Origin of the sequence: Actinomadura sp. 3N407, from assembly GCF_052245875.1 — a bacterium.
Classification (GTDB): Bacteria; Actinomycetota; Actinomycetes; order Streptosporangiales; family Streptosporangiaceae; genus Spirillospora.
Map to the genome: position 1 here is coordinate 57,672 of NZ_JBQQBP010000017.1, position 57,671 is coordinate 115,342.

The 57,671-nt window shown below is 72.5% G+C and carries 43 protein-coding genes (2 of these 43 cut by a window edge); 20 read left to right on the top strand and 23 right to left on the bottom strand.

What is annotated here, in order from left to right:
• The 12 genes from ACTWPP_RS33960 to ACTWPP_RS34015 all read right to left on the bottom strand — a co-directional run.
• Positions 1 to 2,839: the 5' portion of a family 78 glycoside hydrolase catalytic domain gene (locus ACTWPP_RS33960; protein WP_443108494.1), read on the bottom strand. Its footprint begins 398 nt before the window's first position; only the first 2,839 of its 3,237 coding nucleotides appear in the window; it begins with the start codon at positions 2,837 to 2,839; its stop codon lies off the left edge, out of view.
• 170 nt (positions 2,840 to 3,009) lie between these two features.
• Entirely contained in the window at positions 3,010 to 6,108 is a 3,099-nt protein-coding gene (locus ACTWPP_RS33965; RefSeq protein ID WP_443108495.1) for a family 78 glycoside hydrolase catalytic domain, read from the bottom strand.
• A gap of 197 nt (positions 6,109 to 6,305) precedes the next feature.
• Positions 6,306 to 7,721 carry an arabinose isomerase gene (locus ACTWPP_RS33970; protein ID WP_443108496.1) on the bottom strand — a complete coding sequence of 472 codons (1,416 nt, stop codon included), beginning with the start codon at positions 7,719 to 7,721 and terminating at the stop codon, positions 6,306 to 6,308.
• 138 nt (positions 7,722 to 7,859) lie between these two features.
• The gene (locus tag ACTWPP_RS33975; RefSeq protein WP_443108627.1) at positions 7,860 to 9,917 is read right to left on the bottom strand and encodes a bifunctional aldolase/short-chain dehydrogenase; all 2,058 of its coding nucleotides are present in this window, start codon (positions 9,915 to 9,917) and stop codon (positions 7,860 to 7,862) included.
• Positions 9,918 to 10,086: 169 nt separating this feature from the next.
• Positions 10,087 to 13,374 carry a family 78 glycoside hydrolase catalytic domain gene (locus tag ACTWPP_RS33980; RefSeq protein WP_443108497.1) on the bottom strand — a complete coding sequence of 1,096 codons (3,288 nt, stop codon included), beginning with the start codon at positions 13,372 to 13,374 and terminating at the stop codon, positions 10,087 to 10,089.
• A gap of 27 nt (positions 13,375 to 13,401) precedes the next feature.
• The gene (locus ACTWPP_RS33985) at positions 13,402 to 14,847 is read right to left on the bottom strand and encodes a BNR repeat-containing protein (RefSeq protein WP_443108498.1); all 1,446 of its coding nucleotides are present in this window, start codon (positions 14,845 to 14,847) and stop codon (positions 13,402 to 13,404) included.
• A 32-nt stretch (positions 14,848 to 14,879) separates the two neighbouring features.
• A complete protein-coding gene (gene rhaI, locus ACTWPP_RS33990) occupies positions 14,880 to 16,046 on the bottom strand; it encodes an L-rhamnose isomerase (RefSeq protein WP_443108499.1) in 1,167 nt (388 codons plus the stop codon).
• 28 nt (positions 16,047 to 16,074) lie between these two features.
• Positions 16,075 to 16,413, bottom strand: coding sequence for an L-rhamnose mutarotase (locus tag ACTWPP_RS33995; protein WP_443108500.1), 339 nt, complete (start codon positions 16,411 to 16,413; stop codon positions 16,075 to 16,077).
• A 19-nt stretch (positions 16,414 to 16,432) separates the two neighbouring features.
• Positions 16,433 to 17,530: a rhamnose ABC transporter substrate-binding protein gene (rhaS, locus tag ACTWPP_RS34000; protein WP_443108501.1), complete on the bottom strand. Its 1,098-nt coding sequence runs from the start codon at positions 17,528 to 17,530 to the stop codon at positions 16,433 to 16,435.
• Positions 17,531 to 17,608: 78 nt separating this feature from the next.
• Positions 17,609 to 18,607 carry an ABC transporter permease gene (locus tag ACTWPP_RS34005; RefSeq protein ID WP_443108502.1) on the bottom strand — a complete coding sequence of 333 codons (999 nt, stop codon included), beginning with the start codon at positions 18,605 to 18,607 and terminating at the stop codon, positions 17,609 to 17,611.
• A complete protein-coding gene (locus ACTWPP_RS34010) occupies positions 18,604 to 19,770 on the bottom strand; it encodes an ABC transporter permease (protein WP_443108503.1) in 1,167 nt (388 codons plus the stop codon). Before ACTWPP_RS34010 ends, ACTWPP_RS34005 begins: the two co-directional genes overlap by 4 nt.
• Before the next feature lie 4 nt (positions 19,771 to 19,774).
• Positions 19,775 to 21,328 carry a sugar ABC transporter ATP-binding protein gene (locus ACTWPP_RS34015; protein WP_443108504.1) on the bottom strand — a complete coding sequence of 518 codons (1,554 nt, stop codon included), beginning with the start codon at positions 21,326 to 21,328 and terminating at the stop codon, positions 19,775 to 19,777.
• Positions 21,329 to 21,716: 388 nt separating this feature from the next.
• Here ACTWPP_RS34015 and ACTWPP_RS34020 point away from each other — a divergent pair, with 388 nt between their 5' ends.
• The 8 genes from ACTWPP_RS34020 to ACTWPP_RS34055 all read left to right on the top strand — a co-directional run bounded on the left by ACTWPP_RS34020 (position 21,717) and on the right by ACTWPP_RS34055 (position 34,354).
• Positions 21,717 to 22,775 carry a LacI family DNA-binding transcriptional regulator gene (locus ACTWPP_RS34020; protein ID WP_443108505.1) on the top strand — a complete coding sequence of 353 codons (1,059 nt, stop codon included), beginning with the start codon at positions 21,717 to 21,719 and terminating at the stop codon, positions 22,773 to 22,775.
• Positions 22,772 to 23,485 (top strand): (Fe-S)-binding protein, encoded by a 714-nt coding sequence (locus tag ACTWPP_RS34025; RefSeq protein WP_443108506.1) that lies wholly within the window; start codon positions 22,772 to 22,774, stop codon positions 23,483 to 23,485. The genes ACTWPP_RS34020 and ACTWPP_RS34025 overlap by 4 nt, the downstream gene beginning before the upstream one ends.
• Before the next feature lie 83 nt (positions 23,486 to 23,568).
• Positions 23,569 to 25,065: a LutB/LldF family L-lactate oxidation iron-sulfur protein gene (locus ACTWPP_RS34030; RefSeq protein ID WP_443108628.1), complete on the top strand. Its 1,497-nt coding sequence runs from the start codon at positions 23,569 to 23,571 to the stop codon at positions 25,063 to 25,065.
• Positions 25,062 to 25,682 carry a LutC/YkgG family protein gene (locus ACTWPP_RS34035; protein ID WP_443108507.1) on the top strand — a complete coding sequence of 207 codons (621 nt, stop codon included), beginning with the start codon at positions 25,062 to 25,064 and terminating at the stop codon, positions 25,680 to 25,682. The genes ACTWPP_RS34030 and ACTWPP_RS34035 overlap by 4 nt, the downstream gene beginning before the upstream one ends.
• Positions 25,679 to 27,112: a rhamnulokinase gene (locus ACTWPP_RS34040; RefSeq protein WP_443108508.1), complete on the top strand. Its 1,434-nt coding sequence runs from the start codon at positions 25,679 to 25,681 to the stop codon at positions 27,110 to 27,112. The genes ACTWPP_RS34035 and ACTWPP_RS34040 overlap by 4 nt, the downstream gene beginning before the upstream one ends.
• A gap of 380 nt (positions 27,113 to 27,492) precedes the next feature.
• Positions 27,493 to 30,552, top strand: coding sequence for a helix-turn-helix transcriptional regulator (locus ACTWPP_RS34045; protein WP_443108509.1), 3,060 nt, complete (start codon positions 27,493 to 27,495; stop codon positions 30,550 to 30,552).
• Positions 30,553 to 30,716: 164 nt separating this feature from the next.
• The gene (locus tag ACTWPP_RS34050) at positions 30,717 to 31,811 is read left to right on the top strand and encodes an alpha/beta hydrolase (protein WP_443108510.1); all 1,095 of its coding nucleotides are present in this window, start codon (positions 30,717 to 30,719) and stop codon (positions 31,809 to 31,811) included.
• A gap of 2 nt (positions 31,812 to 31,813) precedes the next feature.
• Positions 31,814 to 34,354, top strand: a complete 2,541-nt coding sequence (locus ACTWPP_RS34055) for a GMC oxidoreductase (RefSeq protein WP_443108511.1) — start codon at positions 31,814 to 31,816, stop codon at positions 34,352 to 34,354.
• 151 nt (positions 34,355 to 34,505) lie between these two features.
• On the opposite strand, the gene ACTWPP_RS34060 is transcribed toward ACTWPP_RS34055, so the two are convergent.
• From ACTWPP_RS34060 to ACTWPP_RS34075, 4 genes are all read right to left on the bottom strand, one after another.
• Entirely contained in the window at positions 34,506 to 34,955 is a 450-nt protein-coding gene (locus ACTWPP_RS34060) for an SRPBCC family protein (RefSeq protein ID WP_443108512.1), read from the bottom strand.
• A 112-nt stretch (positions 34,956 to 35,067) separates the two neighbouring features.
• On the bottom strand, positions 35,068 to 37,098 hold the full coding sequence (locus tag ACTWPP_RS34065; protein ID WP_443108513.1) for a CehA/McbA family metallohydrolase: 2,031 nt from the start codon (positions 37,096 to 37,098) through the stop codon (positions 35,068 to 35,070).
• A gap of 173 nt (positions 37,099 to 37,271) precedes the next feature.
• Positions 37,272 to 37,697: a PPOX class F420-dependent oxidoreductase gene (locus tag ACTWPP_RS34070; RefSeq protein WP_443108514.1), complete on the bottom strand. Its 426-nt coding sequence runs from the start codon at positions 37,695 to 37,697 to the stop codon at positions 37,272 to 37,274.
• Positions 37,698 to 37,784: 87 nt separating this feature from the next.
• Entirely contained in the window at positions 37,785 to 38,474 is a 690-nt protein-coding gene (locus ACTWPP_RS34075; RefSeq protein WP_443108515.1) for a hypothetical protein, read from the bottom strand.
• A 311-nt stretch (positions 38,475 to 38,785) separates the two neighbouring features.
• Here ACTWPP_RS34075 and ACTWPP_RS34080 point away from each other — a divergent pair, with 311 nt between their 5' ends.
• The 3 genes from ACTWPP_RS34080 (at position 38,786) to ACTWPP_RS34090 (ending at position 41,035) form a co-directional block, all read left to right on the top strand.
• Complete coding sequence (locus ACTWPP_RS34080) at positions 38,786 to 39,385, top strand: sigma-70 family RNA polymerase sigma factor (RefSeq protein WP_443108516.1); 600 nt, start codon at positions 38,786 to 38,788, stop codon at positions 39,383 to 39,385.
• Positions 39,382 to 40,104, top strand: coding sequence for an anti-sigma factor family protein (locus ACTWPP_RS34085; RefSeq protein WP_443108517.1), 723 nt, complete (start codon positions 39,382 to 39,384; stop codon positions 40,102 to 40,104). The genes ACTWPP_RS34080 and ACTWPP_RS34085 overlap by 4 nt, the downstream gene beginning before the upstream one ends.
• Before the next feature lie 190 nt (positions 40,105 to 40,294).
• Entirely contained in the window at positions 40,295 to 41,035 is a 741-nt protein-coding gene (locus ACTWPP_RS34090; RefSeq protein ID WP_443108518.1) for a hypothetical protein, read from the top strand.
• Here the strand turns inward: ACTWPP_RS34090 and ACTWPP_RS34095 are convergent.
• Both ACTWPP_RS34095 and ACTWPP_RS34100 read right to left on the bottom strand, forming a co-directional pair.
• Positions 41,032 to 41,829, bottom strand: coding sequence for an ABC transporter permease (locus ACTWPP_RS34095; RefSeq protein ID WP_443108519.1), 798 nt, complete (start codon positions 41,827 to 41,829; stop codon positions 41,032 to 41,034). The genes ACTWPP_RS34090 and ACTWPP_RS34095 overlap by 4 nt on opposite strands.
• Positions 41,826 to 42,854: an ATP-binding cassette domain-containing protein gene (locus tag ACTWPP_RS34100; RefSeq protein ID WP_443108520.1), complete on the bottom strand. Its 1,029-nt coding sequence runs from the start codon at positions 42,852 to 42,854 to the stop codon at positions 41,826 to 41,828. The genes ACTWPP_RS34095 and ACTWPP_RS34100 overlap by 4 nt, the downstream gene beginning before the upstream one ends.
• A gap of 109 nt (positions 42,855 to 42,963) precedes the next feature.
• Between ACTWPP_RS34100 and ACTWPP_RS34105 the strand changes: the two genes are divergently transcribed.
• Positions 42,964 to 43,716 carry a TetR/AcrR family transcriptional regulator gene (locus tag ACTWPP_RS34105; protein WP_443108521.1) on the top strand — a complete coding sequence of 251 codons (753 nt, stop codon included), beginning with the start codon at positions 42,964 to 42,966 and terminating at the stop codon, positions 43,714 to 43,716.
• Here ACTWPP_RS34105 and hrpB read toward each other — a convergent pair.
• Positions 43,703 to 46,273 (bottom strand): ATP-dependent helicase HrpB, encoded by a 2,571-nt coding sequence (gene hrpB / locus ACTWPP_RS34110; RefSeq protein ID WP_443108522.1) that lies wholly within the window; start codon positions 46,271 to 46,273, stop codon positions 43,703 to 43,705. The two genes, ACTWPP_RS34105 and hrpB, sit on opposite strands and share 14 nt — an antisense overlap.
• Positions 46,274 to 46,609: 336 nt before the next feature.
• Here hrpB and ACTWPP_RS34115 point away from each other — a divergent pair, with 336 nt between their 5' ends.
• Complete coding sequence (locus ACTWPP_RS34115; RefSeq protein WP_443108523.1) at positions 46,610 to 47,380, top strand: nuclease-related domain-containing protein; 771 nt, start codon at positions 46,610 to 46,612, stop codon at positions 47,378 to 47,380.
• A 26-nt stretch (positions 47,381 to 47,406) separates the two neighbouring features.
• Here the strand turns inward: ACTWPP_RS34115 and ACTWPP_RS34120 are convergent, their stop codons facing one another.
• Together ACTWPP_RS34120 and ACTWPP_RS34125 are read right to left on the bottom strand one after the other, a co-directional pair.
• On the bottom strand, positions 47,407 to 47,814 hold the full coding sequence (locus tag ACTWPP_RS34120) for a hypothetical protein (RefSeq protein ID WP_443108629.1): 408 nt from the start codon (positions 47,812 to 47,814) through the stop codon (positions 47,407 to 47,409).
• 112 nt (positions 47,815 to 47,926) lie between these two features.
• Positions 47,927 to 48,292: a hypothetical protein gene (locus ACTWPP_RS34125; protein ID WP_443108524.1), complete on the bottom strand. Its 366-nt coding sequence runs from the start codon at positions 48,290 to 48,292 to the stop codon at positions 47,927 to 47,929.
• A gap of 83 nt (positions 48,293 to 48,375) precedes the next feature.
• Between ACTWPP_RS34125 and ACTWPP_RS34130 the strand changes: the two genes are divergently transcribed.
• Positions 48,376 to 49,107, top strand: coding sequence for a histidine phosphatase family protein (locus ACTWPP_RS34130; RefSeq protein ID WP_443108525.1), 732 nt, complete (start codon positions 48,376 to 48,378; stop codon positions 49,105 to 49,107).
• A 90-nt stretch (positions 49,108 to 49,197) separates the two neighbouring features.
• Here ACTWPP_RS34130 and ACTWPP_RS34135 read toward each other — a convergent pair whose 3' ends face one another.
• Entirely contained in the window at positions 49,198 to 50,694 is a 1,497-nt protein-coding gene (locus ACTWPP_RS34135) for a GAF domain-containing protein (RefSeq protein WP_443108526.1), read from the bottom strand.
• 591 nt (positions 50,695 to 51,285) lie between these two features.
• On the opposite strand from ACTWPP_RS34135, the gene ACTWPP_RS34140 reads away from it, so the two are divergent.
• From ACTWPP_RS34140 to ACTWPP_RS34155, 4 genes are all read left to right on the top strand, one after another.
• Complete coding sequence (locus ACTWPP_RS34140) at positions 51,286 to 51,849, top strand: hypothetical protein (protein ID WP_443108527.1); 564 nt, start codon at positions 51,286 to 51,288, stop codon at positions 51,847 to 51,849.
• Positions 51,850 to 51,923: 74 nt separating this feature from the next.
• Positions 51,924 to 53,006, top strand: a complete 1,083-nt coding sequence (locus ACTWPP_RS34145; RefSeq protein ID WP_443108528.1) for a threonine aldolase family protein — start codon at positions 51,924 to 51,926, stop codon at positions 53,004 to 53,006.
• A 120-nt stretch (positions 53,007 to 53,126) separates the two neighbouring features.
• A complete protein-coding gene (locus ACTWPP_RS34150) occupies positions 53,127 to 54,320 on the top strand; it encodes a thiolase C-terminal domain-containing protein (RefSeq protein ID WP_443108529.1) in 1,194 nt (397 codons plus the stop codon).
• 190 nt (positions 54,321 to 54,510) lie between these two features.
• Positions 54,511 to 55,431 (top strand): oxygenase MpaB family protein, encoded by a 921-nt coding sequence (locus ACTWPP_RS34155; RefSeq protein ID WP_443108530.1) that lies wholly within the window; start codon positions 54,511 to 54,513, stop codon positions 55,429 to 55,431.
• Between the two features lie 13 nt (positions 55,432 to 55,444).
• Here the strand turns inward: ACTWPP_RS34155 and cqsA are convergent, their stop codons facing one another.
• The gene (gene cqsA / locus ACTWPP_RS34160; RefSeq protein WP_443108531.1) at positions 55,445 to 56,611 is read right to left on the bottom strand and encodes an alpha-hydroxyketone-type quorum-sensing autoinducer synthase; all 1,167 of its coding nucleotides are present in this window, start codon (positions 56,609 to 56,611) and stop codon (positions 55,445 to 55,447) included.
• Positions 56,612 to 56,764: 153 nt separating this feature from the next.
• Between cqsA and ACTWPP_RS34165 the strand changes: the two genes are divergently transcribed.
• Positions 56,765 to 57,358 (top strand): TIGR03086 family metal-binding protein, encoded by a 594-nt coding sequence (locus ACTWPP_RS34165; RefSeq protein WP_443108532.1) that lies wholly within the window; start codon positions 56,765 to 56,767, stop codon positions 57,356 to 57,358.
• 111 nt (positions 57,359 to 57,469) lie between these two features.
• Positions 57,470 to 57,671, top strand: the beginning of a protein-coding gene (locus tag ACTWPP_RS34170; RefSeq protein WP_443108533.1) for a lysylphosphatidylglycerol synthase transmembrane domain-containing protein. 839 nt of this gene lie beyond the right edge of the window; 202 of the gene's 1,041 nt are visible here — the first part of the coding sequence; the start codon lies at positions 57,470 to 57,472; its stop codon lies off the right edge, out of view.

The following is a 57,671-nucleotide window of genomic DNA, read 5'->3' on the forward strand; positions in this document are numbered from 1 at the left end:
CCCAGTTCTCGGTCAGCGAGGTCGCGCCGTGGACGACCTGATAGCCGTAGCTGGGGTTGCCGGTCTGTGTGGCGAAGGCGTGGATGACGTCGTGGCGGCCGGCGGCGGACAACACGTAGAACACCGACGGCAGAGAGATCTCGCCGACGGTGAGGTGATAGCCCTCGGCCTTGATGCTGTCCACGAGGTGGGCGAGGACCGCGTCTTTCTTGCCGGACGGGACGGCGCCCATGTCCAGCGCAAGGGCGTCGCACGCCTGGCTGCCGGACCCGTAGGTGTCGCCGGTGGCGTACTTGGCGTGGAACGCGGAGCCGATCTCCCCCGCGAGGGACTCGTACTTCGCGGCGTCGTCGTCCTTGCCGATGACCTTGGCGATCCGGGCGAGGGCGGTGACGGCGCGGTGGTAGCCGAACGTGGCGGTGACGCCCTTGGGGGTGCTGTCGTCGAACGCGATCCAGTCGCCTAGGCCGTAGTCGAGGAGATGCCCGTCCGCCTTGCCGGACAGGTAGTCGACGTAGCGGACCATGTTCGGGTAGTAGGTGTGGAGCGTGGCGACGTCGCCGTAGGCGCGGTACATCTGCCAGGGCGCGAAGACGATGACGTTGCCCCAGTTGGGGTCGTCCCGGAACCCGCCGGAGAACACCGTGAACTCGGGTGCGATGTCGGGGACGAGACCGTCGCCGGTCTGGGCTTCGGCGATGTTGCGGACGATCGAGCCGTAGTAGGCGGCGACGTCGTAGTTGCGGGCGACGGCGGGGAACACGAGGTTGGCCTGTTCCAGCCAGCCGAGTTTCTCGCGGTGGGGGCAGTCGGTGAGGACGGAGTACATGTTGCCCTGCACGGCCCGGTCGATGATCTTGTGGATGTCGTTGAGGAGGCCGTGGGAGCTGGTGAACGAGCCCGCCTTCTCGTTGGCGGCGCGGAGCACGATCCCGGTGACCGTGTCCTCGTCCGGGGCGGCGGGCAGCCCCTCCAGCTGCAGATAGCGGAACCCGTGGTAGCAGAACCGGGGATGCCATGTCTCGGTGCCTTCACCGGACTGGGTGCCGGACAGGGTGCCGGACAGTGTGTAGGTGTCCCAGATGGGCGAGCCGGTGGTGTGCTGGCTGACGGTCCCGTCGCCGTTGAGGAGTTCGCCGGGACGCATCGTCACCGTCGTCCCCGCGGGTCCGCTGACGCGCAGCTCCGGCCAGCCGGCGATGTTCGTGCCGAGGTCGATGACGTGAACGCCGTCCCTCAGCTCGGTGATCTTCTTGGCGCGCACGACGCCGACGGGCTCGATCGGCGGCGACATGCGGGCGGCGAGGGTCGCGGCCGGCGACGCGACCCGGACCGCGTCCGACCAGTTCTCGGGGGTGCGGCGCGCGTCGTGGTCCTCGCCGCCGTACCAGCTGGTGAACGTGGTGGCACCGAGCGCCGTCCGCCAGGACGTGTCGGACGCGACGACCTCACGCGACCCGTCGGTGTAGGTGATCTCCAGCTGGCCCAGGAACGTGGGCGGGCCGTCGGACCGGGTGAGTTTCTGGTACCGGCCCGGCGTGGGCGGAACGTGCGCCATGCCGGTGCCGAGTTCCACCTGGACAGTGTTGCCTCCACGGCGGAGCAGTTTCGTCACGTCATAGGTCGAGTAGACGAGCCGTTCGCTGAAGGTGGAGTAGGGCGGCTCCAGCACGGCGTCGCTGACGGGCCGTCCGTTCACGGTGATGTCGAGCACGCCGAGGGCGGTCGCGTACAGGCGTGCCGTGCGGACGCGCTTGGCGAGCTCGAACTCCCGCGTGAAGACGGGCAGCGCATCGGGCCGTTGGTGCAGTGGTGGCGGCGCCTCCTGTCCCTCGACCGTCGCGGCCGTGTCGAAGGCCGTGCCGTCGCCGGACGTCTGGACGGTGAAGTTCTCCGGGAAGTTGGGCGTCTTCTCGTCGTCGGTCATCACGTCAGTGCGCGGGTAGAGCAGGATCCGGTCGAACCGCCGCTCCTCGCCCAGATCGATCTGGAGCCAGATGGGTTCGGTGAGGTCCTGTTCCCGGCGTTCATAACTCGTGTAGCCGAACGGGGCGGCGTCGCTGGTGAGCGAGCCGTCCGTAGTGGCCTTCGGTTCCCACTGGCCGGGGACGGTGTAGCTCTCCGACGCGGACACCGGCGCGTTGAGCGCCAGGTCGCCGCCGGACGCCCCGTCCCTCACCTCGACCTCGGCGAGCTGGAGCCGGGACACCTTGTACGGCCAGCCTTCCTTGATCGGGAGGCCGAGCCGGGTCACGTTCAGCCGGACGTACCGGGCCGACCGGGCGGTGAACGAGACGGTCACGGGCGACGGCTCCGGCTCGGCGGACCACGTTTCGTTCCCGATCCACTGGGCCGTCCAGTCGGAGGCGGCGAGCAACCCCATCTCGAAGTGGGACGGCTTGCTCCACGCGGACGCGCTGCCCCGCTCGTCCCACACCCGGACCTGCCACGACGCGCGCTCGCGGGACTTCAGGGCCCGGCCCTCGTAGCGGACCGAGACGGCGCCGCCGGCGACCTTGCCCGTGTCCCACAGGTCGGGGTGCGCGAGGCGCGCGTCCGCGCTCGCGACACGCACCTGGTAGGCGGTCTGGACGGCGTTGCGCGGGCCGGCTCCGTAGCGCCAGCCGAGGGTCGGGTTCGTGTCGTCGATGCCGAGAGGTGACCGCAGGTGGTCCACCCGCGGGTCCACGGGACGCAGCGTCCGTGCCTTGGCGTCGAGGGGCGCGGCTCCGGCGGGGGACGCGATCGCGCCGCTCGCGGTGATCGCCGCCGCGGCTACGCCCCCGGCCTGAACGAACGTTCTCCTGGACAGTCCGCCGGTGATGACCGACTCGCTCATCTGCTGACTCCTTGGAGCTGGTGAGAACGGGTGGTGAGGACAAGTGGTGAGAAACTGGTGGTGAGACGGAAGGAGATGCAGCCGAGCCGAACAGGCGGGGGTGTCCGGCGGCGCGGGGCCGGGTGGCGGTTGCCGGGGCCCGGCCCCCGCGCGGATGGGTCAGGCCGTGGTCATCGGCCCGCCGGCATGTGGCTCACGGTGAAGCGATACGAGCCGGATCCGACTTCGAAGACCGCGGCGCCGTCCTGCATGCGCAGGAACTTCGCTCCCTTCTGGGAGACGTCGGCGGGATCGCCCGCCGGCACCCAGACCTCGGCGGTCGTGTTGACGGGAACGGAGACGTGGAGGGTGAACCGGCCGCCGTTCAGGGTCCAGCGGGTGCTGACCGGCCCGTGGACCGAGTCGTAGGTGGCGGCGGCGCGGTGGACGTCCCCGCCGGGCCTCGGCCGGATCACCGTCCGGCGGTAGCCGGGTTCGCCCACGCTGATGCCGGCGATGTTCTGGTACATCCATTCGCCCACGGCCCCATAGGCGTAGTGGTTGAAGGAGTTCATCGCCGGGTCCTGGAAGCTCCCGTCCGGCTTGATCGAGTCCCAGCGCTCCCACATGGTGGTGGCGCCCTTGCCGATCTGGTAGCCCCACGACGGGAACGTCTTCTGCTGGAGCAGCCGGTAGGCGACGTCGTTGTGCCCGGTCGCGGTGAGGACGGGCAGCAGCCGCGGGGTGCCGAGGAAGCCGGTGGACAGATGCCAGTCCCTGGCCTTGATCAGCTCGACGAGCCGGTCGGCGGCGGCCCGGCGGGCATCGTCGTCCGGCGAGTCGTCCGGCGAGTCGTCCGGCAACAGGTCCATGGACAGCGCCAGGACGTAGGCGGTCTGGGTGTCGCCCTTGATCCGGCCGTCCTCGACGTACGCGTCGACGAACGCCGCCTTGACCTTTTCCGAGAGCCGCTCGTACCTCGCGGCGTCGTCCTTCTCGCCGAGGACGCCGGCGACCTGGGCGACCAGGCCGGCCACGTGCGCGAAGTAGGCGGTGCCGATGACGTCCTTGGGTGTCTCGTCGTCGACGTTCAGCCAGTCGCCGTACCCGGACGCGGGACGCAGCAGCCCGTCGCTGTTGTCCTCCAGGTAGGCGATCCATTTGCGCATCGCCGGGTAGTTGCGTTCCAGCGCCTGCCGGTCGCCGTACGCCAGGTAGAGGTTCCAGGGGACCGTGACGCCGGCGTCGCCCCAGCCGGCGGACCCTCCGCCGAGGCCGCCGACCAGCGGCGCGATGTCGGTGAAGGCCCCGTCGTCGGTCTGCGCGTCCCGCATGTCCCGCATCCACTTGGTGAGGAACCGCGCGGAGGTCATGTTGTAGGTGGCGGTGCGGGCGAACACGTTGATGTCGCCCGACCAGCCGAGCCGCTCGTCACGGGCGGGGGTGTCGGTCGGGATCGACAGGAAGTTGCCGCGCTGCCCCCACGTGATGTTGCGGTGCAGCTGGTTCAGCATCGGCACGTCCGTCTCGAACGACATCGTCATCGGCTCGGCGGTGTGCTTGACCCGGCCCACGATCGCGTCCTTGCCGGGCGTGCCGGGGTAGCCGGTGACCTCGACGTAGCGGAAGCCGTGGAAGGTGTAGCGGGGCTCGTAGGTCTCGGTGCCGCCGCCCTTCAATGTGCCGCCGCCCTTCAATGTGTACGTGTCGGTCGCCTTGGCCGTGCGGAGGTTGGCGGTGTAGAGGGTGCCGTCCTCGTTCAGCACCTCGCCGTGGCGCAGGGTGACCTTCGTGCCCGCCGGGCCGCGAACGCGCAGCCGGACGGTCCCGACCATGTTCTGGCCGAGGTCGAAGATGTGCACGCCCTTCTCCGGGCTGGTGACCTCGACCGGCTCGATCTCCCGCTCGACACGGGTGGGTGCGGCGGACTGCGCCACGGGCTGCGCCGTCGCCTTCTCGTTGACGATGACGGGTTGCCAGCCTTCGGCGCCGAAGCCGGGGCGGCTCCAGCCGGGCGTTTCCCGGCGGGCGTCGTACTCCTCCCCCATCAGCAGGTCGGAGGTGAGGACGGGGCCGGTGGAGCTGCGCCAGGTCGGGTCGGTGACGACCCGCCGCGACGTCCCGTCGGTGTAGTCGATCTGGAGCTGAGCGCGCAGCCACGGCCGGTCGCCGTACTGGCCGGGCCCGAAGCTCGCGACGTGCCCCGCGTACCAGCCGGGCGCGAGCGTCGCGCCGATGGCGTTGCCGCCCCTGCGCAGCAGCTTCGTCACGTCGTAGGTCTGGTACTGGACGCGGGTGTTGTAGTCGGTCCAGCCGGGGGTCAGTTCGTCGTGCCCGACGCGCCGCCCGTTGATCTCGGCGGTGTAGACGCCGAGCGCGGTCGAGTACAGGCGTGCCCGCGCGACCTTCTTCCCGACGGTGAAGTCCTTGCGGAGCCGGGAGGTCAGCCCGTCGGGCCCGGACGACTTCGTCTGGAAGCTGAACCGGCGGTCGCCGGGGACCGGCTCGCCGTTCTTGTAGGCCCGCCCGTGCTCGTAGCCGCCGTCGGTGTGGCCCCACCAGCCGATCGTCCCGGACGGCTCGGACTGCTCGATGTAGTACGTCCCGGCGGGGGCGGGCGAGTCGAGGTCGAGGGTGGCCTGGGCGTTGTCGGAGTGGTCTTCGACTCGGCGTTGCGCGACGACCTCACCGCCGGGGCCTTCCTCACGGAGGGTGAGGGTTACGTCGGAGCCGGAGGTGTGCCACGTCGGCATCGGGATCGACACCTGCGTCACCGGCTTGTCGGAGGTGAACGTCTGCCCCTGCGTACCGTCCTTGAGCTGCGAGGGGTCGTTCTGTCCGGTGAAGGAGGCGGGAAGCGGCAGCGGCGCGTCGTGCCCGATCCACTGCCCGGCGAGGGTCGTGCCGTCCATCAGGCCGGTCTCCCACCAGGTGGGCTTGCTCCACGCGGAGGGGCGGCCGTTCCCGTCCCACACCCGGACGGACCAGTGGTAGCGGGTGCGGGGTTTCGGTTCCGGCCCGCCGTAGGGGACGAGGACGGAGCGGGAAGAGGTGACCTTGCCGCTGTCCCACACATCGGGTGACGCGAGCCGTCCCGGTGAGGACGCCACCCGCACCTGGTACGCGGACTGGACCTGGCCGCGCTCGGACGAGTCGAGCCGCCAGGCCAGCCGCGGGCGGGCGGCGTCGATGCCGAGCGGGCGCTCCGCGTATTCGGTGCGGGTGTGCAGCACGCGCACGCTGCCGCCGGCCGCGGCCGCCGCGGGCACCACGCCGCCTCCGGCGGCCATGAGAAGGAGTGCTGTCGGAAGGATGAGGAGTCGCCGAATGGATGTCCGCCGTTTGGGTGCCCGCCATTTGGGTGTCCGCCGCATGGGCTTCCTCCGGTTTTCGGGCGCGGTGAACGGAGCCCGCGGCCCCCTGGCGGGACCCGGGCGCGGTTCACCGTCACCTCAGATGTGGATCCCCCGATCCCGCACAGGTCGGTTCAGGGGCTCACCTCGACGAACTCGATTTCCAGGAGGTCGGCGACGGCCTTCAGGTCGGCGATGCGGTGGCCGGTGCCGAGGGCCCAGTGGTGGGAGATCCCGGTGGCGCTCCACGCGTCGGTCCACTCGCCGGGGTCGCAGCCGAAGTCGACGCGGGAGGTGGTGTTGCCGATCTGCAGCAGGGGGCCGTCGACGGTCTCGCCCTCGGACGCGGCGAACGCGAACCGGCCGTCGCGGCGCTGGATGATGCCGAACGCGGTGACGGGGCCGTGCTTGACGTCGAACTCGACGGACACGCCGTAGCCGCGCTTGCCGTGGTAGACGCCGAGGCCGCGCAGCAGCGGGCGGCGGGCGCTGATCGCCAGGTGCGCGGGCCCGTCGTGGCCCATCTCGACGTGGCCGCGGCGGAAGTCCAGGGCCTGCAGCTCGGTGAAGGAGCCGCCCGCGCCGAGCCGGTCGGCGATCAGCATGGCGAGGGACATGCGCAGCTCGTACTCGCCGGCCGCCGGGATGCCGCGCGCGGTGAGCATCGACGCGCCGAGGATCATCCCGGCGCCGAGCCGCTCGTGGATCTCGCCGTCCAGGCCCCGGTGGTAGTAGGCGAGGCTGTCCAGCTCGAAGTCGTCCGCGAGCCGGTCGAGGCCGGCGGAGACGCGGGCCGCCCAGGTCAGGTCGTCGTCGTTGACGGACGGGTCCAGCTCGAAGATCTTCTCCGCCTCGGCCTTCTTGGCGGCGGCCTCGGCGTCGGTGACCTTCTCCACCCGGACGCGCAGGTCGTCGAACTCCAGCACCTCCACGTGCCCGCCGAAGTTGGCGCTGACGAGCGTCAGGTCGGTGGAGACGTCCAGCATGCCCGGGTAGAGGTGGCCCATCAGGCCGTGCCTGCCGCGGCGCAGCGCGGCCCGGACTCCGGCGGCGCGGACCCAGCGGCCGATCTTCGTCCAGGCCCGTTCGTCCTCCAGGTATCCGGAGACCGAGCGGAAGGGGACGCCGCAGCGTTCGAACGCGTTCGCCATCTCGGGCAGCGGGCAGGCGCCGCAGTAGGCGAGCCACTGCCCGGTGTCGAAGGTGGCGTGGTCCATCGACTCGGTCGGCTGCAGGTTGATCAGCAGGACCGGGGCGTCCGCCCGCTGCGCGACGGGGACCAGCATCGTCGCGGTCATGTAGGTGGTGAGGAAGCCGACGATGATGTCGCAGCCGGCGGCGCGGAGCTTCTCGGCGGCCGCCGCGCCCTCCTGCGCGTCGGAGATGAAGCCGACGTCGACGACCTCGGCGCCGAGGCCGCGCATCCGCTCCGAGACCCGCTCGGCGGACCGTTGGAGCTGCGGCAGCAGATCCGGGAACTGGGGCCAGTAGGCGCCCAGCCCGCCGGCCACCAGGCCGACCTTGACCGGCGGCACCGTGTTGTCTGTCATTCCTGTCCTCCTGTCGGTCAACGGGCCGCGGCACCTCGGCGGGTCCCGCGTCCTCCTCAGCCGCACACCCTCCTCAGCCGCACACCCTCCTCAGTGCCACACCGTCCTCAGTGCCACACCGTCCTCAGTGCCACACCGTCAGCGCAGGAACGCTGCGGCGACGCCGGCGTCGACGGGGATGTGCAGGCCGGTGGTGTGGGCGAGGTCCCCGCCGGTGAGGGCGAAGACGGCGGCGGCGACGTGCTCGGGCAGCACCTCGCGTTTGAGCAGCGTCCGCTGGGCGTAGAACTCGCCGAGCTTCTCCTCCTCGACGCCGTACACGGCGGCGCGTTCGGCGCCCCAGCCGCCGGCGAAGATGCCGGAGCCGCGGACGACGCCGTCGGGGTTGACGCCGTTGACGCGGACGCCGTGCTCGCCGAGTTCGGCGGCCAGCAGCCGCACCTGGTGGGCCTGGTCGGCCTTCGTCGCACCGTAGGCGATGTTGTTCGGCCCGGCGAACACCCCGTTCTTGGACGAGATGTAGACGATGTCGCCGCCCATCCCCTGCTCGATCATGACGCGGGCGGTCTCGCGGGAGATGAGGAACGAGCCGCGCGCCATGACGTCGTGCTGCAGGTCCCAGTCGGCGGTGGTCGTCTCCAGCAGCGGCTTGGAGATCGACAGCCCGGCGTTGTTGACGACGAGGTCGACGCCCCCGAACGCGAGGACGGCGTCGTGGACGGCCGCGGCGACCTCGTCCTCGGAGGTCACATCGGCGCCGACGGCGACGGCGGCGTCGAAGGAACGCGGGGCGTTCGCGCCGATCTCGGCGGCGACCTTCTCGGCGGCGGCGACGTCCCGGTCGGCGACGACGACGCAGGCGCCCTCGGCGGCCAGGCGGCGGGCCGTGGCCGCGCCGATGCCGGAGCCGCCGCCGGTGACCAGCGCGACCCGGGTGGCGAGCGGTTTCGGCCTGGGCATCCGGCGGAGTTTGGCCTCCTCCAGTTCCCAGTATTCGATGCGGAACTTCTCCGCCTCGTCGATCGGCGCGTACGCCGACAGGGCCTCCGCGCCGCGCATCACGTTGATGGCGTTGACGTAGAACTCGCCGGCGACCCGGGCGGTCTGCTTGTTGGCGCCGAAGCTGAACATGCCGACGCCGGGGACCAGCACGATCGCCGGGTCCGCGCCGCGCATCGGCGGCGAGCCGGGGGTGGCGTGCCGGTCGTAGTAGGCCGCGTACTCCTCGCGGTAGGCGGCGTGGAGTTCCTTGAGGCGGGCGCGGACGTCGCCGAGGGGTGCGTCGGGCGGCAGGTCCAGGACCATCGGGCGGACCTTGGTGCGCAGGAAGTGGTCCGGGCACGACGTGCCGAGCGCGGCGAGGCGGGGATGCTCGGCGCGGGAGACGAAGTCCAGGACGGTGTCGCTGTCGGTGAAGTGCCCGACCTGCGGACGGTCGGTGGACGCCAGGCCACGGAGCAGCGGGAACAGCGCCGCGGCGCGAGCGTGCCGCTCCTCCTGTCGCAGCGGCGGGTGGACGACCTCGCCGAACGGGTCCGCTTTGCCGTGCTCGGCGATGTAGGCCTCGGCGGTGCGGATGATGTCGACGGAGGCGGCCTTGCACTCCTCGCTCGTGGCGCCCCAGGCGGTGATGCCGTGGCCGCCGAGGATCACGCCGATGGCCTGCGGGTTCGCGTTCTTGATCTCGGCGATGTCCAGGCCGAGCTGGAAGCCGGGACGCCGCCACGGCACCCACGCGACCCGGTCTCCGAAGATCCGCCGGGTGAGCTCCTCCCCGTCCGCCGCCGTCGCGATCGCGATGCCGGAGTCGGGGTGCAGGTGGTCGACGTGGGCGGCCTCGACCAGGCCGTGCATGGCGGTGTCGATCGACGGCGCCGCGCCGCCCTTGCCGTGCAGGCAGTAGTCGAACGCGGTGACCATCTCGTCCTCGCGTTCGACGCCCGGGTACACGTCCACGAGGGCGCGCATCCGGTCGAGGCGCAGGACGGCCAGGCCCTTCTCGGTGAGGGTGCCGAGGTCACCGCCGGAGCCCTTCACCCACATCAGCTCGACGTCGCGGGCCGTCACGGGGTCGGTGACGGTGCCCTTCGCCGAGGCGTTGCCGCCCGCGTAGTTGGTGTTGCGCGGGTCCGAGCCGAGGGTGTTGGCCCGTTCCAGCAGCTGCTCCACCTCGGGTGGAGTGGCGGTCATGAATATCTCCCAACGTGGTTACCTGCGTGTCTGGGTTTGCTGTGCGTGGTCCGTCTGTGCGTGGTCCGTCTGTGCGCGGTCTCTCTGTGCGTGGTCCGTCTGTGCGCGGTCTCTCTGTGCGCGGTCTCTGTGCGTGGAATCCGTCTGTGCGTGGAATCGGGCTAGGCGAAGCGGGCTAGGCATGGAATCGGTACGTCCCGGACACGGCCGTCAGGCGGACGGTGCCGTCACCCGCGCCCAGGACGCGGACGCCCTCGGCCGAGGCCGCGGGCCGTCCGCTCTCGGTGACCCGGTCCGCCGCGGCGGCGGGCATGTGGATCTCGGCGGTCGCGCCGACCGGAACGGTCACGTCCAGGGTGAACCCGGAGCCGGACCGCTTCCACCGGACCGAGACCGTGCCGTGCGGGGTCCAGGCCGAGCCCGTCACCCAGGTCAGGTCCCCGAGCGGCTTCGGGGCGATGCGTATCCGGTCGAAACCGGGCGCGGCCGGCTCGATCCCGGCGAGGTCCTCGGTGAACCACTCCCCGATGGCGCCGCCGAGGAAGACGTGGTCGCGGGACCGGGCCTCCAGGTCCCAGCGTTCCCACAGCGTGGTGGCGCCGTTGTCGACCCAGTAGCCCCAGCTGGGGTAGGTGCGCTGGTCGGCGACCTTGAAGGCCAGCTCACCGTGGCCCCGCGCGGTCAGTTCCGTCAGCAGGTACTTGGTGCCGAGCGCCCCGGTGTTGAGGTGGTCGCCGCGCTCCTCGACGTCGCGGACGAGCCGGTCGGTGACGGCCTTCTGCGACTCCTCCGGCGCCAGGCCGAGCGCGAGCGCGATCAGCGCCGACGTCTGCCGGTAGCCGGGGTCGGTGTCGGTGACGTAGGCGTCGCCGCGCAGGAACTCCCTGTTGAACGCGTCCTTCATCTTCGCGGCGGCCGCCCGGTAGCGGGCCGCGTCGGCGCCGTGGCCGAGGACCTCGGCGATGTCGGCCGTGATCAGCGTGTTGGAGTAGGTGTAGGCGGTGCCGTGCAGCCGTTTGTCCTCGGGGGTGTTGCCGCCGTAGCCGGGGGCCAGGTAGTCGTTCAGCCGGCTGGGGTAGATGCCGTCGTCCGAGCGCGTGAGCCAGTCGTCCAGGTAGCGGCGCATGGCCGGGTAGTTCGCCGACAGGACGTCGCGGTCGCCGTACCGCTCGTACATCTGCCACGGGATGACGGTGAAGGAGGCGTGCCACGGCGGCGAGGGCCATCCGTCGCCGAGGCCCCAGCCGTTGTCGGGGACGATCGCCGGGACGAGCCCGTCCGGTCCCTGGCTGTCGCGGTGGTCGGTCATCCACTTGGCGAACAGCCGCCGCAGGTCGTAGCGGCCCATCTCCATCTCGGCCATGAGCTGGGCGTCGCCGGTCCACCCGTTCTTCTCGTACATCGGGGTGTCGGTCGGGATGCCGTGCCAGTTGTTGAGCACGGTCTGCCTGGTGATGGTCTCCACGGTGTTGAACAGCTTGTTCGAGCTGCGGAACGTCCCGGCCGGCCGCAGATCGCTGTGGACCTCACGGCCGTCGAGGTCGTCCACTGTGGGCGGTTCGCCCGGCCAGCCGGTCACCTCCACGTACTGGAAGCCCTTGTAGCTGTAGCGGGCCTCCCAGGTCTCGGTACTGCCGCGCCCGGCCAGGATGTACTCGTCGGTCTGGAAGCGGCCGGTGACGAGGCCGTTGTCCGCCCGGACGGTGCCGTCGGAGTTGAGTCGCTCGCCGTACTTCAGCCGGATGGTCGTGCCCTCGGGGCCACGGGTGCGGATGCGCGCCCAGCCGGCGGTGTTGTGCGGCATCTTGAAGACGTGAACGCCCGGCTTGGGGGTGGTGACCTCGACGGGACGCAGTGTGCGGGTGACCCTGATCGGCTCGTGTTCCTCGGGCACGATGTTGTCCGTGGGTGCGGGCAGGGTCGCGGCCTGCTTCCATGAGGACGCGTCGAAGCCGGGACGGTCCCAGCCGGGCTTCTCCTCGCGGGCGTCGTAGGTCTCGCCGCCGTAGAGGGAGTCGTAGCGCACGGGGCCCTCGGCATAGCGCCACCGGCCGTCGGTCGCGATGGTCTGGGTGCCGCCGTCGCGGTAGGTGACGACGAGCTGGGCCAGCAGCCGGGGCTCGGCGGTCCACGGGGTGTCGTGCCAGCCCCACACGTTCTGCTGGGTCATGCCGTAGAAGCCGCGGCCGAGCCGCGCCCCGATCACGTTGTCGCCGCGCCGCAGCATCCGGGTGACGTCGCGGGTGACGTACTCGACGCGCTTGTCGTAGCGGACGAAGCCGGGCTGCAGGACCTCGTCTCCGACGCGCCTGCCGTTCAGGCTCAGCTCGACGTAACCGGCCGCGGCCGCGTACAGCCGCGCCTTGGCGATCTTCTTGCCGGGGACGGTGAAGCCGCGGCGCAGGAGCGGCTCCGGACGGGTGGGCTTGTCGGGCTTCACCTCGCCCCAGGGAGCGCCGCCCCAGGCAGTCAGGACCTTCGTCTTCGCCCAGGCGGCGTCGTCGAAGCCGGCGGCCCGCCAGTCGCCGGACGGCTCCTCGTTCGCGGACCGCCAGCCGGCACCGGTGTCGAACCGGCTCGGGTCCTGGCCGGGCAGTTCCAGCCGCCCGAGGAGCCCGGCGGGGCTCGGCCTGCCGTTGGTGGCCTCGACCGCGATGACGTTGCGGCCCACTCGCAGCTTCGAGGTCACGTCGACGACGATCGGGCGCCTCCAGTTCTCCTTCGCCGGGTCGGGGACGCGTCCCCCGGCCTCGGCTCCGTTCACCCAGGCGGTGAAGCCGTCGTCGGCGGTCATGACGAGGCGGGCGCCGTCGGGAACCGACGCCAGGTCGAACGTCCCCCGGAAGTAGCGCGACTCGGCGGGCGCCTCGGTGGCGGGGTCCCCTTCGGGGTACCAGATCCAGCTGGTGCCGGTGAGGTCCGGGGTGGACGCGGCGTCGCCCGGGGCGCCGATCCACGAGCCGCGCCGGCCGTCCTTGGCGAGCGCGGTCTCGAACCAGGTCTTCTGGCTCCAGCGCGTCCAGTGTCCGCGCGCGTCGGCGACCTTGACCCGCCAGGTGTAGCGGGTGGCGGGCTTGAGCGCGGGACCGCCGTAGCGGACGTCGTACGAGCGGGCCCCGGACACGGGTCCCGAGTCCCAGACCGTCCGATCTCCGTCGGCGGTGGCGACCGAGACGCGGTAGGCGGTCTGCCGCTGGCCGCGTTCGCGGGACGTCAGCTGCCAGCCGAGGCGGGGCTCGGGGTCGGCGACGGCGATCGGTGTGGTGGCGTGCTCGGTCTCCAGCCCGGTGACGCGCAGCGCCGCCTCCTCCCGCGCGTGCGCGGGGGCGGCGAGGGCGAGGGCGAGCCCGGCCGTGATGACGGCGGCGGTCCAACGGCGTCTTGGGGGCCGTTTTGAGATCCGGCTGTGTTTTGAGATCCGACGGCGTTTGGAGATGCGGCTGCGTTTTGAGGTGGGGGCCATCCTCAGCGTGCTCCTTGTCGACCTGATCTAGCCGAGCTTGAAGTCGATGACGCGGATCGGGGACGGGGTGGTTCCGGTGGACTTCTGCTGGTACATCACGGACAGGACTCCATCGGAGGCGACCCGGGAGTCGTCGACGAGGACCTCGCCGAAGACGTTGAGCGTGCGCCCGTCGGCGTCGTGCGTGCCGTCGAAGAGCAGCTTCCAGTCCGTCCAGCCGCTGGCCTTGCTCGCACCGGCGATCCGGCCGAACGGCATGATCACGTAGGCGTTGTCCGCTTCGTCGAACACGATCCGGGAGCGGCCGAACGCCTTGTTCGGCACCGGGATCTCGACCTTGCGCCACTTGCCGGCGGCGTCGCGGGTCAGGTGGAAGGCGTACGAGTACGCCTTGCGCTGGGCGGTGAAGTCGGTGACGCACTGGGTGAACCGGCCCGGCACGTAACTGATGATCACGTGCGGGCGGCCGGCCGAGTCCACGGCCTGGCTCTCCTGGTTCATCAGCGCGTGATTGGGGTCGATCGGGTCGACGACCAATCCCGGGTCGTCCAGCGCCACCTGGTCCGCCGTGCCGGTGGTGGCCACGGCCTGGCCGGCGTTGTTGCGCCATGTGCGGCCGCGGTCGTCGGAGTACACGTAGCCGGTGTCGTGGTTGGACAGGCCGCCCGGGTGGCACAGGACGCCGAAGTTCCGCTCGCGCCAGGTGAACGCGGCGTGCAGGCGGCCGTCCTTGCCGTAGGTGATGCCGTGCACGTACATGTTCCGGGCGTCGCTGGTCTGCCCGTTGCCGGAGTACGTGCCCGCGGCGCTGGACCACTTGCCGAGCCTGGTCCAGGTGCCGCCGCCCGCCGCGTCGTACTCGGCGATCTCGTTCGTGCCGTTGCCGGAGCCGCCCGTCCGGTAGACGAGCTGGAGCCTGCGCTCGGGCGTGACGGCGAACTGGGGATAGGTGATCGCTCCCAGGTCGGCGCCGTCGAGCGTGCGCTGGACCGGCCCGAAACGGGACGCGTCCCAGCGGGCCGGAGAGGGCCTCGACACGAGCCCCGGCTCGGACCTGGTGTAGTAGACCCGGGTGTTGTGGGTGTCCATCGCCACGTGCAGGCGGCCGTCCTGCGGGGACACGCCCATGGAGATGACGTTGTGGGAGTCGTTGGCGCTGAGCTTGTGCGGCAGGGTCACGGCCTTCCACGGGCCGTTCGGCAGATGCCGCCGCGCGATGACGGCGCTCCGGTCGGCGGTGTACCAGCCGGCGTACTGGTAGCCCGCGTAGGTGAGGATCCCGCTCTGCTGGAACGACCCGTTGTTGACCAGGCCGTCATAGGACACGAAGTACAGCGCGTTCGCGTCCAGCTGAGTGTCCTTCAGCCTCTGCAGGGCCGGGCCCTCGGCGCGCTTCCCGGCGTCGGCGTCGGCGGCGGCCTGACCGCCGCCCGGCGCCGTGAAGAGCAGGGCGGCGGCCAGAGGCGCGGCCACAGCGGTGCCCCTGCGGAGCGTCCCGGACAACATCAGGCCCCCCATCCGGCGGCCTGGCCGCCCTTGCGTTCCTCGGCGATCCGCTCGTAGTAGCCGGACGCCTTGTAGGCGGCGACCGGGTCCGGGTGAAGGCCCATCTCCTCGCGGAGCTCGGCCAGCAGCGGGCGGACGTCGGTGTTGAACGCGTCCATGAACACCGCGTTGGCTTCGAGGACCTCACCGGACGACTGCGCGGCGGACAGCGCTTCGGCGTCCACGAGCAGCGCCTTGGCCGTGGCCTCCTGGACGTTCATCACCGAGCGGATCTGGCCCTGGATCTTCGGCTCGATGTTGTGGCACTGGTCGAGCATGAACGCCACGCCCGTCGCCGCGTCGTATCCGCCGCCCCGCACCACCTCGTACATGATGCGGAACAGCTGGAACGGGTCGGCGGAGCCGACCATCAGGTCGTCGTCGGCGTAGAAGCGGGAGTTGAAGTCGAACCCGCCGAGCCTCCCCTCCCGCAGCAGGAACGCGACGATGAACTCGATGTTGGTGCCGGGCGCGTGGTGCCCGGTGTCCACCACGACCTGCGCCTTCGGGCCGAGCTTCACGCAGTGCGCGTAGGAGGCGCCCCAGTCCGGCACGTCGGTCATGTAGAACGCCGGTTCGAACAGCTTGTACTCCAGCAGGAACCGCTGGTCGTCGCCGAGCCGCTCGTAGACGGCGGCGAGGGCTTCGGCCATCCGGTCCTGGCGGGTGCGGATGTCGTCCTGACCCGGGTAGTTCGTGCCGTCGGAGAACCACAGCTTCAGGTCGCGGGACCCCGTCATGTCCATGATGTCGACGGCCTCGAGCAGATGGTCGAGGGCCTTGCGGCGCACGGCGGGGTCGGGGTTGGTGACGCTGCCGAGCATGTAGTCGTCGTCCTGGAAGACGTTGGTGTTGACCGCGCCGATCCGCACCCCCTTCTCCTTGGCGTGCGCGGCCAGCGCGGCGTAGTCGTCCACCTTGTCCCAGGGGATGTGCACGGCCACGCTGGGCGCGACGCCCGTGAAGCGGTGCACCTGCGCGGCGTCGTCGATCTTCTCCTGCGGGGTGCGCGGCACGCCCCGCTGGGCGAAGACCTTGAAACGGGTCCCCGAGTTCCCGTACGCCCACGAGGGAGTCTCGATCTGCTGGCGGCGCAGGGCGTCCTTCACCGCGCTGGTGTCGTTCACGGTTACCTCTCTCAATCCAGTACTTCACTCAATCCAGATGGAAGACCTCGGGGAGCAGCCGCATCCCCTCATCGGGGCGGCCGTCGAGGTCTTCGAAGTACTGCGCCATCTCCGCCTGCCACCGCGCGTTGACCTCGGTGCGGGCCATCCGCTCCTGCGCGGCCTCGAAGTCGTCGGTCTCCAGGTAGCCGACGAGGAGGCCGTCCTCGCTCAGGAACAGCGAGTAGTTGTGCCAGCCGGAGTCGCGCAGGGCCGCCCGCATGTCGGGCCAGACCGCCTGGTGGCGCAGCTTGTACTCCTCCAGGCGGTCCTGCCTGACCTTCAGCAGGAAGCAGATCCGCTTCTTGCGCGAAGAGTCCGTGTCCATGTGCTCAGACATCCACGGGTCAGAAGTGGTACTCGTCGATGTTCTCGGCGTCGAAGACCGTCGGCGGGCCGAGGATGATCTCGCCGTTGGCGCCGATGGTGCGCTCGCCGAGCTTGCCGGCCTTCAGCTTCTCGCCCTGCTTGCCGGTGATCTGGCCGGACGCCAGCGCCGCCGCCGCGTAGGCGGAGAGGTAGCCGAGGTCCTTCGGGTCCCACAGCGCGAACGACTCGACCGTGTCGTTCTTGATGAACTTGCGCATCTGGTCCGGGGTGCCGAGGCCGGTCAGGACGACCTTGCCCTTGTACTCGGAGCCGGAGATGTAGCGGGCCGCGGCGGCGATGCCGACCGTGGTCGGCGAGATGATGCCCTTGAGGTTCGGGTACGCCTGAAGCAGGCCCTGCGTCTGCTGGAACGACTTCTGGTCGTTGTCGTCGCCGTAGGCGACCTTGACGAGCTTCATGTCGGCGTACTCGGGCTTCTTCAGTTCCTCCTTCATGAACTCGATCCAGGTGTTCTGGTTGGTGGCGTTCGCGGTCGCCGACAGGATCGCGATCTCGCCCTTGTGGTCGATCTGCTCGGCGAGGAGCTTGACCTGGCTGCGGCCGATCTCCTCGGAGCTGGCCTGGTTGATGAACACGTCCCGGCATTCGGGGTTGGTGTCGGAGTCGTAGGCGACGATCTTGATGTCCTTCGCCATCGCCTGCTTGAGCGGGCCGCACACCGCGTTCTCGTCGTTGGCGGCGATGAGGATCGCGTCGTGCTGCTGCTGGATGAGCGTGTTGATGTAGGAGACCTGCGAGGACGCCGACGCGTCGGACGGGCCGACCTCCTTGGCCTCCGCGCCGAACTCCTTGGCCGCCGCGATGCCGGCGTTGTCGACGATCGTCTCGTAGGGGTTGTTGACCTGCTTCGGCAGGAACGCGATCTTCAGGCCCTTCTTCAGGGGCGCGTTCGGGTCGGCGGTGGCGTTCCCGCCGGCCTTGCCCTCCCCGGAGGCGGACGAGGAGTCCTTCGTGGTTCCGCCGCATGCGGCCAGGCTGAGGGCCAGGACGCTCACCGTGGCTGTGGCCGTCAACCGGGCCGCCAGCCGTCGCGGGGCGCGCAAACGAGTGGTCATCTGGGTGCCTTTCAGAAATCCGGGTCTTGCTTCGGGGGTGGGTGGTCGCGGCGAGGGGCGTGCGGGGTCGCCCCGGGGCTAGGGGACGGCGGACGGGGTCGCGGGTCGCGCGCCCCTCCGTCTGCCCCGGGCCTCGCGCGCCACGGCGATCAGCCGCGGCGTGAGGACGCTGATGATGAGCAGCAGGCCGGTGACGATCGACTGGACCTCGGTGGAGACGTCGTTGAGCATCAGCAGGTTGCGGAGCAGGCCGATCAGCAGCACGGCGGCGATGACGCCGCCGAGGGTGCCCTTGCCGCCCTCGAAGTCGACGCCGCCGAGCAGCACGGCCGCGATGACGGCCAGTTCCAGGCCGAGGCCGTTGTCGGCGCGGGCGCTGCCGTAGCGGAGCGTGTAGATGATGCCGGCGAACCCGGCGACCAGGCCGGACACCACGAACAGGATCATCTTGATGCGCTTGACGCGGATGCCGGCGAAGTAGGCGGCGTCCTCCTGAGCGCCGATCGCGAACAGCGACCGTCCGATGCCGGTGGCGTGCAGGACGACGCCGGTGACGATGGCGAGCAGGACGAACAGCGCGATCGGGTACGGGATCGGGGTGCCGGGGATGGACGAGGTCGCGAGGTCGGTGTAGGTGAACGGGAACTCGGAGATGGCGCCGGTGCCGAGCGTCACGTACGCGAGGCCCCGGTAGAGGGTCATCGTGCCGATCGTGACGGCGAGGGACGGCAGCCCCAGCTTGGTGACGAGCAGCCCGTTGACGAGGCCGCAGACGACGCCGACGGCCAGGACCACCGGGATGATCGTCTCGATCGCCATGCCGCCGTCCCACATCTTGCCGGTCAGCGCGCTGCACAGGCCGAGGATGGAGGCGACCGACAGGTCGACCTGCCCGCACACGACCAGCAGCGTCATCGGCAGCGCGATCAGCGCGATCTCGCTGAGGTCGAGCAGCGCGAACGACAGGTTGCCGTTGCTCGCGAAGTCGGGCGAGAACCCGGCGCCGCCGAAGAACACCATGATCAGCAGCGCGGTGATGGCGGTCTCCCACCGCACCATGCGTCCCAGTCGGCTCATGACCGGCCCTTCCCTTCCGGAGCCGTGGTCTCGGTGGTCCCGGCCGTGTCCATGTCTCGGTGCGCGTCCCGATCGGGCCGCGCGTCGCCGTCGGGTCGCGGGTCCACGTCGTGGTGCGCGGCCGACTCCAGGGATCGCTGTTTCAGCGCCCGGGTGACGCGGAGCGCCAGGAGCCGGTCGACGCTGATGGCCAGCAGCAGGAGGACACCGGTGATCGCCTCCTGCCAGAACGAGTTGACCTTGAGCACCACCAGCACGCTGCCGATGGTGGTGAGCAGCAGCGCGCCGAGCGCCGCCCCGTACACGGTGCCGACGCCGCCGGTGATCGCGACGCCGCCGACGACGACGGCGGCGACGACCGTCAGCTCCCAGCCGTGCGCGGCGTCAGCGACGACGGTGCCGAACCGGGCGAGCCACAGCACCCCGGCGAGGCCCGCGAGGGCGCCGCTGACCAGGTAGGCGGTGAGGATGCGGCGGCGGATCGACACGCCGGCGAGCATCGCGGCCTCGGGGCTGGACCCGATCGCGTAGTACTCGCGTCCGGACGAGTAGGAGCGCAGGTAGTAGCCGACGGCCAGCATCACGGCGACGGTGATGATCGGCAGGGAGGGGATGCCGAGGACGCCGTCGTTGCCGAGGCTGAGGACCGACGCCGGAAGCTCGGAGGCGCTGATCTGGTCGCCGTGCGCGATGCGGTAGTCGAGCCCTTGGATCACGTACAGCGTGCCGAGGGTGACCACGAGGGAGGGGACGCGGCAGAAGCTGACGAGCAGGCCGTTCACCAGCCCGCAGGCCAGTCCGATGAGGACGCCGACCACGAGGACCAGCACGACGTTCCGGTCGCCGCCGGAGGCGAACTTGCCGGCGGTGAACGCGACGAGCCCGACGACGGAGCCGACCGACAGGTCGATGTTGCGGGTGACGACGACCATGCTCTGCCCGACGGCGAGCAGGACCAGGATCGAGGCGTTGAGGAAGATGTCCTTCACGCCCTGGCCCGACAGGAACCGCGGGTTGGCGACCGTGGTGCCGACGACCAGGACGACCAGGGCGCCGAGGATGCTGAGCTCGCGTGCGCGCAGCACCAGTTCGACCAGGCGGCGCCCGCCCCCGCGGGCACCGCCCGATCCCGGTCTGGCCGGTGACTGGGTGAGTACGGTCATCGGGTCAGGCCGCCTTTCCGTTGCCGGCGCGGCCGGTGGCGGCGGCCATCACGCTCTCCTCGGTCGCGTCCGCGCGGGGGATCTCGGCGGTGAGCCGGCCCTCGTGCATGACCAGCACGCGGTCGGCCATGCCGATCACCTCCGGCAGGTCGGAGGAGATCATCAGTACCGCGAGGTCCTGCGCGGCGAGCTCCGACAGCAGCCGGTGCACCTCGGCCTTGGTGCCGACGTCGATGCCGCGGGTCGGCTCGTCCACGATGAGGACGGCCGGCTCGGTGGCCAGCCACTTGGCGAGCACGACCTTCTGCTGGTTGCCGCCCGACAGCACGCCGACGGCGTCGGTGAGCCGGGAGTACTTGAGCTGGAGCCGCAGCCCCCAGTCGGCGGCGCGGTCGCGTTCCACCTTCCGGGAGATGAGGCCGCCGCGGCCGGTCTGGCGGCGCAGCGTGCGCAGCTGGGTGAGGCCCATGTTGCGTTCGATGGACATGTCCATGACCAGGCCCTGCAGGCGGCGGTCCTCGGGGACGAGCGCGAGCCCGGCCGACATCGCGGCGGTCGGGCTGCCGGCGGGCAGGGCGCGCCCGGCGACCTCGACGTTCCCGGCGTCCCAGCGGTCCACGCCGAAGATCGCGCGGGCGACCTCGCTGCGGCCGGCGCCGACCAGCCCGGCCAGCGCGACGATCTCGCCGCGGCGGACCTCGAAGGAGATGTCGGTGAAGGCACCCTCGCGGGTCAGCCGGCTGACCTTCAGCGCGACCTCGCCGGGCGTCACGTCCTGCTTGGGGTAGAGCGCGTCGAGGTCGCGGCCGACCATCCGGCGGACGAGGTCGTCGGGGGTGAGGTCGGCGGTCGGGTCGGTGCCGACGTGGGCGCCGTCGCGCAGCGTGGTGACCCGCCGGCACAGCTCGAAGATCTCTTCCAGCCGGTGCGAGATGAACAGGACGGCGCAGCCGTGCTCGCTCAGGGTGCGGGTGACCGCGAACAGCCGGGCGACCTCCTGGCCGGTGAGCGCGGCGGTGGGCTCGTCCATGATGAGGACGCGCGCGTCCCGGGAGATGGCCTTGGCGATCTCGACGACCTGCTGGTCGGCGATCGACAGCCCGCGGGCGGGCTGCTGCGGGTCGAGCGCGACGCCGAGCCGCCGGAACAGCTTCGCGGTCTCGGCGTGCATGGCGCGGCGGTCGATGCGGCCGAGCCCTGAGATGTGACCACGGGCGCGCGGCTGGCGGCCCATGAAGATGTTCTCGGCGACCGACAGGTCGGGGAACAGGGTGGGTTCCTGGTAGATGACGGCGACGCCGGCGGTCTGCGCGTCGGCGGGTCCGTGGAAGGTCACCGGCTCGCCGTCGACGCGCACCTCGCCCGCGTCGGGGCGGTACACCCCTGCGAACGTTTTTACGACCGTGGACTTGCCCGCACCGTTCTCTCCGGCCAGGGCGTGCACCTCGCCCGCGTGCAGCTCCAGGGTGACGCCCTGGAGGGCGCGCACGGCGCCGAACGACTTGCTCACGTTGACCAGTGCCAATGTCGGCGGCGCCGACCGGCCGGGTGCACCCATCGCGGCCCTCCTCGCGGGGCAGGTCTATGACCACCTGATGAAAAACGTTTTAACGTGATGTTGCGGAGGACGCTAGAGTCACGCCGCGCAGCCGTCAAGAGGCAACCCGCTCGAAGATCCCGCCGGATGCGGCGAGAATGGCGGCGCCACAGGGGCGGGGACGTTGTCGAAGTCGCCCGCGGCCGAGGCCGTGCCGCCCGGCAGGTACCCCGATGTGTCGACAGCGGGCTTGACACGTTTTAATTCGATGACCAAAGTGAAGCGGCACGGCGAGCGACGCATCCAGAGGCGCATTCACACATTCACAGGCACAGTCACACAGGCGCGGGCACAGTCACACAGGCGCGGGCACGGGCACATTCACGCGGACGGACCGGGGGCACACAGATTGAGCACAGACGACACCGGGCGTCCCGGGCACTTGAGCCGTACCGTCGGCATCAAGCAGGTCGCGGCGCACGCCGGCGTCTCGCCGGGAACCGTGTCGAACGTGCTCAACCGGCCCGAGCGCGTCGCCGAGGCGACCCGGATCCGCGTCGAGCAGGCCATCCGCGAACTCGGGTTCGTCCGCAACGGCTCGGCGTCGACGCTGCGCGCCGGGCACAGCAGCACGATCGGGCTGATGGTCCTCGACCTCGCCAACCCGTTCTTCACCGACGTCGCCCGCGGCGTCGAGGACATCGCCAGCGAACGCGGCTACGCGGTGATCCTGTCGTCGTCCGGCGAGTCGGACGAGCGGGAGCAGCGCAACCTGCGGGTGCTCGCCGAGCAGCGGGTCCGCGGCGTCCTGCTGACCCCGGTCGGCGACGACGGCGAGGCCGCCGACCGGCTGCAGGATCGGGGCGTCCCCGTGGTGCTGCTCGACCATCCGACGCCGCGCGCCAACCAGTGCTCCGTCGCCGTCGACGACGTCGCGGGCGGTGAACTCGCGGTCGGTGAGCTGCTGGACGGCGGCGCCCGCACGCTGGCGTTCGTCACCGGCCCCAGCGTGCTGCGACAGTGCACCGACCGCCGCAAGGGCGCGCTGCGGGCGCTGCGCGCCGCGGGCCTCGGCCGTGAGGTGATGCGCGAGGTGACGGTCGGGGCGATGAACGCCCGGTCCGGGCAGGAGGCGGCGCGGCGGCTGCTGGAGGCCGGTCCGCCGCTGCCCGACGCGATCTTCTGCGCGAACGACCTGCTCGCCCTCGGCGTGCTGCGCGTGCTGGTGCAGGCCGGGCTGAAGGTGCCGGCCGACATCGCGCTGATCGGGTACGACGACATCGAGTTCTCGGCGGCGGCCGCGGTCCCGCTGAGCTCGGTGCGGCAGCCCACCTACCAGCTCGGCCGGATCGCGACCGAACTGCTGCTGGAGGAGTGCGACGAGTCGGGCGGGCATGCCCACCAGCAGGTCATGTTCCAGCCCGAGCTGGTGGTCCGCGAGTCCAGTCGCCCTGGAGGCGCCTCATGAAGGTGGCGTTGTTCCTCACCTGCGTGAACGACACGATGTACCCGGAGACGGGCAAGGCGATGGTGCGGCTGCTGCGGCGGCTCGGCCACGACGTCGAGTTCCCGGCCGCGCAGACCTGCTGCGGGCAGATGCACCTCAACACCGGCTACCGGCGGCAGGCCCTCCACCTGGTGAAGGGGTTCTCGGAGACGTTCGAGCCCTACGACGCCGTCGTGACGCCGTCCGCGTCCTGCGCCGCGATGATCCGCGACTGGCATCCGAAGCTGGCGCCGCGGACCGCCGGGGTCGCGTCGCGCGTGCACGAGCTGTCGGAGTTCCTGGTGGACGTGCTGGGCGTCACCGATGTGGGCGCCTACTTCCCGCACCGCGTCACCTACCATCCGACGTGCCACTCGCTGCGGATGCTGCGCGTCGGGGACCGGCCGCTGCGGCTGCTGCGCGAGGTCCGCGGCATCGAGCTGGCCGACCTGCCGGACGCCGCCGAATGCTGCGGGTTCGGCGGGACGTTCGCGCTGAAGAACTCCGAGGTGTCGGCCGCGATGTGCGCGGACAAGGTCACCGCCGTCCGGGAGACCGGGGCCGAGGCGCTGTGCGCCGCCGACAACTCCTGCCTGATGCACATCGGCGGCGCCCTCACCCGTACCCGCGCCGGGGTACGGACCGTCCATCTGGCCGAGATCCTCGCCTCCACCGAGGAGGAACAGAAATGAGCGGAGCGAACCGGGGGGCACGGGGGGCCGGCCCCCCACGAGGAACACGCACGGCATCGTCCTCGATGCCCACGTACGTCGGGATGCCGTCCTTCCCGGACGCGGCGCGGGGCGCGGTGGCCGACGCGCGGCTGCGCGGCAACCTCGCCCACGCGACCACCACGATCCGGGGGCGGCGCGAATCCGCCGTCGCGGAACTGGACGACTGGCCCGCGCTGCGCGAGTCGGGCAAGCAGATCAAGGACCACGTCCTGGAGAACCTCGGCCACTACCTGCGCCTCCTGGAGGAGAAGGTCACCGAGGCGGGCGGGACGGTGCACTGGGCGCGGGACGCGGGCGAGGCCAACCGGATCGTCGCCGGCCTGGTGAAGGCGACCGGCGAGACCGAGGTCGTCAAGGTCAAGTCGATGGCCACGCAGGAGATCGGCCTGAACGAGTTCCTCGCAGAGGAGGGCGTCACCGCCTACGAGACCGACCTCGCCGAGCTGATCGTCCAGTTGGGGGACGACCGGCCGTCGCACATCCTCGTCCCCGCCATCCATCGGAACCGCGCCGACATCCGCGACATCTTCATGCGCGAGATGGAGGGCGCGCCGGAGGGGCTGACCGACTCCCCCGCCGCGCTGGCGGAGGCGGCCCGCCGCCATCTGCGCGCCAAGTTCCTGTCGGCGAAGGTCGCCGTGTCGGGCGTGAACTTCGCCGTCGCCGACACCGGCACCCTCGTCGTCCTGGAATCGGAGGGCAACGGGCGGATGTGCCTCACCCTGCCCGAGACGCTGATCTCGGTGATGGGCGTGGAGAAGATCGTTCCGAGCCGGCGGGACCTGGAGGTGTTCCTGCAGCTGCTCCCCCGCTCGTCCACGGCCGAGCGGATGAACCCCTACACCTCCACCTGGACGGGTGTGCACCCCGGTGACGGCCCGCGCGACTTCCACCTCGTCCTGCTGGACAACGGCCGCCTCGACACGCTGGCCGACGAGGTGGGCCGGCAGGCGCTGCGCTGCATCCGCTGCTCCGCGTGCCTGAACGTGTGCCCGGTCTACCAGCGCGCGGGCGGTCACGCCTACGGGTCGCCGTATCCGGGGCCGATCGGCGCGATCCTGTCCCCGCAGATCCGGGGCATCGGGTCGGACGTGGACGCCTCGCTGCCGTACGCGTCGACGCTGTGCGGGGCGTGCTTCGACGCGTGCCCCGTCGCGATCGACATCCCGGAGGTGCTCGTCCATCTGCGGGCCCGCGCCGTCGAGAAGGGCCCCCGGCATCCGCTGGAACGGGTGGCGATGACGGCGGCCGGGTGGACGCTGCGCTCCCCCACCCGGCTCGGGCTCGCGCAGCGCGCCGCGTCCGCGAGCCGCCGCGTCGTGGCGCGCGGCGGCCGGATCCGGCGGCTGCCCGGCCCGCTCGGCGCCTGGACCGAGACGCGGGACGCGCCCGCGCCGCCGCCCGAGTCGTTCCGCGCCTGGTGGGCCCGGACCGGCGGCGGCCGCGACGCAGGCGACGTAGACAAGGCAGACAACGTCGGCAGCGCAGACGACGTTGGCAACGCAGGCGACGAAGATCACGTTGGAGGGAATCCGTGAACGCGCGTGAGGAGATCCTCCGCCGTGTAGAGGAGATCGTGCCCGCCCGCCCGGCCGCCGAGGTCGCCGCCTCCTACGACCGGATCGATCGGGACTACCTGCGCCGCCACCACGACGGCGGTGTCCTCGACCTGTTCGCCGAGCGGGTCGCCGACTACCGCGCGACGGTCCTGCGGGTCTCCCCGGCCGACGTGCCGGCGACGGTCGCGGAGCGGCTCTCGGCCCGGCCCGGCACCTACGGCGTGCCCGGCGACCTGCCCGGCGAGTGGCTCGCCGCGGCCGGCGTCCCGCTCGTCCGGGATCCGGACATCGCGTCGCTGGACGGGCTGGCGGGCGCGGTCACCGGCTGCGCCGCCGCGATCGCCGAGACCGGCACGGTCGTCCTCGACCACGGCGCCGCTCAGGGGCCGCGCGCGCTGTCGCTCGTCCCCGACTACCACCTGATCGTCGTCCTCGCCGATCAGGTCGCGCCGGACGTGCCCGAAGCCCTGGAACGGCTCGACCCGTACCGGCCGCTGACGTTCGTGTCCGGCCCCTCCGCCACGAGTGACATCGAGCTGTCACGTGTGGAGGGCGTGCACGGTCCGCGGACGCTGGAGGTGCTGGTCGTCTCATGAGCGCTGCGACCTTCGCGGCCGTCGACCTCGGGGCGTCCAGCGGGCGTGTCATGTCCGGACGTGTCGGCCAGGGCATGCTGGAGCTGGACGAGATCCGCCGCTTCGCCAACCGTCCCGTCCGCGTCAACGGCACCCTGCACTGGGACATCCTCGGGCTTTACGGCAACGTCCTCGACGGGCTGCGTGCGGCCCCGCCCGGGCCGGCCTCGGTGGGCATCGACTCGTGGGCCGTCGACTACGGCCTCCTGGACGCGGGCGGGCGACTGCTGGGAAACCCCGTCCACTACCGCGACGCCCGCACCGACGGCGTGATGGACCGCGTCCGCGCGGAGCTGGGCGACGACCTCCTCTACCGGACGTCGGGTCTCCAGTTCCTCCCGTTCAACACGATCTACCAGCTGGCGGCGGACGACCTGTCCCGGGCGAGCACGCTCCTGCTGATCCCCGACCTTCTCGCCTACTGGCTCACGGGCGAGATCGGCGCCGAGCGGACCAACGCGTCCACGACCGGCCTCCTGGACGTCCGCGACGGCACCTGGTCGCGGGAGCTGCTGGCGCGGCTGAACCTCCCGGCGGGGATCCTCCCGCCCCTCCGGAACCCCGGCGAGATCGTCGGGACCCTCCGCGGGGACGTGGCGGACGAGACCGGCCACCCGGGTCTGCGGGTCGCCGCCGTCGGTTCCCACGACACCGCCTCCGCCGTCGCCGCCGTCCCCGCCACCACCGGACGGTTCGCCTACATCTCCTGCGGCACCTGGTCGCTGGTCGGCGTCGAGCTGGACGCGCCCGTCGTGACCGGGGCGAGCCGCGAGGCCAACTTCACCAACGAGGGCGGCGTCGACGGGACGGTCCGCTACCTGCGCAACGTGATGGGCCTGTGGCTCCTCCAGGAGTCCCTGCGGACCTGGGGCGACGCCGACCTGCCCGCACTGCTCGCCGAGGCGGAGCACGTCCCGGGGCTGCGCCGCCTCATCGACCCCGACGACCCGGAGTTCCTGGCGCCCGGCGACATGCCCGCCCGCATCGCCGCGCACTGCCGCCGCCGCGGCCTCCCCGCACCGGTCACCCGCGCCGAGACGGTCCGCTGCATCGTGGACAGCCTCGCCCTCGCGCACCGCGCCACGCTCCGCGAGGCGTCCCGCCTGTCCGGCCGGGAGATCGAGGTGGTCCACCTCGTCGGCGGCGGCAGCCGCAACGACCTGCTGTGCCGCCTGACCGCCGACGCGGCCGGCCTCCCGGTCGTCGCCGGACCGGTGGAGGCGACCGCCCTCGGCAACGTGCTGGCCCAGGCCCGCGCGCACGGTGTCGTCGGGGACCTGGCGGAGGCCCGCGCCCTGGTCGCCGCGACGCAGGCGCTCCGCCACTACACGCCGTCCGGTGACGAGTCCGCATGGGCGGCCGCCGCCGCCCATCTCGGCCTGGAACGCTGACCGGCCCGCCAGGGTCCGGATGTCACGGCGGCGAGACGGTTTACCGTCCCGAGGTTGACACGGGGCGCCCTAGGACGGTTGATAGCAGTGAACGCTGATGCGATGAAACGCTGATGCAGTGAAAGGCACGGTCACGAAGGCACCGTCACGAAAAGCACGGTCACGAAAAGCACGGTCACGAAAAGCGCCGTCACGGAAGGCACCGTCACGAAGGCACGGTCACGGAGGAGGCCGGTCCGTGGGATGACGCGCTGGCGGAGGCGTGTTGCCTCACCTTATTGACGTTCCACCCGATAGGGTGAATCTCGCCAGTTCTCAGGAACCGCAACGATGAGCAAGATCACGGCGTATCGGCCGCCTGTCGCTGTTGGGGTGTGGACATGGAGGGTCGTGCGGCCCGCGACGCCGGGGCTCGGTCCGGCAACGCTCCGCTGGTTGGGCGACATGTCGCGCTGCAGGAGATCGGCCGCGTTCTCGACGCGACCGAGCGCGGGTACGGCTTCCTGGCGCTGGTCGGCGAGCCGGGCGCGGGCAAGACGCGGCTGCTGAACGAACTGGCCGACGGCGCGATCGCGCGGAAGCTGCCGTTCGTGGCGGGACGCGCGGCGGAGTTCGAGCAGGAGATGCCGTTCGGCGCCGTGGTCGACGCCCTCGACGACCGTCTCGAAGAGCACACACTGAACCTGTCCCCCGCGGCGCTGCGGCTGCTCGGGACGGTCTTCCCCGCGCTGGGCGACCTGACCGACCCGGCTCAGGTCACCGGCGGAGCCGCCTCCCCCGCCTCGCACGTGGCCCGGTACCAGCTGCACCGCACCGTTCGGCATCTGCTGGAGGACCTCGCCGAACCGGACGGGCTCGTGCTGATCCTGGACGACCTGCACTGGGCCGACGACGCGACGATCGAGCTGATGGACCATCTGGTCCGGCATCCGCCGCGCGCCCGGGTGCTGGTGGCGGTCGCCTACCGGCCCGCGCAGGCGTCGCCGCGGCTGGCGGCGCTGGTGGACGCCGCGGGACCGCAGGGCGTGCGGGTCACCGCCGACCCGCTCAGCCAGAGCGAGGTCGCGGAGTTCCTCGGGCCGGGCGTGAGCCGGTCGCGCTGCGAGGCGCTGTTCAAGGCCAGCGGCGGCAACCCGTTCTACCTGGAGGCCCTGTCCAAGATGGGCGACGGGGCCGGCCCGGCCGGACGTGACGGCACCCGGCTGCAGGGCTGGGAGAACGGCGTCGCGAGCCTGACCGAGGTGCCGCCCGCAGTGCGGGCCGCGCTGCAGGTGGAGCTGAGTGCCCTGCCGCCCGAGGCGCTGCTGATGGCGCGGGGCGCCGCCGTCGCCGCGGACGTGTTCGAGCCCGCCCTCGCCGCGGTGGCCGCGGAGATGGAGCAGAACGCCGCCCTGACCGCGCTGGACGTGCTGACCGGCCATGACGTCGTCCGTCCCGCGCCGGGCGGGCGGTTCCGTTTCCGGCACCCGCTGGTGCGGCACGTCGCCTACGCCTCGACGGCGGCGGGCTGGCGGATCGCCGCGCATTCGCGGGTGTCGTCGCGGCTGTCGGAACTGGGCGCCCCGGCGGCCGTCCGCGCCCACCACGTGGTGCGGTCGGCGCGGTTCGGCGACCCGGAGGCGATCCGGACGCTGGTGGAGGCCGCCCGCGTCGTCGCGCTCCAGGCGCCCGGCACCGCCGCGTACTGGCTGAAGGCGGCGCTGGAGCTGATGCCGGACGCCGCCGGCCCGGAGCACCCGGACAAGACCGGGCACCAAGACGAGACCGGGCATTCAGACAAGACCGGGCATCCAGACAAGACCGGGCATCCAGACAAGACCGGGTATCCGGACAAGGTGGAACTGCTGGTCGAGCTGGCCCACATGCAGGCCGTCAGCGGCCACGCCGAGGAGGGCCGCGAGACCGCCCACACGCTGCTCGGGGTGCTGCCGCCCGACGACACCGTCCGCCGCGCCCGGACGGTCCACATGTGCGCGATCATGGAGCGGCAGGTCGGCCGGATCCACGAGGCCCGCGCGATCGTCCTGGACGAACTGCGCCGCATCACCGACCGGCAGACCCCCGAGGCGGTCCTGCTGCGGATCCGGCTCGTCGCCGACCGCATCCAGCGGGCCGACAGCCGCGGCTCGCAGGCCATCCTGGACACCATCCCCGACAGTGCCCCCGGGTGGGGGCCGGGGCTGACGGCGGCGGTCGCGTCGATGCGCCCGATCGTCGCCTACGTCCGGGGGGAGGTCGAGGAGGCCATCGGCCACGCGCAGACCGCCGACCAGCTGTTCTCCGCCGCGTCCGACAACGACTTCGCCGACTGCCTGGACTGCTTCGCCTGGCTGGTGTTCGCCGAGTCGTTCCTCGGCATGTACGACCCGGCGCTGCGGCACGCGGAGCGGCTCGTGTCGATCACCCGGACGACCGGGCAGACGTTCATCCTCGGCTACATGCTGGCCGGGCAGTCCCGCGTCCTGGCGCAGCTGGGGCGCATGGAGGAGGCCGCCGCCGTCGCCGACGAGGCCGCCGCGGTCGGCCGCGACCTGCGCTCGAAGGAGGTACTGGCCTACGGGCTCATCCAGCAGTGCCTGACGGCGAGCTGGATGGGCGACCACGACCGGGCGCTGCGGGCCGGTGAGGAGGCGGTCGCCAACGACACCGGGTCGGGCGAGTGGTGGACGCACATGGCGCACGTCGCCCGCGCCCTCGCGATCATCAACGAGGGCAGGCTGGAGGAGGGCGCCACCGCGCTGATCGCCGCGTGCGGCGACGGCACCCACGGCCTGGACTTCAGCACGCTGGTGATCTGCGCGGAGGCGCTCGCGGGAGTCCGCGCCGCGCAGGAGGACGCCGGCGACGCCGCCAGATGGGCCGGCATCGCCGAGGCGATCGCCGATCCGATGATGACCGGTGACGTCGGCATGGCGAGGCTGACCCGCGCCCACGCGATCCGGGCCGCCGACCCGGCCGGGTCGGCGGCGCTGGCCGCCGAGGCCGCCGACCTGCTCACCAAGGCGGGGCGCCGTCCGGAGGCGGGACGCGCCGAACTGGCCGCCGGCCTCGCGCACGCGGCCACCGGCGACCGCGCCCAGGCCCGCGAGCGGGTCCGCGCGGCGGCGGAGACCTTCCAGGCGTGCGGGCTGCGGGGCCTGCACGCGCAGGCCGTACGGGAGCAGCGGCGCCTCGGCGTCCGGGTGCCGGCGACGGGCGGACGCTCCGCCGCGGGGCAGGGCAAGAGCGCGAAGGGCGCGAAGGAGAAGCTGCCGTTCGGGCTGTCGCCGCGCGAGCACGAGATCGCCATGCTCGTCGCCGAGGGCCGCAGCAACCAGCAGATCGCCGAGCGGCTGTATCTGAGCGTCCGGACGGTCGAGACCCACCTGTCCCGCGTCTTCACCAAGATCGGCGTCTCCTCGCGGGTCGGCGTGGCGACCAAGATGAACCGGCCAGAGTGAACCGGCCAGAGTGAACCATAGAGACTGATTCCGACTCTTAGTTCACGTAGGTCCCGTACATACGGCCGGTCCGATGTTCCACGTAAGTACGGGTTCTCCACGATGCCGCGCTGATGTACGCGTTTGGCAAGGTTAGGGCGTCAGAAGCCGGAGGGGATGGACACATGGACCAGCAGCGGATCGCGCGTTTCACCCGCGCGGGCGTCGCCGACGCCGAGGTGTCCGCACACCCCTTCGCCACCGAAGACGGGCTGGGTTTGAACCTGACCCGGTTCCGCCGCGCCGACTGCGACGATGTGGTCCTGCTGGTGCACGGGCTGACGACGTCCAGCGACATGTACATGATGCCGGAGCACACCAATCTGGTGACCTTCCTGCACGACGCCGGGTTCGGCGACGTGTGGGCGCTGGACTTCCGGATGAGCGGCCGGTTCCCGTACAACGCCGAGACCCACCGCCACGACCTCGACGACGTCGCGCTGTACGACCACCCGGCGGCGCTGGCCGAGTTGCGCCGCCACATCGGGGACCGGCGGGTGCACGTCATCGCGCACTGCCTGGGCTCGGTGTCGTTCTCGATGGCCCTGTTCGCCGGGACGGTCACCGGCATCACCAGCCTGACCTGCAACAGCGTCTCGCTGACCCCGCGAACGCCGACCTGGTCGAAGATCAAGCTGGGGTACGGGCCGGCGCTGATGGAGTACGTCCTCGGACCGTGCCAGATCGACCCGCGCTACGGGGAGGCGCCCGCGCTGACCCGGGGCTGGATGCTCGCCAAGGCGGTCGCGCCGTTCCATCGCTCGTGCGACGAGCCCGCGTGCCACATGCTCAGCTTCATGTGGGGCGGCGGGAAGCCGATCTTCTCGCACGACAAGATGTCGCCGGTCACGCACGGCCGGCTGCCCGACCTGTTCGGGGCGTGCAACGTCCACTACTACCGGCACATCCACAAGATGGTGAAGGCCGGCCGGGCCGTGAAGTACGACCGCCGCGCCCCGGCCCACGCGGACCTGCCGGACGACTACCTCGCGGGCGCCGCGTCGGTCGCCACGCCGATCCTGTTCCTCACCGGAGACCGCAACCACGTGTTCACCGACTCCAACATCGTCTGCCACCGCCTGCTCGAATCGACCACGCCCGGTCTGCACGAGCTGGCGGTCCTGCCCGGCTACGGCCACCAGGACCCCTTCATGGGCGCCAACGTCGACGCCGAGGTGTTCCCCCAGGTTCTCGACTTCTTGAAGCGGAAGGCGGGTTGACCATGGAACAGGTCGGCGGAGGACAGGTCGGCGGAGGGCGTGTCGGCGGAGGGCGTGTCGGCGGAGGGCGTGTCGGCGCCGAGCATGTCGACGCCGTCGTCGTCGGGTCCGGGTTCGGCGGATCGGTGGCCGCGTACCGGCTGGCCGAGGCCGGACGGTCGGTCGTCCTGCTGGAGCGCGGGCAGCCGTACGCGCCGGGCACCTTCCCGCGGTCGCCCCACGAGCTGGGACGGGCGTTCTGGGACCCGGCCGCCGGGCTGTACGGGATGTTCGACGTGTGGCGCTTCAAGGGCTGTGACTCGGTGGTGTCCTCGGGGCTCGGCGGCGGCTCGCTGATCTACGCGAACGTGCTGCTGCGCAAGGACGAGAACTGGTTCGTCCACGACCGGCCGCTGCCCGGCGGCGGGTACGAGCCGTGGCCGATCTCGCGCGCCGACCTGGATCCGCACTACGACTCGGTCGAGAAGATGCTGGGCGCGACGCCGTACCCGCTCGACCAGGTCCCCTTCGACGACACCCCGAAGACGCACGCGATGCAGGACGCGGCGGCGGAGCTGGGGCTGCAGTGCACGCTGCCGCCGCTGGCGGTCAGCTTCGCCTCCCAGCCGGGCGGCACGCCCGCGCTGAGCCTGCCGATCGTGGACGCTGGGTACGGCAACATCCACGGCGTCCCTCGGCGGACGTGCCGGCTGTGCGGCGAATGCGACATCGGCTGCAACGAGGGCGCCAAGAACAGCCTCGACCACACCTACCTGTCGGCGGCGGCGCACCACGGCGCCGACATCCGCACCTCCCGCGAGGTGAAGGCGCTGCGGCCGAGGCCCGGCGGCGGGTACGAGGTCGACTACGTCCACCACGCGGATCTGACGGCGAGGAAGAGCCGCCCGCCCGTCCAGACGATCACGTGCGACCGGCTGGTCCTGGGCGCCGGCACCTACGGCACCACGTACCTGCTGCTGAGGTCGCGGGACGCGTTCCCGGGGCTGAGCGACGCGCTCGGCACGCGGTTCAGCGGCAACGGCGACCTGCTGACGTTCCTGATGCGGGCCAAGGACCGCAACCGGGTCCGCCCCCTGAACGCCAGCCGCGGCCCGGTGATCACCACCGCGATCCGGCTGCCGGACGAGCTGGACGGCGTGCCCGGCGCGGGCCGCGGCGCCTACATCCAGGACGGCGGCTACCCGGGGTTCACCGACTGGATCGTCGACGGCTTCGACATCGGCAACGACTTCGAACGCGCGGTGAAGTTCCTGTGGGACCGGTTCACCGACCTGTTCCGGGACGCGCCGGACACCAACCTGTCGAAGGAGATCTCGGAGCTGATCGGCGACGGCGCCCTCACGGTCAGCTCGCTGCCGCTGCTCGGCATGGGACGCGACGCCGCCGACGGGCGGCTGCACCTGAAGGACGGCCGGCTCGCCGCCGACTGGACGGCCGAGAGCAGCGAGGAGCTGTTCAGCCGGGTCCGCAAGACCATGCAGGGCATCGCGGACGTCCTCGGCGCCGACTACGCCGACAACCCGATGTGGTTCCGCAAGCGCATCATCACCGTCCATCCGCTGGGCGGCGCCCCCATGGGCGTCCACCCGGGCGAAGGCGTCTGCGACGCCTTCGGCGAGGTGTTCGGGTTCCCTGGCCTCTACATCGCCGACGGGGCGGCGATGCCGGGACCGGTGGGCCCGAACCCCTCGCTCACGATCGCCGCGCAGGCCGACCGGCTGGCCACGCGGCTGCTGGAGGACGCGTCCGCACAACGGGGTGCGGGCGGCTCCGCCGCGACCGTCCCGTCTGCCACGGGGGCCGGGCCGGTCGGGGGAACCGGCTCGCCGGACGGGGCGGGGAACGGCTCGACGTACGGTCCGGATTCGGGGCGCCACGGAGGGTCATGGGGACCGTCCACCGTGGCGGCGGGCCGTACGTCGCTGTCGTTCACCGAGGAGATGAAGGGGTTCGTCACCTACGGGGAGACCGATCCGCGGATCGGTGAGATGGCCGACGGCCGCCGGTGGCTGTCGTTCCGCCTGACGATCACCGCGGAGGACACCGACCGGTTCCTGGCCGAACCGGACCACGAGGCACGCGCCGAGGGGTGGGTCGACGCGGCCGGCCACGGGGGCCGGCGTCCCGTGGAACGCGGCACGTTCAACCTGTTCGTCGCCCCTCCGGACGACCAGCAGGGCGGGCACGGCCAGGACAGGCAGGACGAACGGCGGCTGATGAAGTACCGGCTGTTCTACACCGACGGCGACGGCGCACGGCGCACGCTGAGCGGGCAGAAGGACGTCCTGCACGGTCCGCCGACGCGGATCTGGCCGGACACGTCCACGCTGTACGTGCGGCTGCTGGATGGCCATGTCGGCGAGGACGAGGAGGACGGCGCCGAGGTCGTCGCGGCGGGTGTGCTGCACATCCAGCTGACGGACTTCGCGCGGCAGCTCACGACGTTCCGCACGTCGGGGCCGGACGGGGTGGAGAAGCTGTTGAGCTTCGGCAGGTTCTTCGCCGGTGAGCTGTGGGAGGTCTACGGCCCCGATCCCGCGTGAGCGGGAGGGGCCGACGGGGGGCCAAGTTCGTGCAGGCCGAGGGAACTGCGGGGTGCTCTCGGCCTGCACCTTTTCCGCCGGGGGCCGCGCGGGGGGTCGCGCGGCCTCCGGCCCCACGGCGTCTCCCGGGAACGCCCCTCAGACCCCGGTGTCAGATGTCGCCGGCCTGGCGGGCGGGGCAGTCCGGGGGGCACTTCTCGGCGTGCGCGGGCAGCCAGCGGGTGAAGGCCGACAGCATGAGCCGGAACATGAGCCGCAGCAGGGGGCCGGTGCCGGGGATCAGCGGCTCGAGCTCCGCCTCCCAGCGGATGGCGGTGCCGGAGCCGCGGGCCTCCAGGTGGACGTCCGACCGGTAGCGGCGGACCGGCAGCCCCGACAGGGCGACGTAGCCGAAGTGCGTGTACGGCTCGTAGGCGACGGTCTGCTCGCTGGCGGGCCAGATCTTCTTGACCGTCCCGACGCCGTAGGTGGTCGTGTCGCCCTTGCGGGCCCGCTTGGCCGGGATGGGGAACTTGCCCCACGCGCCCCACGCCTCGGGGACGGCCAGATGCCGGAACAGTTCCTCGGGCGTGGCGGTGGACGTGGCGGTGGCCTGGATCATTACCGAAAGGTAGCCAGCCGGGCACGGCGGGCACAAGCGGGTCTCCCCGCCCCTGTCAGCACGCACCTGCCAGCACGCACCTGCCAGCGCGCCCATGTGAGCACGCGGTGCGTCAGCCGCCGGTGAGGCGGGCGGTGTAGACGGCGCGTGCCGCGTCCAGCAGGTCGAGGTGGGCGACGAGCTGGTTCGGGTCGTCGATGCGGGCGGCGCGGCGGAGCAGGTCCTCCAGCCGGTCGAGGTATTCCAGGCACCAGCGCAGGTCCGCTTCGCGCGCGACGTGCCGTCCGTCCACGTGCAGGTGAACGGGACCGGTGTGCGCGAACGCGCCGGAGTAGTGCATGGAGCGCTCGTGCTGCGGGCCGATGGCGACGGCGACGACATATGTCGGGTTGCCTGCGGTGAGCTCGGCGGTGACCTCCCCCGGCGGGCCCTCGGCGAGGACGCCGTCGGCGGTGCGCAGTTCGATGCGGAGGACTTCGGGCCCGATCGTCCGCGCGGTGACGGTGACGCGTTCGCCTGGGGCGACGTCCAGGACGTCTCCTGGGCCGTGACCGTTCACGTCCAGCTCCAGCCAGGGGCCGGTGGTGGCGAACGTGCGTCCGCGGCGGATCGCTTCGGCGAACGACGCGGCGGTCAGCGGGCCGTCCACCCGGGCGTAGACGCGTTCCCATCCGGGCGGGCTGGACTGGTTGCCGCGCCGCTGGAACGACAGCATCGCGTCGGTCCCGGCGGTGACGGCCAGGGTGTTGCCCGCGCCGAGCAGGCGCCGGTACACGATCGCGGTCGTCTGGATCGAGGAGTGGTTGAGGACGTCGAGGGAGTCGATGAGGCCGAGCGCGGCGTCGGCGACGATCTCGCGGGCCGAGCAGTTGCGGCCTCCGGCGAGCGCGGCGGCGGGCGGGTCGTCCTCGTTCACCGGGATGTGGAACGGGTGGCTGTACCCCAGGACGGCGCCGAGGTCGCGCAGCTCGCGGCAGCCCACGCCGTTGGGCGGCCAGTCGGCGGTGCCGAGGAACCCGGTGTGGAAACGTCCGGGCGGCGCCGTGACGCCGAACGCGTACAGGTGCCCGAGCAGGTCGTTGCGGTATTCGACGCCGAGGCGGGCGAGGTGGGTGGCGTCCGACCACGGCATGTCCCGCCCGGCCCAGTGCTCCAGGGCCTCGCGGTCGTAGACGCGCTGCGAGGCGACGTTGCCCGCGACGAGGTTGAGGACGTGCAGGTCCTCCCCGTGCTGGACGGCGGCGGCCTGCGCGGGCGTGCCCACGTTGTCGCCGGCCCAGTTCATGTGGACGTGCATGTCGCCGCCGTACCAGCCCCTGGCGGCGGCGTCGTAGAGCCGCCGCGGGGACAGTTCGACGAGTGTCTCCACACCGACGCCTGGGGCGATCTCCGTCTCGGCGGTGTCGTACTCCATCCCTCTGGTGACGCGCACGGTGAGCGGTTCCGCGGGCACGTCGAGGACGATGTCGTCGCCGTGGAAGTAGGGGGCGCGGTGGGCGTCGACCCTGTGCGGGGCGTCCGCCGGGTACCAGCCGTGCCCGTCGGAGCCGACGACCGTCCACCGGCAGGGGAACCCGGAGCGCAGCCGCAGCCGTCCGGCGAGGGCCTGCCGGGTGAGCGGGCCGAGGGGGACGCGGGTCCCGTCCACGGCGAGGTGGCTGTGCGACGTCACCGGGACGAGCCGCGCGCCGCGCGCGGGGACCTCGTGGGCGGCGCCGTCCACCCGCACGACGGCCGGAACGTCCCGTGAGGAGTCGATGAGCAGGGTGGTGCGGAAGGGGTCATCGTTCAGCACCGCCCGCGGGAGTGCCTCCAGCGACGCGCCGCCCGGTGCGACGCGCAGCGCGGGAAGGTTGTCCAGGACCCGGCCGCCGAGCGCGTCCCGGACGACCTCGTGCAGGTCGAGGTCCCGGACGCGGGCGTCGATCTCCTCGTCGGACGCGCCGGGGTGCTCGTCGACGACCTTGCGCAGGCAGGTGATCCAGTAGTCGTGCTCGTCCATGAGGAACGCGCTGGTGGCGATCTGCCGGACGTAGCCGATGGGGTCCTCGCCCCAGGTGGGGCCGTGCTCGCGCAGCAGCGCCCGGTACTCCTCCAGGGCTCGCGCGACCGCGGGCGGCAGCGGCGCGTCCGCGTCGCACATCGTCCCTCCCGATGATCGGCGGCCCCGTGATCGGCGGCGCCGTCAGCGTGACACGGAACCCGCCCGCAGCCCAGCGCCCGCCGTTCCCGCGGCGCAATTCACGCGCCGCGGGTGGCGAAACGTTCGACCCGGTAGAAGGATCTTCTACCGGCGCGCCGGTCAGCGGGGCACGGTCAGCGGGCGAAGCCGTACAGGCGCTCGACGTGCAGGCGGATGACGAGGCGGCGGTCCTCGACCATGGCCTGGCGGTACTCGTCCCAGTCGGGGTGCTCGCCGCGGATGTCCCGGTACACCTCGACGAGTTCCTCCACGGCGGCGTCGCCGGGGTCGGCGGCGACGGCCGACAGGTCGGCGTCGCCCTCGGCGACGGCGTACGACCAGCCGTCCGGGGAGCTGACGTGCAGGCTCGCCCGGGGGTCGCGGGCCAGGTTGCGGGCCTTGGCGCGGTCGGCGGTGATGGAGATCCGGACGAGCCGGCGGTCCGGGTCGAAGTGGTAGTTGATGTTGGACAGCTGGGGCCGCCCGTCGCGCTTGAGGGTGGCCAGCACCCCGAGGTCGCGTCCCGCCACCAGGTTCACCAGCGCCGCGTCGTCCGCCATCGTCCGCCTCCGTGGGAAGTTCCGGTTTCAGGCGACAACCCCGCGCCGGATCGATCCCTTCCCGGCCCCGGGCGGGGATCCGGTCGATCACCTGGACGCGAGGGCGGGGAAGTCGAGGACGCGGGCGCCGGGGGCGGAGCCGCCGTCCGGTCCGCCCCGCTCGCCGCCCGCGCCGTCACGGCCGCTGCTGCGGGCCGCGCGGCCGGTGAGGATGTGGCCGCGGAACGCCGCGCCCTTCGCGGTCACCTTGATGGCCTGGAACGCCTGCGGCGGCAGTGCGCAGAACCCGGTCCGGACGACGTCCTCGAACAGCGAGTCCGAGACGACGTAGGCCAGGTCGCGGTCCGCTTCGTCCACCAGCAGGCGGCGCAGCGGCGCGGCGTCCAGCAGCCGCTGGACGACGATGGGCGCGTCGCCGGCGGGCCCGAACGGCCCGGCCGTCAGCGTGCCGTGGTGCAGGGAGAGCCGCACCCGGAGCCGGAAGCGGCCCGCGTCCCGGTTGACCTCTCGCAGTGCCTCGGCGAGGCCGATGACGAAGTCGCCGGCCACCGGTGCGGGGTCGATCCCGTCCGGCAGCGTGGCGAGTTCGCCGTCCCCGCCGACCTGCTTCTCCCAGCGGCCTCGGTCGAGGCCGACGCCGCGTGCCGCGTGGTCGAGCGCGTCCGACAGCTGCCGCTGCGCGAGCAGCTGCTCGCGCGTGTCGCGCTTGCTGTAACCCTGGATGTCCACCGCCAGCAGCAGGCGGTAGGTGAGCTGCGTGTTCCCGTTCCCTTTCACTATGCCGATCCGCCCCTCGGTCCTCTGTGGGCAAATGGGCCTGATGCCCGCATTCGCTCCAAGCGTGGAGTGAGCGTTGCCCGGCGGAGGTCCGCCGCGGTGAGTCGTTCGGCAATACGACGCGGCCCGCGGGCGGCACGCGCCAGGGGTAAGGAAAAGGTAGCGAACTAGTAAGGGATCAACCGGAAAATCCACGGCGAAAACGGGCGCTGTTGAACCTCCGGCCGCCTGGATCCCGTACTGCCTCCCAACGTGACACCAGGCTCACGGTCACCGCGTCGCCCCGCCCCCGCACCCGCCGGAGACCCCCGATGGCCCACAGATCACCGACCGCCGTGTCGGCCCCCCGAGAACGACCAGCCGGCCCGTGGAGCTGGTTCCGCGGCCCGCAGCCCTCGGGCGGTGTGGACGACCAGGTGATCGTGACCGAGCTGTACCGGGTGTACGGCCGTCCGCTGCTGTCGTTCGTGCTGCGCCTCACCGGCGGCGACCGGCACTGGGCCGAGGACGTCGTGCAGGAGACCATGATCCGCGCCTGGCGGAGCGCGCACCAGCTCGACGAGAACGCGACGTCCCTGCTGCCGTGGCTGGCGACGGTCGCCCGCCGGATCGTCATCGACGACCAGCGCCGCAAGAACGCCAGGCCGCAGGAGGCGGGCGAGGGCCCGCTGGAGAACATGCGCGTCCCCGACGGGTTGGAGGATCTGCTGCGCTCCGTCGTCGTGTCCGAAGCCCTCCTCGCGCTGTCCCCGGCCCACCGCGAGATCCTCAACGAGACGTTCTTCCGGGACCGCTCGGTGAACGAGGCCGCCAAGCATCTCGGGATCCCCGTGGGCACGGTGAAGTCCCGGGTCTACTACGCGCTCCGGGCGCTGCGCGTCGCCCTGGAGGAGAGGGGTGTGACGCCATGAGCGCGGACATGCTGCACATCGACGTCGGCGCCTACGCCCTCGGCCTCCTGGAAGAGCCCGACCGGCGCGCGTTCGAGGCGCACCTGCCGACGTGCATGCCCTGCCACGAGGAACTCGGCGAGCTGCGCGGGATCGCCCAGACGCTCGACGGCATCGGGCCGATCGCCGACCCGGCGGGCACGATCCCTGTGCCGCCGGAGCCGGCGGTCGTCTCCGACCTGATGCGGCACCGGATCCGCAGACAGCGGCGGCACCGCGCGGCGCGGGCGCTGGCCGCGGCCGCCGCCGGGGTCGTCCTGCTCGGCGGGGCGCTCGGCACCGGCTTCACGCTCGGCGCCGACCGGGAGCAGGCCCCGCCCCAGCCCGACACCGGGACGGCGGCGCTGATGCGGGACGGGCAGCAGGTGTCGGCCTCCGACTCGGGCACCGGCGTGACCGGGACGGTCGCGATGCAGGACAAGGCGTGGGGCAGCCGGATCGGTCTGAAGCTCAGCAAGGTCCGCGGGCCGCTGAAGTGCGAGCTGGTCGCCGTGGACGGGCGGGGCAACGCGCACACGGTCGCCGGATGGTCCGTCCCCGCCAAGGGGTACGGGCTGCCCGGGTCCGCGCAGCCGCACCTGACGCTGCAGGGCGGCACCGCGCTGAACCCCGAGGAGATCAGCCGGTTCGAGGTCCGGACCATCGGTGAGGGCCGCACGCTGCTGACCGTCCCGGCGTAGGCGCGGGCACGGCCGCGCGGGCAGACCAGCGGCGCGTTCCCATGGCCCGGCCGCACCGGCCGCGGGGACGCGCCGCCGCCTTACGCATCGGCCCTACGTATCTCGGCCTCACGTACCTCGGCCTCACGTATCTCGGCCTCACGTACCTCGGCCTCGCGTATCGGCGCCGCAAGTCTCATAGGCTGATGCGGTGAGTGCGACCCGATCGTCCGCGAGCCCGGAGCTGATGCTGCCGGGGCTGCGCGAGGTGTACGCGGCCTACGTCCGGGAGGCCGGCGCCCTGCCGTCGCTGCCCGGCCCGCTGCAGGCGGAGGTGTGGGTGTCCGCGCAGCTCGGCGGCCTGGAGGCCGCCGCCCCGCACGTGCAGGGGCGGCGCGCCGCGCTCGGCGACCTGATCACCTGCCTGCGGGCGGCGGCGACGCCGGGCGCGCGGGCGTTCCTGCGGGCGCTCGCCGTGATCGGCCCGGTGGAGGGACGCAAGGCGGCGGGACGCGCGGCCGGCGAACTCGGCGGCGTCCCGGCGGCGCCCTGGGAGGGGGCGCTCGGACGCGTCGTCCCCGGCCACGTGTGGCTGATCCAGGAGGGGCCCCTGGACGGCGACCGCCTCGTCTGCGAGTTCCGCTACGAGGACGCGGGCACGCGGGGCATGCACGCGCTGGCCGTTCGGCTGTCGCACGGCGACGTCCCCTCCGAGGTGGTGATCGTCGGGGACGTCCCGGCGCTGATGGGGGCCGCGCGGCAGGCGATGCAGGCCGAGCTGTGCGTCGTCCAGCCCTACGACGCGGCGGCGGTGGGGCCGAGGCTCCGCGCCGCCCTCGGCACCGCGGAGCCGCTTCCCGAGGGGTGCTATCCGGCGCTGGCGCTGGCCCGCCACCGCGCGGCCCTCCTGCCCGGCGGCCGGCCGCACGCCGGGGCGCCGGGGCGCGGCTAGCGGCCCATGGCGCGGTAGCGGCGCACCGACAGCGGGATGAACACCGCCGCGATCACCAGCGGCCACACCACCGCCATCAGGACGCTGTGCTGCGCCGCCCACGAGGTGCCCGCGTGCCCGGAGTCGCCGAACAGTTCCCGGCAGGCCGTCACGGTCGCCGACATCGGGTTCCATTCGGCGATCGCGCCCAGCCAGCCCGGCAGGGTGCTCGGCGCGATCATGGCGCTGGACAGGAACCCGATCGGCCAGACCAGGATCTGGACGACCGCCACCGACTCCGGTCCCTTGGCGACCAGGCCGAGGTAGATGCCGAGCCACACCAGCGAGAACCGCAGGAGCAGCAGGAGCCCGAACCCGGCGAGGGCGCCCGCGGCGCCGTCGTGGACGCGCCAGCCGATCAGCACGCCGCAGACGGCCATGACGGCCAGGGCGGCGACCGAGTGCAGCATGTCGGCGGTGGCGCGTCCCACGACGACGGCCGACTGGGCCATCGGCATGGCGCGGAACCGGTCGGTGACGCCCTTGGCGGCGTCGCCGGCGACGGCGGCGAACGTGGTCTCGACGCCGAACGCCATCGTCAGCGCGAACATGCCGGGGACGATGAACTCGCGGTAGCTGCCGCCGCCCGGCACGTCCATCTGGCCGCCGAACAGGTAGCCCATCATCAGCACGACCATCACGGGGAACAGCAGCGCGACGGCCACCTCGCCGGGCCGCCGCGCCCAGTGCGCGAGGGCCCGCCCGGTCAGTGTGCGGCCGTCGGCGACGGCCCACCGCAAGGTCTGGACGCTCATGCGCGCACCCCCTCCTTCTCGTTGCCTGTGTTGTCGTTGCCTGTGTTGTCGTTGCCTGTGGGGTCGGTGTCTGTCGTCTCGTCGCCGGTCTCGGTGAGGTGGAGGAACACCTCGTCCAGGGTGGGGCGGCGCAGGCCGATGTCGGCGACCGTGACGCCCGCCTCGTCCAGGGCCCGGACGGCCTCGGTCAGCGTCGCGGCGCGGCCGCTCACCGGCGCCCCGACGCGCAGCGCCTCGGCGTCCACGTCCACCTCGCCGGACGCGACGCGGCCGAGGATCTCGGCGGCGGAGGCGAGCGCCCCGGGGTCGTCCAGGACGACCTCGATCCGGTCGCCGCCGAGCCGCGCCTTCAGCGCGTCGGGGGTGCCGGCGGCGATGACGCGGCCGCGGTCGATCACCGAGATCCCGGTGGCGAGCCGGTCGGCCTCCTCCAGGTACTGGGTGGTGAGCAGGACGGTCGTGCCGCCGTCCACCAGGGTGCGGATCGCGTCCCACACCTCGTTCCTGCCGCGCGGGTCCAGGCCGGTGGTGGGCTCGTCCAGGAACAGCACGGGCGGCGCGAGGATCATGGACGCGGCCAGGTCGAGGCGGCGCCGCATGCCGCCGGAGTACTGCCCGGCGGGCCGGTCGGCGGCGTCGGTGAGCCGGAACCGCTCCAGCAGCTCGTCCGCCCGCCGCCGCGCCCGTTTCGCGCCGAGGTGGTAGAGGCGGCCGAACATGACGAGGTTCTGGCGTCCGCCGAGCACCTCGTCGACCGCCGCGTGCTGCCCGACGAGCCCGATCCTGGTGCGCACCTCGGCGGCCTGGCGCACCACGTCGTGCCCGGCGACGCGGGCGGTTCCCCCGTCCGGCCTGCTCAGGGTCGTCAGGACCCGGACGGCGGTGGTCTTGCCGGCGCCGTTCGGGCCGAGCAGCCCGTGCACGGTGCCGGCGGGCACGCGCAGGTCGAGCCCCGCGAGCGCGTCGGTGTCGCCGTAGCGCTTGCGCAGTCCCTCGGCGTCGACCGCGAACCGTGAGTCGGCCACGCGTCCTCCCAAACTCGGTGCGTGATAACTATGTACGCAGTACGGATTTACCATCGGAAGCAATATAACGTACGAAGTACAGAGTTTCATCCCTGGAAGGATCGGCGATGTGACGACCGAGTACAGCGGGGGCGGTGACCCCCGGCGCAGCCTGGAGCTCCTCTGGGGCGTCAAGGAGCCGCCGAAGCGCGGCCCCAAGCCCCGCCTGACCGCCGAGAAGATCGTCCGGGCCGCGATCGAGGTGGCCGGCGCCGAGGGCCTGGAGGCGCTGTCCATGCGCCGCATCGCCGACGAGCTGGGCGTGTCCCCCATGTCGATCTACACCTACGTCCCGGGCAAGGCCGAGCTGATCGACGTGATGGTGGACCGCGCGTTCGGCGAGCTGACGCCGCCGTCCGGCGACGGCTGGCGGGCGCGGCTGGACCACATCGCCCGCGACAACTGGGCGCTGTACCACCGCCACCCGTGGCTGCTGCGGGTGACCCTCGCCCGGCCGCCGATGGGCCCGAACACGATCGCCAAGTACGAGAACGAGCTGCGCGCCGTGGAGGGAGTCGGCCTCACCGACCTGGAGATGGACTCGGTCGTCGCCCTCATCACCGGGTTCGCCGAGAGCGCCGCCCGCGTCTCGGTCAACGCCGCCGAGGCCGAGCGCCGCAGCGGCGTCAGCGACATGCAGTGGTGGGAGGCCGTCGCACCCGTCCTCGAGAAGTTCGTGAACGAGGACGACTACCCGATCGGCACCCGCGTCGGCACCGCCGCGGGGATGGAGTACAGCGCCGCCATCGCGCCCGGCCGCGCCTTCGAGTTCGGCCTGGCCCGCGTCCTGGACGGCATCGAGGTCCTGATCAGCTCCCGCTAGCGCGCTTGGTCCGCTTCGTCGGGACGGCACCGGCGGGGTCCTCCGGCCACGGATGCCGGGGGTAGCGTCCGCGCAGCTCGGCCCGGACGGCCTTGTAGCCTTCGCGCCAGAACGAGGCCAGGTCCGCGGTGACCGCCGCCGGGCGTCCCGCCGGGGACAGCAGGTGCACGACCAGCGGCACCCGCCCGCCCGCGAGCCGGGGCGCCGCGTCCCACCCGAACAGCTCCTGCAGCTTCACCGCCAGGATGGGCCGCTCCTGCGCGTAGTCCACCCGGATCCGCGACCCGGACGGGACCTCGACCCGCTCGGGCGCGTACTCGTCGAGCCGCCTCGACTGCTCCCACGGCAGCAGCCCGCGCAGCATCGCCGTGACGTCGATGCGCCGCAGGTCGGCCCGGCGCCGCGCGCCCGCCAGCCACTCCGGGACGCGCTCCAGCAGCGCCGCGTCGCCGACGTCGGGCCACGGCTCGCCCAGCGCCCCGTGAAGGAACGCGAGCCGTTCGCGCAATGCGGTGGCGGCCCGCGTCCAGTTCAGCAGGCCGAGGCCTTCGGCGCGCACCCCGTCCAGCAGCGCCGCCCGCACCCGCTCCGGATCGGGGTCCCGCAGCGGCGACGCGTCCAGCTCGATCGCGCCGAGCCGCCCCACCCGGCGTGCCGCCACGTCCCCGTCCCGCCAGGCGATCTCCTCGGCGGTCTCCAGCAGCGGCGCCGCCGCGAACCGCGCCACGTCCTCGTCGATCACCACGGCCTGCCGCACCCGCGCCGACGCCGACCCGGCGGGACGGTCGGCCGAGGCGATCGCGAGCCACTCCGGCCGCGCCCCCGCCAGCGCCGACCCGGCGGCGAGCACCGCGCCCGTCCCGGACGCCATCAGGTGGCCGCTCCCCCGCCGCGCCCGCGCCACCCGCTCCGGGAACGCCAGCGCCACCACGACCCCCGCCACGGCGTCGTCGCCCCGCGCCGCCCAGCGGGAGGGCGCCGCGTCGGGCGGCGCGTTCTCGGTGAGGGCCCGGGGCGTGACGGCGCTGCGGAGGCGTCTGGTCTCGTCGCGCCAGCGGGCGGCGTGGGCGTCGGCGGGGCGGCCCGGGCGGCGGAGCGCGCGCCAGGTGGCGGTGAGGTCGTCGCCGGCGGACCGGGGCGGGGGCTCGGACAGGAGGGCGACGATCTGGGCGGCGTCGCGGGCGCCGACCTCGGAGGCGCCGTCGATCAGGGCGCGGGCCAGCCGGGGGTGGAGCCCGACGCGGGCGAGGACGCGGCCGCGGCCGGTGACGCGGCCGCCGTCCACGGCGCCGAGAGCGCGGAGGGTGGCGCGGGCGGCGTCCAGGGCGGCGGGCGGCGGCGGGTCGGGGAGGGCGAGGCCGCCCGCGCCGGGGTCGCCCCAGCAGGCGGCCTGGAGCGCGAAGCCGGTCAGGTCGGCCAGCTCGATCTCGGGGCGGGGGCGGGCGGGCAGGCGTTCGTGCTCGGCCTGCGTCCAGCAGCGGTAGACGGTGCCGGGGGCCTCGCGTCCGGCGCGCCCTGCGCGCTGGCGGGCGGTGGCGCGGGACGCGCGGACGGTCGTCAGGGCGCCGAGGCCGCGGGCGTGGTCGGTGCGGGGTTCGCGGGCGAGGCCGGAGTCCACGACCGTCCGGACGCCGGGGACGGTGAGGCTCGACTCGGCGACGGAGGTGGCGAGCACGACGCGGCGGCGATCGGACGGGGCGAGGACCGCGTCCTGCACCGACGGGGGCGCCTGCCCGTGGACCTGGAGGACGTCGGCCGGGACGCCGCCGAGCAGGCCCGCGACACGCGCGATCTCGCCGGCGCCGGGCAGGAAGCACAGGACGTCGCCGCCGCGTTCGGCCAGCGCCCGGCGGGCGGTGGCGGCGACGTGGGCGAGCAACGCCGGGTCGACGCGCATGCCGTGCGGCGGCGGTACGGGACGGGACGGCGGCGACCAGATCGTCTCGACGGGGTGCAGCGCGGCCGAGGTCTCCACGACCGGGGCCGCGCCGCCGTCACCGCCGAGGAGACGCGCCCAGGGGCCGGTGTCGGCGGTGGCGGACGCGGCGACCAGCCGCAGGTCGGGGCGGAGGGCGGCGCGGACGTCCAGGAGGAACGCCAGCGCCGTGTCGGCGTCCAGGTGCCGCTCATGGCATTCGTCCAGGATCACCGTGCCGACGCCGGCGAGTTCGGGGTCCGACTGGAGGCGCTGCAGGACGACGCCCGTGGTGACGACGTCGACGCGGGTGCCGGGACGGGTCTCGCCGCGGACGGTGACGCCGACACGGCCGCCGACGCGTTCGCCGAGGAGCCAGGCCATGCGGCGGGCGGCGGCGCGGGCGGCGAGGCGGCGCGGTTCCAGGACGAGGACCTTGCCGGCCGCGGGGACCCTGCCGGCCTCGGGCGGGCCGCCCTGCCCGCGGGTGAGGGCGAGCCCGGCGAGCGCGAGCGGGACGAGCGTCGTCTTGCCCGTCCCGGGGGGCGCCGCGAGAACGGCCGCTCCACGCTCGTCCAGGGCCGCGCGCAGGGCGGGGACGGCGTCGCGGACGGGAAGGCTCTCGGCGACGCTCAGCTGCATCCGACCAGTCTGCCCGGTGCCGGTGGGTGATGTCCGTGCCGGTGGGTGATCGTCCGTGCCGGTGGGTGATCGTCCGTGCCGGAAAAGCGACCGCGGATGAAAAGGGCTCCGAGCGTTGCGGTGATAGTTGCACCGTGCCTTTCAGCCATTCACCGGAGACGCTTAAAGTTCTTCCCAGGAATCGGCCGCGCAACCACGGGGAAACGCCAGGTGGGCAATGCTGTCCAGACCGGCGCTTGCCTTTCAGTTTGGTATACGTCACCTTGCAAAGTGTGGCGACAATGCCCCACGTATCCCCATAATGAGGGCGTCATCGCAGGTGCTGGGAGGTTCGTCATGATCGGCAGCTCCATCTATCTGAGGGACCGGGCCGCGTTCACCGGCGGTTCACCCCAGGCGGTATACGAGGAGCTCTGGCAGCGCGGCCGAAAGGGTAGATTGCGGACCCGCGCAATTCTGGCGGGCGCGACGCTCGTACTGTGCGGGCTGCTCGTCAACGCCGTATTCGGGATCGTGATGGCCGCCCTGGTGGCGTCCGCGGACACGTTCGTCCATTGGCGGCTTTACAACGCCTCCAGCGTGTGGCGGCGCGGGCTACGCGGCGAGGAGCGGACGAACCGGCTGCTGCGCCACACTCTGGAGCGGCGCGGGTACCGGGTCCTGTACGAGCGGACGATCCCCCAGCACGGGCAGGCCGACGAGCTGGTGGTCGGGCCGGGCGGCGTGTGGCTGATGCACAACGAGGCCTGGCACCCGGACGCGGAGATCTCCCAGCACGGAGGCAGGCTGTTCATCGACGGCCGGACCCAGTCCAGGCTGGTCGGCGCCCTGACCGCCCGCGCCGACGCCGCCGCGGACCTGATCTCGCAGGTCACCGAGGTCCCCGTGAAGGTGACGCCGGTGCTGGCCGTGCACGGCGGAAAGCTCACCAGGACGCCGTTCGCCGCGGACGGGATCGTGTTCGCGCCGCCGCTGAAGCTGATCCGCTGGATGAGCCGCAACCCGTCCGCCGACCACTCCCCCGACGAGGTCGAGGCCATCGCCAGGGCCGCCGTCCACGCGCTGCCCATCGGCGGCCGCATCACCCCGCCCGCGGCCGCCGCGTGATTTTCAGACACCTGTGGCCGGAGGGCTCACACGCCGCCGCCCACAGGGCGCCCACCGCCCGCTCTGGGCCCGCCACCCTGGCGGGCGGTGTGGCGCAACCACAGCAATCCCACGACCGGGAGCACCAGCGGGACGAATCCGTACCCGCGCCCGAAGGCGGACCAGACGGTCTCGTCGGGGAACGCCGCGGAGCCGGCGAGGCTGAGCGTCCCCACGATCAGCACACCGGCCAGCTCGACGCTGCAGGCGGCGACGGCGACCCGGAACGACGTCCGGCCGCCGAGGGCCAGCGCGACCGTCGCCAGGACGTAGACGGCCGCGGCGAACGCCGACAGCGCGTAGGCGAGCGGCGCGTCGGCGAACCGGGTGGCGATCTGCACGCCCGCGCGCGCACCGGCCGCGAGCGCGAAGATCCCGTAGACGGCGACCAGCACCCGTCCCGGCCCGCCGCCGGTGCCGGGGCGGGCCGTGCCGCCCGTGCGGGCTTCGGCGCCGGCGCGGGCGCCGTCGTCCGCACGGGCCTCACCGGCACGGGCGCGGTCGGGGTCAGACACCGGAGCCGCTCCACAGCCGATCCATCCGGACGATCATGACGGCGACCGCCAGCCCGGCGACCACGATCACACCGGGCCCCCACCGGGTGCGTTCCAGCAGGCCCCACCCGGCCCCCGCGAGGGGGATGAGCAGGATGCCGAGAAGGTAGCCGATGAAGGTGGCGGGGCTCGCGGGCCCCTCGTCGCCGGACACCTTGACGAACCCGACGACGGCCTGCGCGATCAGCAGGACCTCCAGCACGCCGAGCGCGACGAGGTGCCCGGTCCCCATCGGACGGTTGCGCACCGTCGTCACCAGGGCGTGGCCGGCGGCGAGCAGCGCCACCACGATGATCACGGTGGCCAGGACGTTCGTCACGGCACCGAGAGTACTACCGGTCGTAGAGGACGGCACCGCGGCCGCCGCCCGATTTGCGGCGGCATGTTCGGCGGCATGGCAGCATGGCGGGCGTGAACGCGCTGCAGTGGCTGAACGTGACCCGGCACGGTGAGAGCACCGGCAACCTCGCCTACCAGGCCGTGGAGGGCACCGACGCCGAGGAGGCCGGCATCCCCGAACGGGACGCCGACGTGCCGCTGTCGGACACCGGCCGCGCCCAGGCGGCGACGCTCGGCCGCTGGCTCGCCGCGCTCCCCGAGGACGAGCGCCCGACGCTGGTCGTGTCCTCCCCCTACGTGCGGGCCCTGGACACCGCGAAGATCGCGCTCGCCCAGACGTCCTACGCCGCGCCGCGGGACCCGGGGGGGCTGCGGCCGCGGGTGGACGAGCGGCTCCGCGACCGCGAGCAGGGCGCCCTGCAGGGCCTCACCACCCTCGGCGTCGAACGCCGGTTCCCCGAGGAGGCGGAACGGCTGCGGCACCTCGGCAAGTTCTACTACCGGCCGCCCGGCGGGGAGTCGTGGGCCGACCTGGCGCTGCGGCTGCGCAGCTTCTACCGCGACCTGGGGGCCGACGCCCCCGGCGGACGGGTCCTGGTCGTCACGCACGACGCGATCGTCGTGATGACCCGCTACCTGGTGGAGGACCTGACCGAGAAGGAGGTCATGGAGATCGAGAAGGAGACGGTCGGGAACGCGTCCATCACCCGGTGGCGCCAGGGCGGCTCCGGGCTGCGGGCCGTCCGCTACAACGACTGCGCCCACCTGATCAACGCGGGCGTCTCCGCCTCGTGACCTCGCGGCCCGGTGACCCCGCGGCCTCGTGACCCCGCGGCCTCGTGACCCCGGCCGCCGCCGCGCCGACCGCGCCGTCCGCCCGCGCCGCTAGATCTCGCCGTCGAGCAGGCGGTCGCTGCGGGAGGCGACGGCGGCCTGCCGCGGGTCCCCCGGCAGCAGGACGACGCGGAGCCGCTCCAGCACCTCCAGGTCGGCGCGGCCGGGCTCGGTCTGGGCGTAGGTCCACATCGCGTCGCCGCAGCCCCGGTCGAGCAGCTGCCGCCGGACCCGCACCGCCAGCTCGTCACGTTCGGCGCGGACGGCGGGCGCGTCGGAGCGGGGCAGCAGCTCACCGGTGTACAGCCGCACGGCCGCGGCGACGTCGCCGTCGTCCAGGAACCGCCGCACGGTGAGGAAGTCGGCCTCGACCGCGCACCCGAGCCGGTAGGGGCGGGCGGGGATGACGCCGCCGAGCTGCTGGCGGAGCCGGTGGATCTCGGGCCGGACGGTCGCGGCGCTGCCGTCGTCGCCGTACAGGCACAGCGCCAGCCCGTCGCCGGTCAGGCCGCGGGGGTGCAGGGCGAGCAGCGCGAGGATCTCGGCGTGCCGCAGCGTCAGGGTGACCGGGCGGCCGGCCAGGCGCGCGTGCGGGCGGCCGTCGCCGAGGAACGACAGCGTCAGCGGCGGCCCCGCGCCGACCGCGGGCGGCACCGCCGCCGCGTCCTCCGCGCCGTCCTCGTCGTCCGAAAAGGGGGCCAGGCCGGGCGGCGCGTTGAGGCCGTGCCGTCCGCGGGGACCGGGCGGGCGCAGCAGGAACGCCTCGCCGAGCGGCTCGGCGACGGCGGCGCGGCCGTCGGGCAGCCTGACCGTCCCGCCGGACTCGGGGACGTTCACGCGCCGCCCCCGCCACCCCGCCGGGCCCAGGCCGGTCAGGTCCGCGAGGATGCGGCCGGTGGCGGTGACGAGCACACCGGCGTCCCGCAGCCCACGCAGGTGCGGCAGGAGCCGTTCGCGCAGCCCCTCGTCCCGCTGCCGCATCTCGTTCTCCAGCCGCGACTCCGCGAGCCGCGCGGCGGTGGCGACGAGCGCGACGGTCGCCGGATGCAGCGCCCGCACGGTCGCGCTGACGTCGATGCAGCCGATCACCCGCCCCGAGTCGGGGTCGCTGATCGGGGCGCCGGCGCACGACCAGCGGTGCAGGACGTGCGCGACGTGCTCGGCGGCGTAGACGTACTCGGGGCGCCCGCTGGCCAGGGCGGTGCCGATGCCGTTGGTCCCGACGGTGTCCTCCGCCCAGCGGAACCCCTCGGTCAGCCCGATCGCGTCGGCGGCGCGCCGCGCGGCCGGCGGGCCCTGCGTCCACAGCACGTGCCCGGCCTCGTCGGTGATCACCATCAGGTGCTCGGTCTCGTCGGCGACCCGCCGCAGCAGCCCCTCCAGCATCGGCAGATGCCGTTCGAGGGGGTGGGCGCCGCGCGCGTCGGCGAGGACGTCCCGGTCGAACACCAGCGGCGCCGCCATCACGGCCACGTCGACGCCGGCGTCCCGGGAGCGCCGCCACGACTCGGAGATCGGCGGCCGCACGGCCGCGGGCTTGCGCACCATGAGCGGAACCTTTTCGTCCTCGGCAAGGGCTGCAGGGGCAGGGCTCTGGCGACACGCCGGACAGGAAAAGGCTCAGCCCTTTCCCCCGGAGCGAACCTCGGCACGTCCGAGGATCGGCCCATCCGCGGGGGCGGCGCAACCGATTCGGGGTATCTCGCCAACCCGAATCCCGCACGTTGCGTGACCGAATCGTCGCAACGTGCATGCAACCTGGGGATGCGTAGCGTGGCCCGCGCTGGGAGCCGACTGGGCCATCGTGTGGTCCCGCCGTCCCGCACGCGTCCGGGGGGAATGCGAGCGGGGCGGCGGGCTCCCCGCATCACGGGGAGGACGAACGACGCATGCTCTGCCTGACCTGTCACCGTGTCCGCCCGGCGCTGAGCCGGGCCGACTACACCGCCGAACGCGCCTGGCTCATCGTCCGCCGGGGCCTGTGCACCTGCAGCGGTCCGCCGCCGCACGCCACACGCCCGCCGGCCGTTCGAAAACCCGCGCGGACCGCCAAATAAACACCCGGTTCATAAAATGTTCACGCCCGGTTCGCCTAGAGTTTAAGGAGAATCCATTCGAACTGCCCCTGGAGGGAGCGCCATGACCGTGATCCCGGGTCTCGTCCGCCGCGCCGCCGCCGAGGCGGAGCGCCATCTGCGCGAGGGCGCCGGCCTTCTCGGCAGGCTCGGGCGGGATCTGGAACGGTCTGCGGAGCTCGGGCGGCTCCTGCCCTCCTACATCGAGCGCATGGCGAGTCTAGAGCAGGCCGTCCGGGACCAGGACGCCGAGCTTCGCGCGCTGCGCACCGAGCTCGACTCGCTCGTCGGTCAGCTCAACGACCGGCTGCTGCCGCGCATCGACGAGCGGATGGACGACACCGAGCGTGACCTGGCCTCCGTCGCCACCAGCCTGATCCGCACCGGCCGCGACACCGCCGCCCACCGCACCCGGCTGGAGACCTCCGAGCGGCGCATCACCGACCTGCGCACCAAGATCGCGCAGCTGGAGCAGCGGACCGGCCTGTGGCGCGACCTCCAAGCCACCATGGCGCGGCTCGGCGACGACCTCGACGCCATGCGCGCCCGGGTGGCGCTGCGCTCCGCCGAGCCCCCGGCCGACGCCGCGCCCGCCCCGGTGCAGAACATCACCGACCGTCCGGCCTGACGGATGAGCCCCGCCGGACGCGGGAAACGCGCGGGCACGGAAATTGCGCGTGCGGTGTCCGCGAGAATGGACGCATGACGCAGCCGCCGGCCGAGCACCGAAGCAAAAGCCGCCCACCCGCCCCGCGCGGTTTCGCCAGCGACAATCAGGCGAGCGTCCATCCGGACGTCCTCGCCGCGCTGGCCGCCGTCAACGACGGCCACCAGCCCGCCTACGGCGACGACGACGTCACCGGGCGGCTCCGCGAGGTCGTCCAACGGCATTTCGGCGACCGCGCCGAGGTGTTCCCGGTGTTCAACGGGACGGGCGCGAACGTGGTGTCGCTGCAGGCGATGTCGGAGCGGTGGAGTTCGGTCGTGTGCGCCGAGTCCGCGCACATCAACACCGACGAGTGCGGCGCGTCCGAGAAGATCGCGGGCCTGAAGCTGGTCACGGCGCCGGCACCGGACGGCAAGCTGACGCCCGGCCTGGTCGAGGAGCGCGCCACCGGCTTCGGCAACATCCAGCGGCGCCGCCCCGCCGTCGTGTCGATCACCCAGAGCACCGAGCTCGGCACCGTCTACACCGCGCGGGAGACCGCGGCGGTCGCGGCGGCGGCGCACGAACGCGGCCTGTCGGTGCACATGGACGGCGCGCGGATGGCCAACGCCGCCGCCTCCCTCGGCCTGCCGCTGCGCGCCCTCACCACCGACGCGGGCGTGGACGTGCTGTCGTTCGGCGGCACCAAGAACGGGCTGCTGCTCGGCGATGCGATCGTCGTGCTGAACCCGGACGCGGTGCGCGGGGTGGAGTACCTGCGCAAGTCGAGCATGCAGCTGGCGTCGAAGATGCGGTACGTGTCCGCGCAGCTCACCGCGCTGCTTGACGGCGACCTGTGGCTGCGCAACGCCGCCCACGCCAACGCCATGGCCGGACGCCTCGCCGACGCCGCCCGCGCCGTGCCGGGCGTCGAGATCACGCAGGCCGTGCAGGCGAACGCGGTGTTCGCGATCGTCCCGAAGGACGTGGCGGAGCGGCTGCGCAAGCGGTTCCCGTTCTACACGTGGGACGAGCGGACCGGTGAGGTCCGCTGGATGTGCTCGTTCGACACCACCGAGGCCGACGTGGACGCGTTCACCGCCGCCCTCGCCGACGAAATGGACGAGATGTCCGCCTGACCGGCGCGCTCCCCGGGTGCGCCCGGGGGCGTCCCGGCCATCGGGATACGGGACCGGCGCGCGACCGGCCCGGCACGTTATCGTTGCACCGAACAGGATTCGGTACAGGAGGCGAGCCTGATGGCCAACCGCACCTTCGTCGTCGGCGTGGGCATGACCAAGTTCGAGAAGCCGGGCTCCCGCGACTGGGAGTACCCCGACATGGCCAAGGAGGCCGTCGGCAACGCCCTGCAGGACGCCGGCGTCGCCTACGACCGGATCGAGATGGCCTACGCCGGCTCGATGTACGGGTCGATGGGCCAGCGCGCCCTCTACGAGACGGGCATGACCGGCATCCCGGTGATGACCGTCCAGAACGCGTGCGCCACCGGATCCAGCGCGCTGTTCCTCGCCCGCCAGGCCGTCCGCGGCGGCCTCGCCGACTGCGCGCTCGCGCTCGGCATGGAGAAGATGAAGAAGGGCTCGCTCGGCGCGGGCATGGGCGAGTCCAAGGTCACCATCATCGACCACCACCTCACCTCGATGACCGCGGCCCGCGAGTGGGAGATGGACAAGGCGCCGATGCCGCAGATGTTCGGCAACGCCGGCCGCGAGCACATGGAGAAGTACGGCTCCACGCCCGAGCACTACGCGTGGATCGGCTGGAAGAACCACAAGCACTCGGTGAACAACCCGTACGCGCAGTTCCAGACCGAGTACTCCCTCGACGAGGTCAAGAACGCCACGATGATCTTCGACCCGCTGACCAAGCTGCAGTGCTCCCCCACCTCCGACGGCGCCGCCGCCGCGGTCGTGGTCAGCGAGCGGTTCGTGGACGAGCACGACCTGTGGGAGCAGGCCGTCGAGATCGCCGGCCACCACATCGCCACCGACACCCGGGAGAGCTTCGCCGGCAACTCCTCCATCCAGGTCGTCGGGGCCGGCGTCTCCCGGCTCGCCGCCCGCACCGCGATGGACGAGGCGCAGATCTCCATCGAGGACGTCGACGTCATCGAGTTGCACGACTGCTTCAGCGCCAACGAGCTCATCACCTACGAGGCCCTCGGCATGGCCGACGTCGGCGAGGGCCACAAGCTCGTCGACGACGCCGCGACCACCTACGGCGGCACGTGGGTCGTCAACCCGTCCGGCGGCCTCATCTCCAAGGGCCACCCGCTCGGCGCCACCGGCCTCGCCCAGTGCGCCGAGCTGACCTGGCAGCTGCGCGGCGAGGCCGGGAACCGGCAGGTGGACGGCGCCCGCGTCGCCCTCCAGCACAACATCGGCCTGGGCAGCGCCTGCGCCGTGGCGGTCTACAAGCCCGCCACCGCCTGACCACGGCCACCGCGGCGTGCCGCTCTCACGAGCACCGCGAGGAGAGCGGCACACCGCGACGGGACATGCCGTGGACGTGTGACAACAATTGACTCTTGTCTCATCTGGGCTATCCTCGCGGTAAGTGGTACTGCCAGGAGGCGTACCGCCAGGGGGTGTACTGCCAGGGGGTGTACTGCCAGGAGGTGTGATGCCCGCCCCGTCCTCCCCGCCCACCGTGGTCACCGCCGCCGCCCGCACGACCCCGCACACCGCCGCGCACGCACCGCTCGGGCCCGGGACGCTGCTGTGGCGCCACGCCGCCGACCTGCGCTCCCTGCTCCCCGGCGCCGCCGCCGGCCTCATGCAGCTCATGCACCCCGGCATCGGCGCCGGAGTCACCGAGCACTCCGCGTTCTTCGACGCCCCGTTCGACCGGATCCACCGGTCCGTCCCCCAGATCTGGGCGACGATCCTCGCCCCGGACGGCACCGCCCGCGCCCGCACCATCCGCGACCTGCACCGCGCCATCGGCGGCGTCGACGAGCACGCCCGCCGCTACCACGCCCTCGAACCCGAGACGTTCTGGTGGGCGCACGCCACCTTCACCTGGGAGATCTTCAAGGCCGCCGAGACCTTCCACCCCGGCACCCTCACCGCCGAGGACCACGAGCAGATGTACGCCGAGACCGTCACCTGGTACTCGCGCTACGGCGTCAGCATGCGCCCCGTCCCCGCCGACTACGCCTCCTTCCAGTCCAAGTTCTGGCACGTCTGCACCAGGCGGCTCGAACTCACCCCCGCCGCCGCCCGCGCCCTGGAGATCGCCAAGCACGGCTCGGAGACCATCACGATCCTGCCCGTCGGCGGCCACCGCCTCGACCGCGCCGGACGCCTCGTCATCGAACGCCCGCTGCGCCTGCTCACCTTCGGCTGCCTGCCCACGATCGTCCGGCAGCGCTTCGACATCCCCTGGACGCCGCTCGACCAGGCCCAGTTCGCCGCCCTCGCCCTCGCCAACCGGCAGGGCTACCGCATGATGCCCACCGGCATCAACCACTGGGCCCTCCGCAGCATGCTCCGCTACATAGGCGCCCACACCCGCCGCGAGAGATACCGGCCCGCAGCCTGATCACCCGCGCCGGTCAGCCCGCCGGGGCGGTCACCTGTTCGGCCAACCGGGGCCGGAGGGCCCGGCAGGCGGCGAGGATCCGGTTCACGTCGTCGTCGGTGAGGCCGGCATGGGTCGAGAGGCGCACCAGGGTGCGGCCCACGGAGGCCGTGGGCGGGAACAGCGCGGCACTGAAGATGTCGCGGGCCACCAGGGCGTCGCGCATGAGGGTCGCGTCGGCCTCCGACCCCGTCTCCAGCGCGATGATCTGCGTGTCGGACTCGACGAGCCGGTAGCCGAGGCCGACCAGGCCGTCCCGCAGGCGGCGCGTGACGGCGTGCAGGCGGTCGCGGCGGCGGCACTCCTCCCGGACGACCTTCAGTGCCGCGGCGAGGCCCGCGACGTCATGCGGCAGCAGCGTCGAACTGAACACGGCCGGAAGCGCGGTATGAACGAAGTAGTCCGCGAAGCCGGGACGGTCGCAGGCGATCAGGCCGGCACGCCCGGACAGGGCCTTGGCCAGGCTCGCGGTACGGAAGTCGACGCGGCCGGTCAGGCCCAGGGCGGCGACGAGGCCCTCACCGCGCGCACCGTGCGTGCCGAGCGAATGCGACTCGTCCACCACCAGGAGGCAGTCGTGCTCCTCGGCCACCTCCACCAGGCCGGGCAGCGGGCACATCGAGCCGTCGGTGCTGTAGACGGCGTCCACGGCGATCACTCCGGAGCCGCCCACCTCGATCCGGCGGCGCAGGTGGCCGAGGTCGTTGTGGCGGAAGTAGGCGAGTTCCGCGCCCGCGGTCCGCGCCCCTTCCCACAGCGACATGTGGGCGAGGGCGTCCAGGTAGACGGGGACGTCCGGCCCGGCGACCACCTGCATGAGCCCGGTGTTGGCCGCCCAGCCCGACGAGCACAGCACACCGGCCCGCGCGCCCATGTGCCGGGCGAACTCCGCGCCGAGGACGATCTGCGGGTGGTCGTCGGGAAGGCACGGGCCGGGCACCGGCGCAGCGCCGTCCGCCGCCCGCAGGCTGGCGATCATGGCGTCGGTGATCGCCGGATGCTCGGCGAGGGCGAGATAGTCGCTACAGGTCAGTACGATCGTCCGGCTGCCGAGGGCCTTGGCGGGCGACGGACGGCGACCGCCCCTGGTCCCCCGGAAGCGGCTGATGCGTTCGCCCAGTCGCTGGTGAGCGCTGGTCATGGTCGTCACTCTCCCCCACCATCAGATAGTCACATGCTGTAGCGGTCCCTGATCATAGTGTGAAAAGAATCTATGGCGGGAACCAAATACGCGCGCCGCACGGGAAAACTTCTCGATGTGGAACGTATCGTTCCGTTCTGTTATGATGGTGGCATGAACCAGATCACCCCCTCCCGCTGGACCGACCTCGACACCGCCCACGAGGCCCTGCGCGACGTCGTCCGCGCCGTCCCGGCCCACGACCTCGACCGCCCCACCCCGTGCGCCGACTGGACCGTCGCCCAGGTGATCCAGCACGCCGCCGGCGACCAGCTCGCCTACGCCTCGTCGATCACCGGGGAGCCCGGCCCCGACTTCGACCCGTTCGCCCCGTCCGGCAAGCTCGACGGAGCGCCGATGGACCTGGTCGACACCTGCGTGTCCGCCTGCGCCGCCGCCTGGGCCACCATCGGCCGCGACACCGCCGAGGTGGCCGTCCCCGTGCCGCCCGGCTCGCTCACGCCCGAGACCGGCGCCGGCGCCGCCGCACTGGACGCCGCCGTCCACGCCTGGGACATCGCCGTCGCCACCGGCCAGGCGTCCCCGCTCACCCCCGCCCTCGCCCGCACCCTGCTGGACGTCGCCGCCCAGATCGTCGAACCGCTGCGCCCGTACGGCGCCTACGCCGCCGCGATCGAGCACACCGGCGGAGACGACGTCGCCGCCCTCCTGCGCTACCTCGGCCGCGACCCGGGCTGGACGGCCTGAGACCCCGCCGGCGGGCCCGCCCCGCCCGCCGGCCACGGACGTCCGTCAGCGTTCGCGTCGAACCACCCTGCAGGTCGCATACTCTTCAACCAGGTCGCCGAACAATAAGGTGTGGAGACGATCGCCGCAGGCGCTGAAACCGCGGCGCCCGCCAAGCTCCCCGAACTTGGCGGGAACGCCGCCGCCCCACCCCGCATCCGTCGGACCCACCGGGTCCGCTGGGCCGTCCTCGGGGTCCTGCTGGCCGCCCTCGCCACCGCGGCTCTGATGACCACCGGCACCTCACGCCCGGCCCTGTCGGCGTTCCTGTCGG

What these genes read in the sequence shown, in the direction of transcription:
- ACTWPP_RS33965 (WP_443108495.1), bottom strand. Translation starts at nt 6,108, where the DNA reads ATGGCCGCCGGAGGCGGCGTGGTGCCCGCGGCGGCCGCGGCCGGCGGC.
- ACTWPP_RS33970 (WP_443108496.1), bottom strand. Translation starts at nt 7,721, where the DNA reads ATGACAGACAACACGGTGCCGCCGGTCAAGGTCGGCCTGGTGGCCGGC.
- ACTWPP_RS33980 (WP_443108497.1), bottom strand. Translation starts at nt 13,374, where the DNA reads ATGGCCCCCACCTCAAAACGCAGCCGCATCTCCAAACGCCGTCGGATC.
- ACTWPP_RS33995 (WP_443108500.1), bottom strand. Translation starts at nt 16,413, where the DNA reads ATGGACACGGACTCTTCGCGCAAGAAGCGGATCTGCTTCCTGCTGAAG.
- rhaS (WP_443108501.1), bottom strand. Translation starts at nt 17,530, where the DNA reads ATGACCACTCGTTTGCGCGCCCCGCGACGGCTGGCGGCCCGGTTGACG.
- ACTWPP_RS34005 (WP_443108502.1), bottom strand. Translation starts at nt 18,607, where the DNA reads ATGAGCCGACTGGGACGCATGGTGCGGTGGGAGACCGCCATCACCGCG.
- ACTWPP_RS34010 (WP_443108503.1), bottom strand. Translation starts at nt 19,770, where the DNA reads ATGACCGTACTCACCCAGTCACCGGCCAGACCGGGATCGGGCGGTGCC.
- ACTWPP_RS34015 (WP_443108504.1), bottom strand. Translation starts at nt 21,328, where the DNA reads ATGGGTGCACCCGGCCGGTCGGCGCCGCCGACATTGGCACTGGTCAAC.
- ACTWPP_RS34025 (WP_443108506.1), top strand. Translation starts at nt 22,772, where the DNA reads ATGAAGGTGGCGTTGTTCCTCACCTGCGTGAACGACACGATGTACCCG.
- ACTWPP_RS34030 (WP_443108628.1), top strand. Translation starts at nt 23,569, where the DNA reads ATGCCGTCCTTCCCGGACGCGGCGCGGGGCGCGGTGGCCGACGCGCGG.
- ACTWPP_RS34040 (WP_443108508.1), top strand. Translation starts at nt 25,679, where the DNA reads ATGAGCGCTGCGACCTTCGCGGCCGTCGACCTCGGGGCGTCCAGCGGG.
- ACTWPP_RS34045 (WP_443108509.1), top strand. Translation starts at nt 27,493, where the DNA reads ATGGAGGGTCGTGCGGCCCGCGACGCCGGGGCTCGGTCCGGCAACGCT.
- ACTWPP_RS34050 (WP_443108510.1), top strand. Translation starts at nt 30,717, where the DNA reads ATGGACCAGCAGCGGATCGCGCGTTTCACCCGCGCGGGCGTCGCCGAC.
- ACTWPP_RS34055 (WP_443108511.1), top strand. Translation starts at nt 31,814, where the DNA reads ATGGAACAGGTCGGCGGAGGACAGGTCGGCGGAGGGCGTGTCGGCGGA.
- ACTWPP_RS34060 (WP_443108512.1), bottom strand. Translation starts at nt 34,955, where the DNA reads ATGATCCAGGCCACCGCCACGTCCACCGCCACGCCCGAGGAACTGTTC.
- ACTWPP_RS34065 (WP_443108513.1), bottom strand. Translation starts at nt 37,098, where the DNA reads ATGTGCGACGCGGACGCGCCGCTGCCGCCCGCGGTCGCGCGAGCCCTG.
- ACTWPP_RS34070 (WP_443108514.1), bottom strand. Translation starts at nt 37,697, where the DNA reads ATGGCGGACGACGCGGCGCTGGTGAACCTGGTGGCGGGACGCGACCTC.
- ACTWPP_RS34080 (WP_443108516.1), top strand. Translation starts at nt 38,786, where the DNA reads ATGGCCCACAGATCACCGACCGCCGTGTCGGCCCCCCGAGAACGACCA.
- ACTWPP_RS34085 (WP_443108517.1), top strand. Translation starts at nt 39,382, where the DNA reads ATGAGCGCGGACATGCTGCACATCGACGTCGGCGCCTACGCCCTCGGC.
- ACTWPP_RS34095 (WP_443108519.1), bottom strand. Translation starts at nt 41,829, where the DNA reads ATGAGCGTCCAGACCTTGCGGTGGGCCGTCGCCGACGGCCGCACACTG.
- hrpB (WP_443108522.1), bottom strand. Translation starts at nt 46,273, where the DNA reads ATGCAGCTGAGCGTCGCCGAGAGCCTTCCCGTCCGCGACGCCGTCCCC.
- ACTWPP_RS34115 (WP_443108523.1), top strand. Translation starts at nt 46,610, where the DNA reads ATGATCGGCAGCTCCATCTATCTGAGGGACCGGGCCGCGTTCACCGGC.
- ACTWPP_RS34130 (WP_443108525.1), top strand. Translation starts at nt 48,376, where the DNA reads ATGGCGGGCGTGAACGCGCTGCAGTGGCTGAACGTGACCCGGCACGGT.
- ACTWPP_RS34135 (WP_443108526.1), bottom strand. Translation starts at nt 50,694, where the DNA reads ATGGTGCGCAAGCCCGCGGCCGTGCGGCCGCCGATCTCCGAGTCGTGG.
- ACTWPP_RS34140 (WP_443108527.1), top strand. Translation starts at nt 51,286, where the DNA reads ATGACCGTGATCCCGGGTCTCGTCCGCCGCGCCGCCGCCGAGGCGGAG.
- ACTWPP_RS34145 (WP_443108528.1), top strand. Translation starts at nt 51,924, where the DNA reads ATGACGCAGCCGCCGGCCGAGCACCGAAGCAAAAGCCGCCCACCCGCC.
- ACTWPP_RS34150 (WP_443108529.1), top strand. Translation starts at nt 53,127, where the DNA reads ATGGCCAACCGCACCTTCGTCGTCGGCGTGGGCATGACCAAGTTCGAG.
- ACTWPP_RS34155 (WP_443108530.1), top strand. Translation starts at nt 54,511, where the DNA reads ATGCCCGCCCCGTCCTCCCCGCCCACCGTGGTCACCGCCGCCGCCCGC.
- cqsA (WP_443108531.1), bottom strand. Translation starts at nt 56,611, where the DNA reads ATGACCAGCGCTCACCAGCGACTGGGCGAACGCATCAGCCGCTTCCGG.
- ACTWPP_RS34165 (WP_443108532.1), top strand. Translation starts at nt 56,765, where the DNA reads ATGAACCAGATCACCCCCTCCCGCTGGACCGACCTCGACACCGCCCAC.